Source organism: Frigidibacter sp. RF13, from assembly GCF_026626305.1.
GTDB lineage: Bacteria > Pseudomonadota > Alphaproteobacteria > Rhodobacterales > Rhodobacteraceae > TMP-24.
In genome coordinates, this window is the sequence record NZ_JAPNUE010000001.1 from 1070415 (window position 1) to 1124651 (window position 54237).

At 65.2% G+C, this 54237-nt stretch carries 63 protein-coding genes (2 of these 63 running past the window's edge); 24 read left to right on the top strand and 39 right to left on the bottom strand.

What is annotated here, in order from left to right; all coding sequences use genetic code 11:
* The 8 genes from OU426_RS05245 to OU426_RS05280 all read right to left on the bottom strand — a co-directional run.
* A protein-coding gene (locus OU426_RS05245; RefSeq protein ID WP_267632799.1) for a DUF1028 domain-containing protein crosses the window boundary here: on the bottom strand, positions 1-209 show its start. It extends 463 nt beyond the left edge of the window; only the first 209 of its 672 coding nucleotides appear in the window; the start codon lies at positions 207-209; the stop codon falls past the left edge of the window.
* Between the two features lie 4 nt (positions 210-213).
* Positions 214-630, bottom strand: coding sequence for a RidA family protein (locus OU426_RS05250; protein WP_267632800.1), 417 nt, complete (start codon positions 628-630; stop codon positions 214-216).
* A 63-nt stretch (positions 631-693) separates the two neighbouring features.
* Positions 694-1968 carry a flavin-containing monooxygenase gene (locus OU426_RS05255; protein ID WP_267632801.1) on the bottom strand — a complete coding sequence of 425 codons (1275 nt, stop codon included), beginning with the start codon at positions 1966-1968 and terminating at the stop codon, positions 694-696.
* A 23-nt stretch (positions 1969-1991) separates the two neighbouring features.
* Positions 1992-3134 (bottom strand): aromatic ring-hydroxylating oxygenase subunit alpha, encoded by a 1143-nt coding sequence (locus OU426_RS05260; RefSeq protein WP_267632802.1) that lies wholly within the window; start codon positions 3132-3134, stop codon positions 1992-1994.
* A gap of 144 nt (positions 3135-3278) precedes the next feature.
* Positions 3279-4496, bottom strand: coding sequence for an OpgC family protein (locus tag OU426_RS05265; RefSeq protein ID WP_267632803.1), 1218 nt, complete (start codon positions 4494-4496; stop codon positions 3279-3281).
* The gene (mdoH, locus tag OU426_RS05270) at positions 4489-6306 is read right to left on the bottom strand and encodes a glucans biosynthesis glucosyltransferase MdoH (RefSeq protein WP_267632804.1); all 1818 of its coding nucleotides are present in this window, start codon (positions 6304-6306) and stop codon (positions 4489-4491) included. The genes OU426_RS05265 and mdoH overlap by 8 nt, the downstream gene beginning before the upstream one ends.
* Before the next feature lie 3 nt (positions 6307-6309).
* A complete protein-coding gene (locus OU426_RS05275; protein ID WP_267632805.1) occupies positions 6310-6495 on the bottom strand; it encodes a hypothetical protein in 186 nt (61 codons plus the stop codon).
* Positions 6492-8120: an OpgD/OpgG family glucan biosynthesis protein gene (locus tag OU426_RS05280; RefSeq protein ID WP_267632806.1), complete on the bottom strand. Its 1629-nt coding sequence runs from the start codon at positions 8118-8120 to the stop codon at positions 6492-6494. Before OU426_RS05280 ends, OU426_RS05275 begins: the two co-directional genes overlap by 4 nt.
* Before the next feature lie 434 nt (positions 8121-8554).
* On the opposite strand from OU426_RS05280, the gene OU426_RS05285 reads away from it, so the two are divergent.
* Positions 8555-8785, top strand: coding sequence for a hypothetical protein (locus OU426_RS05285; RefSeq protein WP_267632807.1), 231 nt, complete (start codon positions 8555-8557; stop codon positions 8783-8785).
* 80 nt (positions 8786-8865) lie between these two features.
* Here OU426_RS05285 and OU426_RS05290 read toward each other — a convergent pair whose 3' ends face one another.
* From OU426_RS05290 to OU426_RS05305, 4 genes are read right to left on the bottom strand one after another with little or no spacing between them, the layout of a single operon-like run.
* The gene (locus tag OU426_RS05290; protein WP_267632808.1) at positions 8866-9786 is read right to left on the bottom strand and encodes a ribokinase; all 921 of its coding nucleotides are present in this window, start codon (positions 9784-9786) and stop codon (positions 8866-8868) included.
* Between the two features lie 3 nt (positions 9787-9789).
* Entirely contained in the window at positions 9790-10242 is a 453-nt protein-coding gene (locus tag OU426_RS05295) for an RbsD/FucU family protein (protein ID WP_267632809.1), read from the bottom strand.
* 1 nt (position 10243) lies between these two features.
* Entirely contained in the window at positions 10244-10891 is a 648-nt protein-coding gene (locus OU426_RS05300) for an SGNH/GDSL hydrolase family protein (RefSeq protein ID WP_267632810.1), read from the bottom strand.
* 3 nt (positions 10892-10894) lie between these two features.
* Entirely contained in the window at positions 10895-11971 is a 1077-nt protein-coding gene (locus OU426_RS05305; protein WP_267632811.1) for an ABC transporter ATP-binding protein, read from the bottom strand.
* 246 nt (positions 11972-12217) lie between these two features.
* Here OU426_RS05305 and OU426_RS05310 point away from each other — a divergent pair, with 246 nt between their 5' ends.
* From OU426_RS05310 to OU426_RS05320, 3 genes are all read left to right on the top strand, one after another.
* Entirely contained in the window at positions 12218-13846 is a 1629-nt protein-coding gene (locus OU426_RS05310) for a type 2 periplasmic-binding domain-containing protein (protein WP_267632812.1), read from the top strand.
* A gap of 90 nt (positions 13847-13936) precedes the next feature.
* Positions 13937-15040: a carbohydrate ABC transporter permease gene (locus OU426_RS05315; protein WP_267632813.1), complete on the top strand. Its 1104-nt coding sequence runs from the start codon at positions 13937-13939 to the stop codon at positions 15038-15040.
* A 10-nt stretch (positions 15041-15050) separates the two neighbouring features.
* A complete protein-coding gene (locus OU426_RS05320) occupies positions 15051-15965 on the top strand; it encodes a carbohydrate ABC transporter permease (protein WP_267632814.1) in 915 nt (304 codons plus the stop codon).
* A 97-nt stretch (positions 15966-16062) separates the two neighbouring features.
* On the opposite strand, the gene OU426_RS05325 is transcribed toward OU426_RS05320, so the two are convergent.
* Genes OU426_RS05325 through tatA form a run of 4 tightly spaced genes read right to left on the bottom strand, consistent with a single transcriptional unit; the run spans position 16063 to position 18633 of the window.
* Positions 16063-16905 carry an ATP-binding protein gene (locus OU426_RS05325; protein WP_267632815.1) on the bottom strand — a complete coding sequence of 281 codons (843 nt, stop codon included), beginning with the start codon at positions 16903-16905 and terminating at the stop codon, positions 16063-16065.
* Complete coding sequence (tatC, locus tag OU426_RS05330) at positions 16902-17753, bottom strand: twin-arginine translocase subunit TatC (RefSeq protein WP_267632816.1); 852 nt, start codon at positions 17751-17753, stop codon at positions 16902-16904. Before tatC ends, OU426_RS05325 begins: the two co-directional genes overlap by 4 nt.
* On the bottom strand, positions 17750-18397 hold the full coding sequence (gene tatB / locus OU426_RS05335) for a Sec-independent protein translocase protein TatB (protein WP_267632817.1): 648 nt from the start codon (positions 18395-18397) through the stop codon (positions 17750-17752). Before tatB ends, tatC begins: the two co-directional genes overlap by 4 nt.
* A gap of 29 nt (positions 18398-18426) precedes the next feature.
* Positions 18427-18633, bottom strand: coding sequence for a twin-arginine translocase TatA/TatE family subunit (gene tatA / locus OU426_RS05340; protein ID WP_267632818.1), 207 nt, complete (start codon positions 18631-18633; stop codon positions 18427-18429).
* A 191-nt stretch (positions 18634-18824) separates the two neighbouring features.
* Here tatA and OU426_RS05345 point away from each other — a divergent pair, with 191 nt between their 5' ends.
* Together OU426_RS05345 and OU426_RS05350 are read left to right on the top strand one after the other, a co-directional pair.
* Positions 18825-19160 carry a hypothetical protein gene (locus tag OU426_RS05345; RefSeq protein WP_267632819.1) on the top strand — a complete coding sequence of 112 codons (336 nt, stop codon included), beginning with the start codon at positions 18825-18827 and terminating at the stop codon, positions 19158-19160.
* 31 nt (positions 19161-19191) lie between these two features.
* Positions 19192-19872: a helix-turn-helix transcriptional regulator gene (locus OU426_RS05350; RefSeq protein WP_267632820.1), complete on the top strand. Its 681-nt coding sequence runs from the start codon at positions 19192-19194 to the stop codon at positions 19870-19872.
* 67 nt (positions 19873-19939) lie between these two features.
* Here the strand turns inward: OU426_RS05350 and OU426_RS05355 are convergent, their stop codons facing one another.
* Together OU426_RS05355 and OU426_RS05360 are read right to left on the bottom strand one after the other, a co-directional pair.
* Positions 19940-21022 carry an ABC transporter ATP-binding protein gene (locus OU426_RS05355; protein ID WP_420712568.1) on the bottom strand — a complete coding sequence of 361 codons (1083 nt, stop codon included), beginning with the start codon at positions 21020-21022 and terminating at the stop codon, positions 19940-19942.
* Positions 21023-21128: 106 nt separating this feature from the next.
* Entirely contained in the window at positions 21129-21908 is a 780-nt protein-coding gene (locus OU426_RS05360) for an SDR family oxidoreductase (RefSeq protein ID WP_267632822.1), read from the bottom strand.
* Between the two features lie 94 nt (positions 21909-22002).
* Between OU426_RS05360 and OU426_RS05365 the strand changes: the two genes are divergently transcribed.
* Complete coding sequence (locus tag OU426_RS05365) at positions 22003-23013, top strand: Hint domain-containing protein (protein ID WP_267632823.1); 1011 nt, start codon at positions 22003-22005, stop codon at positions 23011-23013.
* A 232-nt stretch (positions 23014-23245) separates the two neighbouring features.
* Entirely contained in the window at positions 23246-24586 is a 1341-nt protein-coding gene (locus tag OU426_RS05370) for a DEAD/DEAH box helicase (protein ID WP_267632824.1), read from the top strand.
* A gap of 17 nt (positions 24587-24603) precedes the next feature.
* Here OU426_RS05370 and OU426_RS05375 read toward each other — a convergent pair whose 3' ends face one another.
* The 4 genes from OU426_RS05375 to OU426_RS05390 all read right to left on the bottom strand — a co-directional run bounded on the left by OU426_RS05375 (position 24604) and on the right by OU426_RS05390 (position 27576).
* On the bottom strand, positions 24604-25233 hold the full coding sequence (locus tag OU426_RS05375; RefSeq protein ID WP_267632825.1) for an SDR family oxidoreductase: 630 nt from the start codon (positions 25231-25233) through the stop codon (positions 24604-24606).
* Between the two features lie 24 nt (positions 25234-25257).
* Positions 25258-25677 (bottom strand): DUF1178 family protein, encoded by a 420-nt coding sequence (locus tag OU426_RS05380; protein WP_267632826.1) that lies wholly within the window; start codon positions 25675-25677, stop codon positions 25258-25260.
* Positions 25678-25739: 62 nt separating this feature from the next.
* Positions 25740-26210, bottom strand: a complete 471-nt coding sequence (locus OU426_RS05385; RefSeq protein WP_267632827.1) for an NUDIX hydrolase — start codon at positions 26208-26210, stop codon at positions 25740-25742.
* Between the two features lie 127 nt (positions 26211-26337).
* Positions 26338-27576 carry a 3-deoxy-D-manno-octulosonic acid transferase gene (locus OU426_RS05390; protein ID WP_267632828.1) on the bottom strand — a complete coding sequence of 413 codons (1239 nt, stop codon included), beginning with the start codon at positions 27574-27576 and terminating at the stop codon, positions 26338-26340.
* A 118-nt stretch (positions 27577-27694) separates the two neighbouring features.
* Here OU426_RS05390 and OU426_RS05395 point away from each other — a divergent pair, with 118 nt between their 5' ends.
* On the top strand, positions 27695-28612 hold the full coding sequence (locus OU426_RS05395) for a PHP domain-containing protein (protein WP_267632829.1): 918 nt from the start codon (positions 27695-27697) through the stop codon (positions 28610-28612).
* Positions 28613-28627: 15 nt separating this feature from the next.
* Here the strand turns inward: OU426_RS05395 and OU426_RS05400 are convergent, their stop codons facing one another.
* Together OU426_RS05400 and OU426_RS05405 are read right to left on the bottom strand one after the other, a co-directional pair.
* Positions 28628-28870, bottom strand: a complete 243-nt coding sequence (locus OU426_RS05400) for a CDGSH iron-sulfur domain-containing protein (protein ID WP_267632830.1) — start codon at positions 28868-28870, stop codon at positions 28628-28630.
* Positions 28871-28978: 108 nt separating this feature from the next.
* Positions 28979-29587 carry a carboxymuconolactone decarboxylase family protein gene (locus tag OU426_RS05405; RefSeq protein WP_267632831.1) on the bottom strand — a complete coding sequence of 203 codons (609 nt, stop codon included), beginning with the start codon at positions 29585-29587 and terminating at the stop codon, positions 28979-28981.
* Between the two features lie 313 nt (positions 29588-29900).
* On the opposite strand from OU426_RS05405, the gene OU426_RS05410 reads away from it, so the two are divergent.
* A complete protein-coding gene (locus OU426_RS05410; RefSeq protein WP_267632832.1) occupies positions 29901-30422 on the top strand; it encodes a GNAT family N-acetyltransferase in 522 nt (173 codons plus the stop codon).
* Between the two features lie 380 nt (positions 30423-30802).
* Positions 30803-31612, top strand: a complete 810-nt coding sequence (locus OU426_RS05415; RefSeq protein ID WP_267632833.1) for a class I SAM-dependent methyltransferase — start codon at positions 30803-30805, stop codon at positions 31610-31612.
* 66 nt (positions 31613-31678) lie between these two features.
* Here OU426_RS05415 and OU426_RS05420 read toward each other — a convergent pair whose 3' ends face one another.
* Both OU426_RS05420 and OU426_RS05425 read right to left on the bottom strand, forming a co-directional pair.
* Complete coding sequence (locus tag OU426_RS05420; RefSeq protein ID WP_267632834.1) at positions 31679-32437, bottom strand: EcsC family protein; 759 nt, start codon at positions 32435-32437, stop codon at positions 31679-31681.
* Between the two features lie 50 nt (positions 32438-32487).
* Positions 32488-32976, bottom strand: a complete 489-nt coding sequence (locus OU426_RS05425; protein ID WP_267632835.1) for a GNAT family N-acetyltransferase — start codon at positions 32974-32976, stop codon at positions 32488-32490.
* 75 nt (positions 32977-33051) lie between these two features.
* Here OU426_RS05425 and OU426_RS05430 point away from each other — a divergent pair, with 75 nt between their 5' ends.
* The 3 genes from OU426_RS05430 to OU426_RS05440 all read left to right on the top strand — a co-directional run bounded on the left by OU426_RS05430 (position 33052) and on the right by OU426_RS05440 (position 35995).
* Positions 33052-33636 carry a flavin reductase family protein gene (locus OU426_RS05430; protein WP_267632836.1) on the top strand — a complete coding sequence of 195 codons (585 nt, stop codon included), beginning with the start codon at positions 33052-33054 and terminating at the stop codon, positions 33634-33636.
* A gap of 85 nt (positions 33637-33721) precedes the next feature.
* Positions 33722-34132, top strand: coding sequence for an OsmC family protein (locus OU426_RS05435; RefSeq protein WP_267632837.1), 411 nt, complete (start codon positions 33722-33724; stop codon positions 34130-34132).
* Between the two features lie 132 nt (positions 34133-34264).
* Complete coding sequence (locus tag OU426_RS05440; protein WP_267632838.1) at positions 34265-35995, top strand: ATP-dependent nuclease; 1731 nt, start codon at positions 34265-34267, stop codon at positions 35993-35995.
* A 304-nt stretch (positions 35996-36299) separates the two neighbouring features.
* Here the strand turns inward: OU426_RS05440 and OU426_RS05445 are convergent, their stop codons facing one another.
* Positions 36300-36713 carry a BrnA antitoxin family protein gene (locus OU426_RS05445; protein WP_267632839.1) on the bottom strand — a complete coding sequence of 138 codons (414 nt, stop codon included), beginning with the start codon at positions 36711-36713 and terminating at the stop codon, positions 36300-36302.
* Between the two features lie 271 nt (positions 36714-36984).
* Here OU426_RS05445 and OU426_RS05450 point away from each other — a divergent pair, with 271 nt between their 5' ends.
* The gene (locus tag OU426_RS05450) at positions 36985-37362 is read left to right on the top strand and encodes a hypothetical protein (protein WP_267632840.1); all 378 of its coding nucleotides are present in this window, start codon (positions 36985-36987) and stop codon (positions 37360-37362) included.
* 42 nt (positions 37363-37404) lie between these two features.
* Here the strand turns inward: OU426_RS05450 and OU426_RS05455 are convergent, their stop codons facing one another.
* Genes OU426_RS05455 through OU426_RS05465 form a run of 3 tightly spaced genes read right to left on the bottom strand, consistent with a single transcriptional unit; the run spans position 37405 to position 38492 of the window.
* Positions 37405-37767: a diacylglycerol kinase gene (locus OU426_RS05455; RefSeq protein ID WP_267632841.1), complete on the bottom strand. Its 363-nt coding sequence runs from the start codon at positions 37765-37767 to the stop codon at positions 37405-37407.
* A gap of 43 nt (positions 37768-37810) precedes the next feature.
* Positions 37811-38164 (bottom strand): YigZ family protein, encoded by a 354-nt coding sequence (locus tag OU426_RS05460; protein ID WP_267632842.1) that lies wholly within the window; start codon positions 38162-38164, stop codon positions 37811-37813.
* A gap of 43 nt (positions 38165-38207) precedes the next feature.
* Positions 38208-38492, bottom strand: a complete 285-nt coding sequence (locus OU426_RS05465) for a DUF6455 family protein (protein WP_267632843.1) — start codon at positions 38490-38492, stop codon at positions 38208-38210.
* 155 nt (positions 38493-38647) lie between these two features.
* Between OU426_RS05465 and OU426_RS05470 the strand changes: the two genes are divergently transcribed.
* Positions 38648-38887: a DUF8831 family protein gene (locus OU426_RS05470; RefSeq protein ID WP_267632844.1), complete on the top strand. Its 240-nt coding sequence runs from the start codon at positions 38648-38650 to the stop codon at positions 38885-38887.
* Here the strand turns inward: OU426_RS05470 and OU426_RS05475 are convergent.
* Positions 38884-39135, bottom strand: coding sequence for a DUF167 domain-containing protein (locus tag OU426_RS05475; protein WP_267632845.1), 252 nt, complete (start codon positions 39133-39135; stop codon positions 38884-38886). The two genes, OU426_RS05470 and OU426_RS05475, sit on opposite strands and share 4 nt — an antisense overlap.
* Before the next feature lie 59 nt (positions 39136-39194).
* On the opposite strand from OU426_RS05475, the gene OU426_RS05480 reads away from it, so the two are divergent.
* The 3 genes from OU426_RS05480 to OU426_RS05490 all read left to right on the top strand — a co-directional run bounded on the left by OU426_RS05480 (position 39195) and on the right by OU426_RS05490 (position 41709).
* Positions 39195-40292, top strand: coding sequence for a histone deacetylase-like amidohydrolase (locus OU426_RS05480; RefSeq protein ID WP_267632846.1), 1098 nt, complete (start codon positions 39195-39197; stop codon positions 40290-40292).
* 152 nt (positions 40293-40444) lie between these two features.
* A complete protein-coding gene (locus tag OU426_RS05485) occupies positions 40445-41023 on the top strand; it encodes a nitroreductase family protein (protein ID WP_267632847.1) in 579 nt (192 codons plus the stop codon).
* Positions 41020-41709: an EI24 domain-containing protein gene (locus OU426_RS05490; protein WP_267632848.1), complete on the top strand. Its 690-nt coding sequence runs from the start codon at positions 41020-41022 to the stop codon at positions 41707-41709. Before OU426_RS05485 ends, OU426_RS05490 begins: the two co-directional genes overlap by 4 nt.
* A gap of 5 nt (positions 41710-41714) precedes the next feature.
* Here OU426_RS05490 and OU426_RS05495 read toward each other — a convergent pair whose 3' ends face one another.
* Both OU426_RS05495 and mce read right to left on the bottom strand, forming a co-directional pair.
* On the bottom strand, positions 41715-41996 hold the full coding sequence (locus OU426_RS05495) for a DUF1467 family protein (protein WP_267632849.1): 282 nt from the start codon (positions 41994-41996) through the stop codon (positions 41715-41717).
* Entirely contained in the window at positions 41996-42400 is a 405-nt protein-coding gene (gene mce, locus OU426_RS05500) for a methylmalonyl-CoA epimerase (RefSeq protein ID WP_267632850.1), read from the bottom strand. The genes OU426_RS05495 and mce overlap by 1 nt, the downstream gene beginning before the upstream one ends.
* A 163-nt stretch (positions 42401-42563) precedes the next feature.
* On the opposite strand from mce, the gene OU426_RS05505 reads away from it, so the two are divergent.
* Complete coding sequence (locus OU426_RS05505) at positions 42564-43262, top strand: response regulator (protein WP_267632851.1); 699 nt, start codon at positions 42564-42566, stop codon at positions 43260-43262.
* 37 nt (positions 43263-43299) lie between these two features.
* Here the strand turns inward: OU426_RS05505 and OU426_RS05510 are convergent, their stop codons facing one another.
* Complete coding sequence (locus OU426_RS05510; RefSeq protein WP_267632852.1) at positions 43300-44022, bottom strand: GNAT family N-acetyltransferase; 723 nt, start codon at positions 44020-44022, stop codon at positions 43300-43302.
* A gap of 217 nt (positions 44023-44239) precedes the next feature.
* Between OU426_RS05510 and OU426_RS05515 the strand changes: the two genes are divergently transcribed.
* Positions 44240-44368: a hypothetical protein gene (locus OU426_RS05515; RefSeq protein WP_267632853.1), complete on the top strand. Its 129-nt coding sequence runs from the start codon at positions 44240-44242 to the stop codon at positions 44366-44368.
* Between the two features lie 128 nt (positions 44369-44496).
* Here the strand turns inward: OU426_RS05515 and aspS are convergent, their stop codons facing one another.
* Complete coding sequence (gene aspS, locus OU426_RS05520) at positions 44497-46272, bottom strand: aspartate--tRNA ligase (protein WP_267632854.1); 1776 nt, start codon at positions 46270-46272, stop codon at positions 44497-44499.
* A gap of 198 nt (positions 46273-46470) precedes the next feature.
* Between aspS and OU426_RS05525 the strand changes: the two genes are divergently transcribed.
* Together OU426_RS05525 and OU426_RS05530 are read left to right on the top strand one after the other, a co-directional pair.
* The gene (locus tag OU426_RS05525; protein WP_267632855.1) at positions 46471-46767 is read left to right on the top strand and encodes a hypothetical protein; all 297 of its coding nucleotides are present in this window, start codon (positions 46471-46473) and stop codon (positions 46765-46767) included.
* Positions 46764-48065 (top strand): glycosyltransferase family 87 protein, encoded by a 1302-nt coding sequence (locus OU426_RS05530; protein WP_267632856.1) that lies wholly within the window; start codon positions 46764-46766, stop codon positions 48063-48065. The genes OU426_RS05525 and OU426_RS05530 overlap by 4 nt, the downstream gene beginning before the upstream one ends.
* Here OU426_RS05530 and OU426_RS05535 read toward each other — a convergent pair.
* On the bottom strand, positions 48035-48661 hold the full coding sequence (locus tag OU426_RS05535) for a CPBP family glutamic-type intramembrane protease (protein WP_267632857.1): 627 nt from the start codon (positions 48659-48661) through the stop codon (positions 48035-48037). The two genes, OU426_RS05530 and OU426_RS05535, sit on opposite strands and share 31 nt — an antisense overlap.
* Positions 48662-48836: 175 nt before the next feature.
* On the opposite strand from OU426_RS05535, the gene carB reads away from it, so the two are divergent.
* Positions 48837-52166, top strand: a complete 3330-nt coding sequence (carB, locus tag OU426_RS05540; protein WP_267632858.1) for a carbamoyl-phosphate synthase large subunit — start codon at positions 48837-48839, stop codon at positions 52164-52166.
* 135 nt (positions 52167-52301) lie between these two features.
* On the opposite strand, the gene OU426_RS05545 is transcribed toward carB, so the two are convergent.
* The 3 genes from OU426_RS05545 to OU426_RS05555 all read right to left on the bottom strand — a co-directional run.
* Positions 52302-53339, bottom strand: coding sequence for a GGDEF domain-containing protein (locus tag OU426_RS05545; RefSeq protein WP_267632859.1), 1038 nt, complete (start codon positions 53337-53339; stop codon positions 52302-52304).
* Positions 53339-53908, bottom strand: a complete 570-nt coding sequence (locus OU426_RS05550) for a heme NO-binding domain-containing protein (protein ID WP_267632860.1) — start codon at positions 53906-53908, stop codon at positions 53339-53341. The genes OU426_RS05545 and OU426_RS05550 overlap by 1 nt, the downstream gene beginning before the upstream one ends.
* 189 nt (positions 53909-54097) lie before the next feature.
* Positions 54098-54237: the final stretch of a trimethylamine methyltransferase family protein gene (locus tag OU426_RS05555; protein WP_267632861.1), read on the bottom strand. It continues 1414 nt past the right edge of the window; 140 of the gene's 1554 nt are visible here — the last part of the coding sequence; its start codon lies beyond the right edge, outside the window — the gene reads right to left on this strand; its stop codon occupies positions 54098-54100.

Below are 54237 nucleotides of genomic sequence, written 5' to 3' on the forward strand. Positions count from 1 at the left end.
TCGGTAACCGCCTGCGCCGCGCCGACACCCGCCGCCAGTCGGTCAAGAACCAGGGGCCCGAGCCCCGGGTCTGTGACATTCTGCGACGCGACCGCGCCAACCCGCGCGCGCAGATGCACGCAGCGGGCGGCAACGGCCGGGGAGGAGGAGGAAATCACCATGCCGAACTGGCCGGTCCCCGGATCGCGGGCGATGAGCGAGAAGGTCATCGCCTCAATCCGGGATCACGGCGGTGCCGTCGATCTCGACCAGCCAGTCGGGCCGGGCGAGCGCGGAGACGACGAGCCCGGTCGAGACCGGATGCACGCCCTTTATATACTCGCCCATCGTCCGGTAGACCGCCTCGCGGTGGCGGACGTCGGTGATATAGACCACGACCTTCACCAGATGCTCCATCCCGCCGCCGCACTCTTCCAGAAGCTGGCGGATGTTCTGCATGACCTTGTGGGTCTGTTCGACCGGATCGTGGCTGCCGATATTCTTCGCCGTATCCAGCTCCTGCGGGCACTGGCCGCGCAGCCAGACGGTGCGCCCGCCCTGCGTGACAACAGCCTGCGCGAGGTCATTGTCGAGCTTCTGTTCGGGATAGGTGTCGCGGGTATTGAACTTGCGATGTCTGTAATGCGCCACTTCGGGCCTCCGGGTCAGGATCGGGTGAGGATGGCATGGGATCGGGCTTCGGGAAAGCGGGGGTCAACTTTCGCCCGGGCGTTTTTCGGCATGGCCCTGATAGGCGCCGTATCCGCGCCGCGTGACGATATGTTCGGCCACATGGCGCGCATCGTGCCAGACACCCCAGATGAAGCTCGATCCCCGCCGCGACTGCCAGGGCAGGCCGAGGAAGTAGACCCCTGCCTCGCTCGAAACGCCGCGCTGATGGCGGGGCTTGCCGCCCGGGTCGAAGGCATCCACCTGCAGCCAGCCGTAATCGAGCGCGAAGCCCGTGGCCCAGATCACGGTCGTGATCCCTTCGGCTGCAAGATTCAGCCCGCGGATCGGATTTGTGACGCATTCGGGATCGGGGCCGATGAGCCGCGCCTCCGGCTCCTTTGGGAAATCAAGGCCATTGCGCGCGATATAGGCGTCCGCCTCGTCAAGGACCGAAAGGTAATCGGCGTCGCCCCCGGCGATATTGGCCGCCAGATCGCCCGCAAAGGTCAGCCTGCCGTCCCGCCAACCGTCGGTCCGGCCCAGAAGAACCATGCCGCGCGCGGCGAAGCGGCGGAAATCGACCGTCTCGCCGCCGCCCGCCCCGCTCACCGCAATCGTCACATGCTCGGTCCCGGGCAAGGGTGCAGGAATGTCCCATTTGCCCAGAACGCCCAGCCACCAGACGAAATCGCGGCCCCGGTAGCGGCGCGGCGGGCGGCCGTGCGGTCCGACCGACAGGTAGGTGCGCCGACCCGACGCCAGCAACTCGTCGGCGATCTGCGCGCCCGACGATCCCGCCCCCACCACCAGAACCGCGCCCTCGGGCAGCGCGCCGGGATTGCGGTAGGCGGTCGAATGGATCTGCGTGAGGCCCGGCAGGGCCGGTAGGATCGCGGGCATGACCGGGCGCTGGAACGGGCCGGTCGCAGCGATCACGTTCAGGGCCTCGATCCTCCCCGCTGACGTCTCGACCATGAAACCCGGCCGCCCCTCGTTCCGCCGGACCGAGGTGACCTCGACCCCGGTCCTGACCGGCGCGTTGAACTTTTGCGCATAGGCCACGAAATAATCTGCCACCCGTTCCTTTCCCGGGAAAGCGTCCGGGTGCAGCCCGTCGAACTCTAGCCCCGGGAAGCGGTCGTGCCAGGCCGGGCCGTTGGCCACGAGCGAATCCCAACGCTCCGACCGCCAGCGTTCTGCGATCCGGTGCCGCTCCACAACCAGATGCGACACACCGGCGCGGGTCAGATGTTCACTGGCCGCGATGCCTGCCTGCCCGCCGCCGACGACGAGCACTTCGGTCTTCTCCACCGTCATGGCAGATCCTTTCCGCGTGGATTTCAGGTCGCCTGCGCCGGAACCCGGCTGGCGATATATTGGGCAAATTCGAAATTCGGCCGTTCCAGATGGCTGAGCGGCCCGGGCGTGCCGAGATCGGAACAAAGCCCGCGATAGACCTTCTCGGTGCAGCCCTTGTCTTCGTCATTCACATCGGCGAGCAGCGCCCTGAGCGCAGCGATATGCTCGCCCGAGGACGGATCGGCGATCCAGTCGGCCGACATGCCGCCGCCATAAAGCACATTCACATGCCCCGGCCCGTCCGGTGTCAGTGACAGATACCAGAAATAGCCCGGCGTCAGCGTGATCAGCAGCGAAGGATAGATCGACAGAAGCCAGGTGATCCGCCGCTGATCGCCCGTGAGGGTCTTGTTCGACGGGTGCGCCAGCGACAGGGGGATCGTGTCGTTCTTCATGATCCAGTGATAGTTGAAGCTTGAAAACCCTTCCGGACAGGTCATCTGGTTCAGATCGACCGATCCGCCGATCGTGCCTTCGTGGCAGACCGGCAGGTGGTAGCTTTCCATGAAATTCTCGGCCAGCACCTTCCAGTTGGTGGCCCAGCGGAACTGTTCCTGAAAGGTCTCGACGTAAGTGGACATGTCGAGATAGCCGACAAGGCTTTCGACATCCTTCAAGGTCTCCTGCGGGCTTGGCAGGTCGGGGTTCAGCGTCACCATGATCCAGCCGAGCCAGACCTCGCAGCGCACCGTCGGCAGGCCGATCTGGTCCTTGCAGAAAGCCTCGTTCCGCCCCATCGCGGGCGCGCCGCGCAAGCTGCCGTCCAGATTGTAGGTCCAGGCGTGATAGGGGCAGACGATCGAGCGCACATTGCCCCGCCCTTCCAGAAGCGTCGACATCCGGTGGCGGCAGACGTTCGACATGGCGCGGATTTCCCCCGCCCGGTCGCGCAGCACGATGATCGGCTCGCCGGCGATCTCCATCGTCAGATAGTCGCCGGCGTTGGGCAAAGTCTCGGCCCGGCCCGCGCACAGCCACTCGCGGCCGAAGATGTGTTTCTGCTCCAGTGCGAGGAAGGCAGGCGATGTATAGACCGACTTGGGCATCGCCCGCGCCTGTTCGAACGGGACCGAGACATTGGCGTGCAGTTCCGCCGCCGGGCTCAGCGTCTCATGACGGGTCATCGCCTTCTCCCTTGCCGGTGCCAGAGGCACCCCGCCCGGGGCGGCGTCTTCTGCGCCGACCGTCGGGCCTTTGCCCCGTGATGACGCAGAGTTGGATCAGAGAAAAGTAAACTCTGAAAGACCAACGCTTAGATAATTCCTAAGTCATGCCGGTTTGACCTGCCCGGCCTTCGCCGCCGCCCGCGCCGTCTGCAAGGTGAAAGCCAGGGCCCACATCGCCAGCACCCCGCCCGCGATCAGCGCGGCGTCGAGCCAGAGGCTTTCCGGCGAAACTTCTTTCACCGCCCGCGCCGCGAAGGACAGGATCGTACCGAAGGCAAAGACCGGCAGCGCGATCCGGCCCATCAGGGCCAGAGGTTCCAGCCAGCGGCTGTTGCAGAGCCAGCGCACCGAGGCGAGCGCGCCGAGAAGATAGACCAGCGCGAAGGCATGCAGCAGGCGCGGCAAGGACAGATAGGTCTTGTCGAAATCCGCCAGCGACCGCGGCAGCCCGAGGTCGAGCAGGAAGCGCACGATCTTGCTGCCGACCGCGCCGCCACCCGGCAGCTTCATCCACAGGATCGCCCCCAGAAGCACGGCCCCGGCAAGACCGATCAGCGCCGGATGGCGCGGCACGAACCGCTCACCCCGGCGCAACGCCAGCCCGGTCATCAGCCCCGCCACGAAAAGAAGCTGCCAGGACAAAGGGTTCAGGAACCAGCCGCCCGGATTGGGAAAATTCGGCAGGTCGAGATAGAAGAAAGCGCTCAGCCCCCAAAGCGCCAGCGACGCCGCGAAGGTGGCCTTGGGCGCCCTGAGCCCAGCCCAGATCAGCGCCGGGCCGGCAAGCAGCAACACCGCATACATCGGCAGGATGTTCACATAGCCCAGTTGGTGGGTCATCAGGGGCAGGCCCATCAGCGTGCCCAGAGGGTCGCGCATCAGCGCCTGGATATTATCCTTGAAGAACAAAGTGCTGTCGCCGCCGAACCGCCAGGCGGCGGCGGCGATGGCGATGGCCCAGAAGGTCACCAGCAGATGGACGAGATAGAGCGTCCAGGCCCGCCCCCACATCCGCGAGATGCCGGGCCAGAGCCGCGCCGCGCCCTCGAACCCGCTTGCATAGGCCAAGGCGGCCGAACAGCCGGAGATGAAGACAAACGCCTCCGCCGCGTCGGAAAAGCCGAAATTGCGGCTGGTCACCCCTTCGAAGATCGTGCCCGGCACATGGTTGATGAAGATCATGATCAGACAGAGGCCGCGAAAGACATCCAGCCTGCGGTCGCGCGGCTTTTTCGCCTGCGGCTTGGGCGCTAGGCGGACGATACGGTCCTCGGCCGGGGCAGCATCGCCCCGCTCGATACGGGCAAGGGCTTCAACCACGGGCAAGCTCCGGTTCGGGAAAGGATTTGACCTCGGCCGGCGGGGCGGCCACCGGCTGCCAGCCCGCCAGCACCCGGTCATGCAGCGTCAGGATCGCGGGCATCACCAGCTCTTCGGGCGTGGTGAAAAGCCGTGCGCGCCCGTCCGCAGGCCGCGCCGCGCGCGAGGTCAGGGAAATCGCGACCGGCGCCAGAAGCATCGGCACCGCGACCGGCAGAAGCCAGACGAGGATCTGCGTTGTCAGGAAATAACCAACCGTCAGGCACGCCGCCCCCGCCAGAACGATGAACCGGCTCGCCGCCCAGGCCTCGCCAAGGCTCAGCCGCGCATCGCCGCGCAGGTTCGCGGGCCAGCCACCGTCACGCCCCATCAAGACCTGCCAGACCGAGCGGGTCTGATAGGCCATAAGAATCGGCGCGAGGAAACTGAGGAGGAGGAAATCCGCCAGAACCGATTTCAGCGCAGTCCAGGTGCCGCCGAACCCTTTCGTCCGCCCGGCGATCATCGCCTCAAGCGTTGTCAGAAGCTTCGGCATCATCAGAAGGCCGAAGATGCCGATGGCAAGGCCAATTGCCTTCGCCGTCTCGTCGCTCGGGAAGACCGGGAAAAACTGGTGCGGATCGGGGAAGTAGTTGGGCGGCGGCTGCGTCACATGGTCGACCACGACCGAAATCAGGAACCCGGCCCAGAGGACCGGCGCGATATAGGCGAAAACGCCCTGCAGAAAGACAAACCGGCTCCAGGCCTTCAGCCCCGGCGCGCCGATGATCCTCAGGTGCTGCAGGTTGCCCTGACACCAGCGCCGGTCGCGCTTGGCATGTTCGACGACACTTTCAGGCGCCTCCTCGTACGATCCCCTGATGTCGATATCGAGCCGCACCTTCCAGCCCGCCCGCGCCAGAAGTGCGGCCTCTACATAATCGTGGCTGAGGATATGGCCGCCGAAGGGCGGCGGGCCGGAGAGGACCGGCAGACCGCAGGCGGCGGCAAAGGCCTCGACCCGCACCATCGCATTGTGCCCCCAGAACGGGCCCGTCCGTCCTTGCAACCGCGCGAGCCCGCGCGAGAAGACCGGCGAGAAGAAGGCGGCGGCGAATTGCATCACCCGGCCGAAGATCGACTGCGCGCGCACGACCACCGGCAAGGTCTGCAACAGGCCCAAGGACGGGTCCGCCTCCATCCGCCGGATCATCTCGACGATGGTTTCGCCCTCCATCAGACTGTCGGCATCGAGGATCAGCGCCAGATCATAGGCCCCGCCCGACCGGGCGAAGAAATCCTCGATATTGCCGGCCTTGCGCCCGGTATTCTGGCTGCGGCGGCGGTAGAAGAGCCGCCCGGCGCCGCCGGTCTCCTCCATCAGACGTGCAAACCAGCGCTCCTCTGCCGCCGCAATGCCCGGATCGCGGCTGTCGGACAGGATGGCGAAATGCACCGGCACTGCGGTGGCCGCACTGACCGATCGGTACATGGCGGCGACGCGCGCAAAGGTCACCACCGGGTCTTCGTTGCAGACCGGAACGATCACGACGGTCCGCGATGAAATCGGTCCCTCATTGCGGGGCGCGCGGAAGCGCGAGGGTTTCAGCCCGATCAGCCCCAGACAGGCGCCCCAGGCCAGCCAGCTGGTCGAAAAGCACAAAAGCAGCGCGCTGAAGACCGCCATCGGCGTCAGCCCGTCGGCCGCCGCATATTGGATGAAGATCGCCGCCGCCCCCGCCCCGGTTGCAAGCGCCAGCAAAACGGCGACGGCGCGTACCAGAAGTACGCGCCGTTCAACGCTGTTCTGAGTCTGGCGGGGCCGGGCCATGGATCAGGTCCGCGCGACCCCGAACCCGGCCGTCAACATGGCGATCCAGGCCGCGAGCCGCCCCTGCGGCCGCTCCAGCAGCTGCGTCGGCATCATCCGCGGCGCCTCAGGGAGCCGCCCGAGCGCAAGCGCCTGCGTGACCCTTTCAGCCGCCGTGGCCTGATCGTCGAACATGCTCTGGCGCATCATGATTTCACCCACTGGAACATCCAGATTTCTGTCAGCTTCCTACCGTAACCCGCGACATGGGCTGACAATTCCGCGACAGCGCCGGTGTCGGAGGCGACATCGAACACCAGCCGCCAGATGTCGGTGCCGTCGATCCGGTGCAGCGTGACATTCTCGGCCTTGCCGTTCGTCACCGTCACCACCGGCTTGATCCCCGCGTCCTCGGGCGCGAGCCTGCTCAGCATGCCGCCCTGGAAATCCACTACGAACTTGCGCGTATCGGGCGGGTTATCGTTACCCGCCGCGCCGCCGACGCCGCCGCGCGTCTCCAGGACCCGCGCCCGGTCGTCCATCGCAGGCGCGTCGAGCCGCCCCCAATGCATCCGGTAGGAAATCTCCAGCGACGATCCTGCCGCGGGCTTCTGATCGGGCACCCAATAGGCAACGATATTGTCATGCACCTCAAGGGCCGATGGGATCTCGACCAGCCGCACCCGGCCTGCGCCCCAGTCGCCCAAAGGTTCGATATCGACCGAGGGGCGGCGCTCGTAATGGGCCTCGGCATCCTGATAATCGTCGAAATCGCGCCCGCGCTGATGCAGTCCAAAGCGGCGCGGCCGCGTTTCGGCGAAGTAGGACGAGGCGAGCGCCAGCGGGTTGTTAAGGGCCCGCCAGATCACGTCGCCATCGGCCCGCTCGATCCTGAGCCCATTGCTGTCATGCACCTGCGGGCGGTAATCGTCGAACCGCGCGCGGTTGACCTCGCCATAGAGGAACATTGAGGTCAACGGCGCGATGCCCAGCTCCTCGACCTCATTGCGGAAGAAGAGCCGCGCCGTCACATCGACCGTTGTCTCGACGCCGGGCGTGATGGTGAACCGGTAGGCCCCTGTCACGCTCGCGCTGTCAAGGGCTGCATAGACCGTCACCACCTGCGCCCCGGGCGCGGGCTTTTCCAGCCAAAAGCCGGTGAAGCGCGGAAACTCCTCTGCCTTCGACAGGCCGGTGTCGATCGCCAGTCCGCGCGACGACAGGCCATAGGCATTGCCCTGCCCCAGCACGCGGAAATAGCTGGCGCCGACGAAAGAGATCACCTCGTCAAACAGATCGCCCCGGTTGATCGGATGATTGAGCTTGAAGCCCGCGACCCCCGGCAGGGTGAAATTCTCTGGCACCTCGGCCTTCAGGGGCGCGCGATATTCGAAATCGGCGGTGGTGAAGCCCATCTCGGCCGCCTGACCGTCCGTGACTTCGTAGATTTTCACCGGCTCCTTGAAAAGCCAGCCGACATGGAACGGCAGAACCCGCCAGAGGCTGTCTTTCTCGGCCCAGCGCGCGCGCTTCGGCCAGAACTGGATCATCTGGTACTTGTCGTAGTCGAGCCCGGCGAGGAAGTCCGACAGGGGCGCGGGCACCGGGTCTTCTCCGGCGGCGCGCGCCCGCGCCGCCTCGGTCAGGCTGTCAAAGCTGAAGGCCATGGCTGCGGGCGGCGCGGCGGCAGGATCAACCGCCGGGACCGGCGTTTCCTGCGCCGCAAGGCAGGTCGGCAGGCCGGTCGTGGCGAGAAGCAGCCCGAGGCTGCCGCCCCGCGCCAGGAAGGTCCGCCGCGCCGGGTCGGGAAGGGTCTTGTCGGTTCTGTCGGTCATGTCGCAGTGGAATCCAGTCGGCAGGTCAATCTCACAACGTCCGGGCGATATCCAGACGCGGGCCATGCCGGCGGCGCATATCCGCTATTCCAATATTTTTGTAAAGATGCCGGTCAGTTAGAGCGCGCCCTTCGTGACGTGACGGCGCGGGAACGGCGTATTTTTGGGCACCGGCGCGTACCGATCGGCAAAGGGTCGCCGATGACAAGGGGATCGGGGAGTGGCCCGGGCGAGCCTCGCTGCGCCCCGCGCCGCCCCGACGGTCGGGGACATCCATCAGGTTAGCAATAGAATCGCAACAATATGTATTTTGTACTTATATTGTTGATCAGATACTCTTACATTTTGTTAAGACTGCGCTATACACCTACCAATTCTTGAGTCTTCCGCGACGTCAATCGCGCGTTCGCAATTTGACAGGTGGATTTACGCCCATGGCCGGTAACGACGACCCGACCGAGATGCTCACGCGCCGTTTCGCACCCCGCGACTATGTTCTAGCCCTCGAACGGACCGTGGCGCCCGGCTGCGACGCAGACCAGCAGAAATACATATTCCTCGCCGATTTCGATCTACAGGCCGAAATCCTGCGCGGATTCGCCGCCTCGACCGGCGCAGGCCAACGCTTCACCGGCCAGCACGACAGCCGCCCGCGCCAGCGCTGATCATCCCGCGCGGACCAATGGCCGCAAGATGCAGGCACGGGCAGGCGAAATCCGGCCCGAACTCTTTCAAATATCTCGGGTCACCCGCGGGCGAGTAGCGCCTCGATCTCGGACCGCGCAGGCATGGAGGGCGCCGTGCCCGGCCGCGTCACGGAAATTCCCGCGCCTGCGCAGGCGAAGCGCACTGCCGCGACCGGCGCCATGCCGCCCGCAAGTGCGGCGGCGAAGGCGCCGTTGAATGCGTCGCCCGCCCCCGTCGTCTCGACCACCGGACCGGCCTGCACCGGCGGCACATGCACGGTCTCGCGGGCGTCGTGATAAAGCGCGCCCTTCTCGCCCAGCGTGATGATCGCCGCCCCCGCTCCCGCCGCCCTCAGCGCCCCGGCCGCGCGCGCGGCCTCGTCTACGGTGCGCACCGGCAGGCCGGTCAGCGCCTCGGCTTCCGATTCGTTCGGCGTCACATAATCGCACAGTGCGAGCATCCCCTCGGGCAGCGCCGCCGCCGGGGCGGGATTTAGGATGGTCACCACGCCCGCCGCCCGCGCCAGCGTCAGCGCCGCCATCGCCGCCGCCATCGGCTGTTCCAGTTGTGTGACGAAGACCGCCGCGCCCTCGATCAGCGCCCGCCGCGCCGCGATGTCTCCCGGCCCGATGGTCCCCGCGATGCCCGGGCAGACAATGATCGCATTATTGCCGGTCGCGGCCTCGACGAAGATATAGGCCGCCCCGGTATAGCTTTCCTCATGCTGGCTGACCGCGGGCTTGACGCCCGCCTTCTTCCAGGTCGCCAGCGCCATGTCGGCGAACGGGTCCCGGCCAAGGCGCGAGATGAAATGCGTCTCCGCCCCCGCCATTGCCGCCGCCACCGCCTGATTGGAACCCTTGCCACCGGGGCCGAGCGCGAAGCTTTCGCCCATGATCGTCTCGCCCATCTTCGGCGCACGCGCCGCGCGATAGGCAGTGTCGGCGACGAAGACGCCTAGAATCACAACGCGGCCCATCGCTCACGCCTCCGGCGGGATCACGCCCTTCCTGAGGATGAAACAGCCGTAGAACCGCCGCTCACCGGTCTGGATCACCGCATAGGCCCCTTTGGCGCGTTGGTAGAAATCGAACCTTTCGATACCGATCATCGGCCTTGGCCGCCCTTCCGCTCGGTCAATTTCAACCTGCACCTCGCGCTGCACCTCCGGCACGGCCGTCGGATCGCCCACCACCTCCATCCGGCCCGCGAAATCATCGACGAACGTATCCAGCGGAAAGACCGACAGGACCGCCTCCATTGCCTGCCCGCAGGTCAGGTTGTCCATGCGCAGCAAGCTGCCCAGCACCGTCTGCCGGGCAATGGAATCGGACGGAAAGTTCGTATCGGCAATCACCAGAGTATCGCCATGCCCCATCGCTCTGAGGGCGCCCAGCACCTCGGCATTCAGCCTTGGATCGATTCCCTTCAGCATGTCAGTCCCCTCCCAACCGGCACCGAACCGCCTCGGCCAGAGCAAGGCCAAGCGTCCGGTGCGTATCCTGTTCGTAATGAACCCCATCCACGGGTGATACGGCAATCACCGTGCCCGCGTCGAAGAAACCCGCGCCCTGACGCGCCGCTTCCCGGGCCACAGGCCCGGCCAAGGCCCGCGACCGCGCTGCCGCGCCCGCGAAAATCTCGGCCAGGCACCCCGCCTCCTCGACCGGCGGCGGCGCCACCACCAAAACATCCGGCGCCCCGCCCGCCGGCCCCGCACCCGACGCGCGGATCACCCGCACCAGCTTGCCCAGCGACAGGGCGATATCCGTGGCCGAAACCGAAAAACGCGGTTTCAGATCGTTGGTCCCGAGCTTCAGGATCACCAGATCGACCGGCCGATGGCTTTCCAGCACCGCGGGCAACACTGTCAGCCCGTTCCGGTGCGGCCCTTCGACCGGATCGTCATGCACCGTCGTCCGCCCCGGCTGACCTTCCGCGATCACCTCGAAACCCGCTCCAAGCGCCGCCGCCATCACCTCCGGCCAGCGGTCCGCCTTGGGAAGCCGCCCCAGATCGTCCAGCGTTGCCATCGGCATCGTGCCGTGGGTGTTGCTGTCACCATAGCAAATAACCGTGCGCATGGGTCAGATCCGCTCGCCGCTCGCCGCATCGAAGAGATGCACATGCGCGGGCTCGGGCATCAGCCGGACTTCTTCGCCCGGCTTGAATGCATGACGCTCGCGGAAGACCGCGATCACCTCCTGCCCGCCTGCCCCCTCCGCGCCGAGGCGTGCCACCAGATGGGTCTCGGACCCCGTGGGCTCCACCACCGCGACCCGCGCCGGAATGCCCTGGCCCGAGCGGATCAGATGTTCCGGCCTTATGCCGTAGATCACCTCGCGGCCCTCCTCCAGCCCTTCCATCGCCCCCAGCGGCAGAGGGCCCGCGCCGACATCGACCCGCCAATCGTCGCCCTCACGGGCAAGCCGCCCCTTCAGAAGGTTCATCGCGGGCGAGCCGATGAAGCCCGCGACAAAGACATTCGCGGGCCGGTCATAGAGGTCCAAGGGCGCCCCCACCTGCGCGATATGGCCATCGCGCATCACCACGATCTTGTCGGCCATGGTCATCGCCTCGATCTGGTCATGGGTGACATAGATCGTCGTCGTTCCAAGCCTTTGATGCAGCTCGCGAATCTCCGACCGCATCTGCACGCGCAATTTCGCGTCGAGGTTCGACAGCGGCTCGTCGAAAAGAAACACCTTGGGTTCGCGCACGATGGCGCGCCCCATCGCCACCCTTTGCCGCTGCCCGCCGGAAAGCGCGCGGGGAAAGCGGTCGAGATAGGGCTCCAGCCCAAGGATCGCCGCCGCTTTCTTGACCCGCGCCTCGATCTCCGTCTTGTCCATCCGCGCCATCTTCAGCGCGAAGCCCATGTTGGCCGCGACCGTCTTGTGCGGATAAAGCGCGTAGTTCTGGAAGACCATCGCAATGTCGCGCTCGGCAGGCGGCAGGTTGTTCACCACCTTCTCGCCGATCGAGATCGTGCCGCCCGAAATCGCCTCCAGCCCCGCCACCATGCGCAGAAGTGTCGATTTCCCGCAACCGGACGGGCCGACCAGCACCAGGAACTGGCCGTCTGCGATTTCGATATCGACACCATGCACCACCTCATGGCCGCCGTAGGATTTCCGCACCCCCCGGATCGCAACTTCCGCCATTCCGTCCCCTTCCCCCCCGAATTTCAGGTTCAGGGATAAACCAGCCCAATCCGCCTGTCCACCGCCTGAGCATACTAACATGTTAGTTCTTGACTCGCTTCCGCCGGGCTGAGAAGCTTTCCCCAGCGTCCGGCGGGAACCGGACGGGGGTACGTTGCGGGGTGTGCTGTGCCCGGCGTCTGGCCGGACAGTCTGTTTGCGGACACCCGAGGCCCCGACCTGTCGGGAGAACATGGGAGGACGACAATGAAACCGGGACTTTACGAGATTGCCGCACGCCAGGCGATGACACGGCGGCGGCTGATGCAGGGCGTGGCCGCCCTGGGCGGCGCTGTGGCCATGAACGGGATGGCGCTCAGACCCGCCGCCGCGCAGGACAATCTGCGCGCCGAGATTCTGAAGATCCCCGGCGTGGGCGCCGGGTCGCCCACCGATGCCGACTGGCAGAAGGTTGGCGAGATGTGCCTTGGCCCGACCAAGGCCAATGTCGCCGAGGGCGAATTCGCTGGCATCGAGCTGACCTTCATGGGGCTCAACAACCAGAACCTTCACAATGTCCTTTTCCGCGGCTTCCTCAAACCGTGGGAGGCCTATACCGGCGCCAAGATCAACTGGATCGACCTTGCCCAGGCCGACTATAACCCCCGCCTCCAGCAGGCGATCGCCACCGGCACGGTCGATTTCGACATCATCGAGATGGGCGCTCCGTTCGAGGGCGACACCGCCGGCAAGGGCCTGCTCGACCCGATGCCCGACTGGGTGAAGGACCAGATCGAATCCGACGACCTCGTGGCCTACCTGCAGCCGCCGGTCGGCACCTGGGACGGCAAGACCTACCGCATCACCATCGACGGCGACTGCCATACGCTTTCCTACCGCAAGGACTATTTCGGTGACGGCGCCATCGGCGGGGCCGAAATGCCCAAGCATTGGGAAGATGTGAATGCAATGTCGATGGCCGTGAAGGGCCAGACCGACCCGCTGACCGGCCTTCCGGCCTACGGCTTCCTTGATCCCTTGAAGGGCTGGGGTGGCTTCGGCTTCTACTTCCTCGAAGACCGGGCCTCGGCCTATGCCAAGCACCCGTCCAGCCCCGCCTGGCTTTTCGAGCCCGACACGATGAAACCCATGGTCAACAACCCGGCCTGGGTGCAGGCGATCCAGGATGTGATGGACCTGAACGCAGCGGGCGCCTATCCGGCCGACCAGATCAATGCCGACCCGGGCGCGACCGGCTTCCAGCAGTTCCTTGCCGGAACGGGCGCCGCGATCACCTGGTGGGGCGACATCGGCTCGAACGCCCGCACCTCCGACACATCCGTCGTGGGCGATGTTGTGGGCTTCGACATCAACCCTGGTGCCAAGCGCGTCTACAACCATGCCGCCGGCGCCTGGGAGGAAACCGAGAACTTTGCCCCGAACCTCGCCTATCTCGGCTGGGGCGTCTATGTCACGAACCGCGTCTCGGGCGACGAGGCCAAGCGCAAGGCTGCCTGGTCGGCCGCCGCGCATCTCGGCGGCAAGGACATCTCGCTTTGGATGGCCGCCTATCCCTCGGGCTTCCAGCCCTACCGTAATTCCCACTTCAACTTTGATGAATGGGAAGGGGCGGGTTACGACCGGGCCTTCGTCGAGGATTACCTCGGCTCGAACCGCGACAGCTACAACCACCCCAACGCCGCGATCGAACCGCGCATCCCCGGTATCTTCCAATATTATTCGGTGGCCGAGGACGAACTCGCCAAAGGCTTCGCCGGACAATATGGCTCGGCCCAGGAAACCGCCGATGCCATCGCCGCCGCCTGGGAAAAGATCACCGACCAGATCGGCCGCGACAGCCAGATCGCGCTTTACAAGGCCTCTCTGGGGATGTGACCTGAAAGGGTGCGCATGAATGCGCACCCTACCCGAACCCGTAGGGTGCGCATTGATTGCGCACCTTACTGACGGCAGGCAGGGCAGGATTTGAATACAGGCGACCTTCTCCACGTTGTGACGAACGACAATATCTCCCCCGCGCGCGCCGGTTTTGGCCGCGCGATCCTCTGGGGGTCGGTCGGCCTGTTCCTCCTCGTCGGCCTCCTCCAGACGCTGCAGGCCGGCGGCCACCTCGAACTTGGTTTCACCAACTGGCGCCCGACACTCTACTCCTATGCGCTGATGTCGGCCTGCCTCTGCTGGGCGCAGGTGCTGATCCGGGGCGAGCAGGGCAAGCGCGTACTGTTCGTCCTGCCCGCCGTCCTCTTCGTCCTTTCGCTCGCGATCATCCCGCTGATCTTCGGCCTGATCATCGCCTTTTCCGACTGGAACCTTTCCTCCCCCCTCGGGCGTCAGTTCAACGGATTGGACAATGTCCGCCAGATGTGGGGCGATCCGTTCTACTGGAACGCGCTCAAGAACATGGTCTGGTACGCGCTCGCGATCCTCGCCGAATATACCATCGCCTTCGGTCTCGCCCTTCTCCTCAATGCCGAAATCCGGGCGCGCAAGTTCTTCCGCGTCGCTTTCCTTCTGCCCCTCATGCTCTCGCCCGTCGCCGTCAGCTGGATGATCGGCAAGTCGATGACCGAGATCCGCTTCGGCCCCATCGCCCGGCTCGCCCGTGCGCTCGGCTGGGACAATCCGTCCTTCTTCGGCACACCCGAAATGGCGCGGGCGACCATCATGCTGATGGACGCCTGGACCTACATCCCCTTCATGATGATCATGCTGCTCGCGGGCCTTCAGGCCATCCCCAAGGAGTTGCAGGAGGCTGCGAAGGTCGACGGCGCCAAGGGCTGGCGCGCCTTCTGGGAAGTCACCTTCCCGCTCATGCTGCCCGTCTCGGTCACCGCCCTTCTCATCCGACTGATCTTCAAGCTGAAGCTCGCCGACATCATCATCAACGTCACATCGGGTGGCCCCGGCGGGGCGACCGACAGCGTCACGAGCTTCATCTTCCGCGAATATCGCGACCGGTCGAACGTGGGCTACGGCACGCTTCTGGCCATCGTCTACCTCGTCTTCATCATCATCGCGATGCTCGGTCTTCTGAAGCTGGCCGACCGCTGGCTCAGACCGCAGACATGAGGCGCGCGCCATGACACAGATCTTCAAGGACAGCGACACAGACCTCGCCCATCGGGCGAAATGGTTCACCGGGCGCGTCGCGATCTATGGCGCGCTCTCGCTTTGGGCCTTCATCGCGCTTTTCCCGATCTATTGGACGCTCACCACCTCGTTCAAGAAGGCGCCTGACGTGATGAAGGGCGCGATGGTACCCTGGGTCGACTACAGACCCGATTGGCTGGGGTGGAAGTCGCTTGGCCTCTCGCCCGCGACCATCGGGCAGGAATCCACCGTGCGCGCCGAATTCCTCGGCCGGTTCATGAATTCGCTGACGATCTCGGTCTCCGCCTCTGTCCTCGCCGTCATCCTTGGCTCGCTCGCCGCCTATGGCCTCTCGCGCTTTTCCTACAAGTTTCTCTGGATGAAGAACTCCGACATTTCCTTCTTCTTCATCAGCCAGCTGATCCTGCCGCCCGTCGTGCTCGCCCTGCCCTTCCTTGTCCTTTACAAGGAGCTCGCGCTTCTCGACAGCCGCATCGGCCTCATCCTTCTCTACACGCTCACCGTTCTGCCCATCGTCATCTGGATCATGCGCGACCAGTTCGCGGGGATCCCGACCGAGCTGGAGGAGGCGGCCCTCGTCGACGGCCTCTCGATCTGGGGCGCCTTCCTGACCATCGTCCTGCCGATCGCGCTGCCCGGCATGGTCGCGGCGCTGATCCTGTCCTTGGTGCTGACCTGGAACGAATATTTCTTTGCAGCCCTCCTGACGTCCACCCACGCCAACACGCTCCCGGTGATGGTCGCGAGCCAGACCGGCAGCCAGGGCATCAGTTGGTGGTCGATGGCCGCGCTCTCCTGGGCGGCGATCCTGCCCCTGATCGTGATCGGCGTCATTCTGGAACGCTATATCATCAAGGGCATGGCCGCAGGCGCGGTGAAATAGGCCGCGCCGCCTTTGACATTTCATGTCTCGTCGTGCGCGGCTACTGCCGCCCGCGAGGAGTGACCGAAGGGCTCGACGAGCCCCGCCGGCCCGAGGCTCAGAAGCTCACGCCCTTGCGCGCCGCCAGATCGGTGAAGAACTGCCAGGCCACCCGCCCCGACCGCGCGCCCCGCGTGGCCTGCCATTCGATCGCCTCGGCGCGCAGCTCCTCCTCGCCCACCACGACGCCATGGGCCGCGCAATAGCCGCGGATCATCGCGAGATATTCGTCCTGCGAACAGGGATGGAAGCCCAGCCACAGGCCGAACCTGTCGGAAAGCGAAACCTTCTCCTCCACCGCCTCAGACGGGCTGATCGCGGTCGAGCGTTCATTCTCGATCATGTCGCGCGGCATCAGGTGGCGGCGGTTCGATGTGGCATAGAAGATCACGTTCTGGGGCCGCCCCTCAATCCCGCCGTCCAGAACCGCCTTCAGCGCCTTGTAATGCTGATCGTCGTGGCTGAACGACAGGTCGTCGCAGAACAGAAGGAAGCGCCGCGCGGGGGCTGCGCGCAGGTGCGCCAGAAGCCGCCCGATCGAGGGCAGATCCTCGCGGCTCAGTTCAACGATGGCGAGCGCCTGCCCCTGCCGCAAGACCTCGGCATGGACCGCCTTCACCAGCGAGGATTTTCCCATCCCGCGCGCGCCCCAGAGAAGCGCATTGTTCGCGGGCAGGCCGCGTGCGAAATGCAGCGTATTGGCCAAGAGCGTGTCGCGCGCCCGGTCGATGCCCACCAGAAGCGGCAGGTCGACCCGGTTGACCTCTGGCACCGGGTCCAGCCGGTCCGGCCCTGTATGCCAGACGAACGCATCGGCGGCGGAAAAATCCGGCGCCGCCCCCGGCGCGGGCGCCAGACGCTCCAGCGCCGCCGCAATCCGCGCGAGCTCGTGCTCGCTCACGCCTCGTCCTCCTCATCCTCTACCCAGGTGCCATCGGCCCGCGCCTGTGCCTCGCGGTCGCGCTCGAACTTCTGCACGAAGAGGATCGAGATTTCATACAGCGGGTAGACCGCAGCAAAGAGGATGATCTGAGAGAATATGTCGGGCGGCGTCACGATGGCGGCGATGGCGAGAATGCCCACCACCGCATATTTCCGCGTGTGCTTCAGCCCTTTCGAGGAGATCAGCCCCGCCCGCCCCATCAGCGTCAGGAGGACCGGCAGCTGGAAACAGAGGCCAAAGGCCATCACGAAGGTCATGGTCAGCGACAGATAAGCCTCGATCGAGCCCTGATAGACGACGCCCGTCGGCACCGCGCCCAGCGCGCTGCCACCTTCGGCTGCCTGCTGCTGAAACGTATCGGCGAAGCCCAGGAAGAAGGTGAAGGCGAAGGGCAGGATGATGAAATAGGCAAACGCCCCACCGATGAAAAACATCACCGGCGAGGCGACAAGGAAGGGCAGGAAAGCGTTCTTTTCCGACCGGTAGAGGCCCGGCGCCACGAAGCGCCACATCTGATAGGCGATGATCGGGAAGGCCATGGCGAACCCGCCCCAAAGCGCGATGCGGATCGCGACGAAGAAGCCCTCCTGCATCTTGATCAGTACCAGACGGCATTCCTCGCCCCGCTCGGCCAGCACCTGGCACATCGGATGGGAAAGGATGTTGAAGATCGGCTGCCAGATCACATAGCCAAGGATGAAACAGACCGCATAGGCGGCAATCGAGATCAGGACGCGGTTCCTGAGCTCCTTGAGATGCTCGATCAGCGGCTGGGCGGTATCGTCGATCGTGTCGTTGGCGCTCATGCGTCAGTCGCCTTCTTCGCGCGCGGCTTCGCAGGGGGTTTCTCGGCGGGTTTCGCGGCGGGTTTCACGGCAGCCTTCGGCGTAGTTTTCGGTGTGGCCTTCGCATCGGCGGTCGCGGCGCTGCGGATGCGGCCCGGCGTCTTGGCGGCAGGCTTGACCACGGTCAGGTCACCCGCATCGACCGCCTTCAGCTTCGCGCCCATCTCCTCGATCACCGCCTTGCGCGCCGCCTGCTTCTCGCGCAGCGCCTTTGTCGCGGGTCCCTCCGGAGCGGGCTTGCCCTCTTCCGCCGCTGGCGCGGGGTCGGTCGCTGCTGCGGCGGGCGCGGCCGGCGCCGCCTTGGTCGAGGTCTTCGTCGACTTCAGCGGATCCCACTTCTCGAACTTGTCGGCGGCGTCCTTCACCGCCGTGATCCCGAGGCTCTTGGCCGAGGTCGCGGCCTTCAGATCCTTGGCCACGTCGTTCACACCCGATTCGCGCGCTGCCTGATCCATGGCGCGCTGGAACTCGCGTGCCATCGAGCGGATCTTCGCGGTGAAACGGCCAAGCTGCCGGAACATTTCCGGCAGGTCCTCGGGGCCGATGACGATCAGCGCCACCACACCGATGACCAGAAGCTCGGTCCAGCCGATATCGCCAAACATGAGGCGTCCCCTTCAGGGCTAAGGGCCTGTCAGGCCTTGTCCTTTTCCTCGGGCGTCACGTCCTTGGCGGCAGACGCCGCCTCGCGCTCGATCTCCTCGGTGCCGTCCTTGACGCCCTTCTTGAACGCGGTGATGCCCTTGCCCACCTCGCCCATGAGCGAGCTGACCTTGCCGCGCCCGAAAAGCACCAGAACCACGATGGCGATCAGCAGAAGCTGCCAGGGTCCCATTTGCATGTCTTCATCCTCCGGATAGGCCGCCCTTCGCGACCGTCACCCCTGATCTAGTCCCGCGCGCGGGCCGATCAAAGGGCCAATTTGCATGTGACCTGCCCGAAACCCGGCGCGGGCCTATGCGACTGCTGACAGGTTTATGTCAGTTGCTCCCTTCTATAGCCGGAGCGTCGATTGAAGAAAAGGAGACCGACATGACCCGAACCCTCACCGCCGAGATCGTGACCTTCCGCGCCGCCCCCGGCATCGGCGCAGAAGAGATGCGGACCCGCGCCGCGGGCGTCACCCAGTGGCTCGAACGTCAGCCGGGTTTCGTCGCCCGCACCCTCAGCCACGCCGAGGACGGCAGCTGGACTGACCATGTCGTCTGGGCCAGCCGGGCCGAGGCGCTGGCGGCGGGAGAAGCCTTCATGGCAGAGCCGTCCGCCGCCCCCTTCATGCAGGCGATCGCACCCGCGAGCGTGGCCATGAGCCATGCCGAGGTGGTGGTGCGGCAGACCGCCCCGTCCGACATGATGGCCGAGGCTTGACGCGCGCCCGGGCGCGGTCATGCTCTGACCCATGCGCTCGGACCGGCTCTTCGACCTGATCCAGATACTCAGGGACGGAAAACTCCACCGCGCGGCGGACCTCGCCGCGCGGCTCGAAGTGTCGACCCGCACGATCTGGCGCGACATGGCCACGCTGCAGGCCTCGGGCCTGCCGGTCGAGGGCGAACGCGGCGTGGGCTATATGCTCACCGCGCCGGTCACGCTCCCGCCCGTGGCGCTGACGCTCCAGGAGATGGAGGCGCTGCGTCTCGGGATCGCGCTGGTGGCCAGCGCCGCCGACGCGGGCCTCTCCTATGCGGCCCATACGCTCGGTCAAAAGATCGCCGCCGTCTCGCCCGCCGCGGGCAACCTGCCGCCCGTCGACACCTTCGTCTTCGCCGGTCCCGAGGCGCAGAAGGCGGCGCCGCACCTGCCCAAGCTGCGCGCGGCAATCTCCAGCGCCGAAAAGCTCGACATGACGTACCGCGACCTCGCCGGACGCGAGAGCCTGCGGCGCATCCGGCCCCTGCAACTCGAATATTGGGGCCGGGTCTGGACCGCGACCGCCTGGTGCGAAAGGCGCAAGGATTTCCGTACCTTCCGGGTCGATCTGATGCTGGCCCTCACCCCGACCGGCGAGACATTCGTCGCGGAACCCGGCAAGACGCTCGCCGACTTCAAAGCCCGCCCGATGCCCTCCTCGTCGCCCTGAGGCGCATCACCGATCGGGCGCTCGTCGTGCCCGCGCCCGCCGAGGAGCGCCGAAGGCGACGACGAGGCTACTGCTTGGGGAAGACGAAACAGCGGTCGCGCCTGAGCATCAGCCACATGGCCGTCCCCGGTTTCGGCAGAAAGACCGCAGGCACAGTTGCCTTCAGGCTCGCCCCGCCGTCCTCAAGCCGGAATTCCACCAGACTCTCGCGCCCCAGAAACCGCGCCCGCTCCACCACCGCCCGCGCCGCCGTCCCGTCCTGCGGCGTCGGCAGGGGGCCGCGCCCGTTGCGGTCGAAATCGATCTTCAGATGCTGCGGGCGGATGACGATATCGACGGGCGTGCCGTCAGGCACGCCGGGCGTGAGGAATTCGCCGAACGGCGTTGCGGTCAGGGCGCCCCGAACTTCGCCTTCCAGAACGTTGATATCGCTAAAGAAAGCCGCCGCCGCCCGGTCGACCGGCGCATTGTAGATATTGTAGGGCGCCCCCCGCTGCACGATCCGGCCCGCGCGCATCAGAAGGATCTCGTCGGCCATCCGCATCGCCTCATGCGGCTCATGCGTGACCAGAAGAACCGCCGTCCCCTCTTCCTTCAGAAGCGCCAGCGTCTCGTCGCGGATCCCGTCCCTCAGCCGCTCGTCGAGGCCCGAGAAAGGCTCGTCCATCAGGAGGATGCGCGGCCTTGGTGCCAGCGCGCGGGCGAGCGCCACGCGCTGCTGCTCGCCGCCCGACAGTTCATGGGGATATTTCCCCCCGAAGCCAGAAAGCTTCACCCGGTCCAGCAAACCGCCGATCCGCGCCTCGCGGTCCGCCGCATGGCGCGCAAGGCCAAAGCCCACATTCTCCGCCACCGTCAGATGCGGGAAGAGCGCGAAATCCTGAAACATCAGCCCGATTGCGCGCCTCTCGGGCGGAATGCGGAAGACCGTGTCACAGACAAGCGACCCGTCGACGAAGATCCTGCCCGTGTCCTGCATCTCGACGCCGGCGATCATCCGCAAGGTCGTCGACTTGCCGCAGCCCGAGGGGCCGAGGAGGCAGGTCACCTGCCCCGCCGGAATGGTGAACGAGACATCGTCCACCACCCGCCGCCCGCCAAAGGCGCGGGTCAGGTTCTGCACCTCAAGCCGCCGGGTCTGATCGCTCACTGGTCCGTCCTTGCCCGCCCCGCCCATCCCTTAGCGAAAATGTCGGGCTTTCCGCCCCGATAGCAGGGCCGCCCGGGTCAGGCAAGCGCGGCGGGCAGGCACGCGATCAGAGCGTGGCATTCATCGCACCGCCGTCCAGAAGGATATTCTGCCCGACGATGAAGCCCGCATGTGTTGAGCACAGGAAGGCGCAGGTCGCACCGAATTCGGCCGCCGTGCCGTAACGCCGCGCCGGGATCGTCGCCATCCGCTCCGCCGCCGCCGCCTCGATCGATATGCCCTTGGCCTTCGACACGCCGCTGTCGAGCGACACAGCCCTGTCGGTCGCATGAATGCCCGGCAGAAGATTGTTGATCGTCACCCCCTGCGGCGCCACCTGCCGCGCGGTGCCCGCGACGAAGCCGGTCAGCCCGGCGCGGGCGGCGTTCGACAGCCCCAATTGCGGGATCGGCGCCTTGACCGATTGCGAGGTGATATTGACCACCCGCCCCCAGCCCTGGGCGATCATGCCAGGTAGCGCCCATTGCATCAGCGCGATCGGCGTCAGCATGTTGGCATCAAGCGCACGGATGAAATCCTCCCGGCTCCAGTCCGACCAGAGGCCGGGCGGCGGCCCGCCCGCGTTCGTCACCAGAATGTCGACCTCCCCCGCCGCCGCCAGAACCGCCGCGCGCCCGCCCTCCTCGGTAATGTCACCCGCCACCGCCGTGACCCTCACGCCATGCGCCGCCCGGATCGCCGCCGCCGTCGCCTCCAGCGCCTCGGCCCCCCGCGCATTGATCACCAGATCGACGCCCGCCGCCGCCAAGGCTTCGGCGCAGCCACGCCCCAACCCTTTCGACGCCGCCGTCACCAGCGCCCGTTTACCCCTGATTCCCAGATCCATCCTATCCTCCCTTGATGGCCCGAGACTGCCGCAGCCCGCCGCGACTGGCCAGAGGCGGCTTGACGCTACGGCGGTTCCGGCGCAAGGGAGCGTCATGGAGGACGACAGCACCATAAGACCCGGCCCCGCGGTCCAGGCCTACCAGGCCGGGGCGATCCGCGTCGTTGTCGGCGCCAACCTGCGCGATCCGGTGGGCGGGGTTGAGGACCTTGAGCTTGGCGATGTCTACCGTCTGAAACCCGAGGCGCGCACCAAACGGCTAGTCCTCTCGCTCGGCGGCGCGCCCGGTGCCGCGCAGCAGGTGGCCGGGGGCTCCGACATCGGCAAGCCCGGCGATCTTGTCTATCCGCTTGCCGTCCTCACCTTCCTCGCTCCTGACGGCGAACGGCTCGCCCTTGTCACCGTCTGGCATGAAGCTTCCGAGACGACCTTCGCCCTGCCGCTGTCACCGATGGTGCCCGGCGTCGAATATACGCTCGTCGAGGCGCACCGCGATTTCGCGGGGCTGAGGCTTGGCGACGTGATCTGCGTTTCCTTCGCTGCCGGAACGCTGATCACCCGCCCCGGCGGCGCACCTGAAGCGATCGAGAAGCTGAAGATCGGCGATCCGGTCCTGACCCGCGACAATGGCCCCCAGCCGATCCGCTGGATCGGCAAGGCGACCTTGCGCGCGGCGGGGTCCTTCGCGCCCGTGGTCATTTCGGCCGGAACGCTCGGCAATCTTGGCGAGCTCGTCGTCAGCCCCCATCATCGCATCTTCCTCTACCAGCGCGGCGCCCGCCGCCTTGGTGGCACCGCCGAGGTTCTGGTGCAGGCCAAGCATCTGGTCGACGGCGACCGGGTCTGGCGGCGCGAGGGCGGCTTCGTCGATTACTACAGCCTCGTCTTCGACCGGCACGAGATCATCTTCGCCGAAGGCGTCGCCGCCGAAAGCCTGATGGTGAACGAGGAAACCGTGCGCCTTCTGCCCGAGGACCTGGCCGACGATCTGCGCAGCCGCTTCCCGGGCCTCAGGCAAAGCCAGTATTACGGCACCGAGGCGGGCGCGCGCGCCCTTGAAAGCCACGGACGCCAGCATTTCTTCCGCCCCGAACGCAAGAGCTGACGGGTTTTGCTTGACTTCCGGGGCCTCAGGCCCCATGTGCCCCCTGCCCAGTGCCGCTGCCGCGTGAGCAGCCGCGCCCCATCTGGTGGCGCAAAGGCCGGGCAAAGGTTCCCATATCACGCGGGGGTCCAGTGGCCATGATGGGCCACGCCCCGCCCGATACCGTCGCCCGATCTCCGGGCTGGCGGCCCCTTTTCTCTTCGGCGCAGACCCGCGCCAGACAGGACCAATTGTGACTGCAACTTTCGCCACGCTCGGCATCGCGCCGCGCATCCTTGAAAACCTTGGCCCCATCGGGCTGACCAATCCCACGCCGATCCAGACCCGGGCGATCCCCGAACTGCTGAAGGGCCGCGACCTTCTGGGCCTCGCCCAGACCGGCACCGGCAAGACCGCGGCCTTCGGCCTGCCGATCCTTTCCGCACTCATCGCCATCGGCAAGCGCCCGCTGCCCAAGACCGCCCGCGCCCTCATCCTCGCGCCGACCCGCGAACTTGCCACCCAGATTACCGAGAACCTGCAGGCCTTCGCCGCCGAAACCCCGGTCCGCACCGCCCGCGTGGTGGGCGGCGCCTCGATCAATGCCCAGGCCGACCGGCTGGCGCGCGGCACCGATATTCTCGTGGCCACCCCCGGCCGCCTGCTCGACCTTCTGGACCGCAAGGCGATCTCGCTTGCCGAAGTCCGCTTCCTCGTCCTCGACGAGGCCGACCAGATGCTCGACATCGGCTTCATCCATGCGCTCAGGAAGATCGCCCGCCTTCTGCCTGCCGAACGCCAGACCATGCTCTTTTCGGCCACCATGCCGAAACTGATCGAGGAACTGGCCCAGACCTATCTGAAAGACCCGATCCGGGTCGAGGTGGCGCCCCCCGGCAAACCGGTCGAGCGCATCACCCAGAGCGTCCATTTCGTCAATCAGGGCGAAAAGGCGAAACTCCTCTCCGATTATCTCGGCGAGCATCTGCAGGAACGCGCCCTCGTTTTCGCCCGCACCAAGCACGGGTCGGACAAGCTCTGCCGGCTTCTCGAAAGCTGGGGCTTCGGCGTCGCCGCGATCCACGGCAACAAGAGCCAGAACCAGCGCGAAAAGGCGCTTGCGGCCTTCCGCGCGGGCGAGATCAAGGTACTGGTCGCCACCGACGTCGCCGCCCGCGGCATCGACATTCCCGACGTGAAGCATGTCTACAATTTCGACCTGCCGAACGTGCCCGACAATTACGTCCACCGCATCGGCCGCACCGGCCGCGCCGGCAAGGACGGCCGCGCCGTCGCCTTCTGTGCGCCGATGGAATTTGCTGACCTGCGCGCCATCGAAAAGACCATGGGCCAGCCGATTCCGGTGATCGGCGGCGACATCCCGGCCGAGGCGGCAAAAGTCGACAACCGCGCCCGCAGCGGTCAGCGGCAAGGGGCCCGTCCGGGCCAGAACCACGGGCAGAAGCACGGCGGCAAGGCCTCCGAAGGCCAGCACAAGCGCCCCGCCCGCCGCCCCTCGCGCCGCCCCAAGGCTGAACAGCAAGGCAAATCGCACGGCGGCGCTGCCGCCCCGGTGCGCGCCAAGCACCACTGATCAGGCGCGCGGCCGGTTCAGAACGGAACCGGCCGCCCCGCCCAATCCTCGAAGACACCGCTCGTGGCGGGCGACAGCGCCTCGATCCGGGCCATCAATCCGCCAACGGACTGCGCAACGGTGATCTCGGCCGGGGCCCCGCCCATGCCGGTCTTCACCCAGCCCGGGTGATAGATGCCGACCGCAATCCCCTCGGGCCGCAGGTCGGTCGCCAGATTGCGCCCCAGATTGACCGCCGCCGCTTTCGAGGCCCGGTAGATGTAGCTGCCCCCCGGCGCCCGCGTGCTCGACCCCATGGCCGAGGCGAGAATGGCGATCTTCGCCCCCTCCGCCCGCCGCAGCGCGGGCAGGAAGGCCTGAGCCGTCAGAAAGACCCCGGTCACATTGACGGCAAACCCCTCGGCCCACAGATCCGGCGCCGCGCCGCGCGGCAGGACACCTGCATTGCAGATCAGAAGATCGAGCGGACCCGCGCCAAAGGCCTCTGCCGCCTCAGCAACCGAAACCGGATCGCGCACATCCATGCCGATCTCGCCCGCGCCGGGCCTGCCCCGCACCGTACCGAACGCCACATGGCCCCCATCGCGATAGGCCGCCAGCAGCCCCGCACCGATCCCGCGCCCAGCCCCGGTGATCAGCACCCGCATCGGCCTATCCTTTGTCTTGAAAAGTCAGTTCACCTTGCGCGCGGGCATGAAAGGCAGGGGCGCGACCGGCACCCCCTCCTCGATCAGCTTCCTGGCCTCGTCGCTCCGCGCCTCGCCATAGATCGACCGGTGCGGCCGCTCGCCCTCATGCATCGCGCGCGCCTCGGCCGCGAAATTGAGGCCGACATATTCGGAATTCTCCTCGACCTGACGGCGCAGCGCAGCCAGGGCCGCCTCGACCTCGCTCGCCGGGCGCTGCAGCGGCTTGGCCTCTTCCGTCCCCTGACTGACCGCAGGCGCCATCAGATCCTTCGTCACCTTCACCGACCCGCAGACCGAACAGGCGACCATCCCGCTCGCGTTCAGCTTGTCGAACGCGTCAGAGCTCTTGAACCAGCTTTCAAAGCCGTGGTCCTGATCGCAGGTAAGCCGGTAACGGATCATGGTCCTTCACGCGCAAGTTTGCCGAATCTGACGTGACAGAGATGGCGATTTTCGGGGCGGATTCAACCTTTTCCCGCAGCCGCACCTGTTTCCGACGGCGGGCGGAAGTCCGCAAGCAGGCTTTTCAGCTCCGGCTCCGCCACAGCAATCGACGCCGCCTCGGGGCTGAACCATTCGCGCCGCCTGATGCCCATCTCGGGGAAGGCGTAGCTCAGATAATTCACCTCGACCGCATGAACCAGAACCCGGCAGGGGATCGCGGCCCCCGCAGGCATCGCCTTGTCGTAGGAATAGGCGCCCGCCTCGCCGGGGATAAGCCGCCCGATGACGCCCGCCTCCTCATGCGCCTCGCGCAGTGCCGAGGCGCCGCCCTCTTCCTTTTTCTTCGGCCAGCCCTTGGGCAGGACCCAGCGCCCGGTGTCGCGGCTGGTCACCAGAAGGATCTCGCAGGCCTCGCCACCCGCGCGCCGATAGCACAGCGCGGCATGCTGGCGGGCAAGGCCCGCGCCATTGGTGCGTTTCCCTTCCTTCATCTCCGCTCTTCCGGGGTCTTGGCGCCCCGGTCCCTGCCTCGATTGTAACGATTTTGTAACAAGGTAGCAGGAACGGCGCGCAATGCCACCCCTTTAGACAGCTTCCGCCCGGAAGCTTGCGAAAATGTTACTTTTCCGCCGCGTCCGGGCCCGCTTTCAGACCGGTCAGCCGCGCGAATTCGCCCTCGAAGGCCGCAAGCCCGGCCTCGGCCCCGAAAGCCGCAAGCGCCCGGCCTCCGGCATCGGCCAGCGCCGCCTGCCCCGCCCCGTCGCCCAGAAGCCGGTCGAACTCTCGTTCCAGATCCGCCGCCCCCCCCACCGCGACCGCGCCCCCAGAGGTTGCGAGCGCAGCATAGGCAGGCGCGAAATTCTCCAAGGACGGCCCGTGAAGGATCGCCGCGCCATGGGCGGCGGGTTCGAACGGCGTATGCCCGCCGCGCGGGGCGAGCGAGCCGCCCACGAAACAGATTCCCGCCGCACCGTACCACAGGTCCATCTCGCCCATCGTATCGGCCAGATAGACCGGCGCGTCTCCCTCCGGCGCGCCGCCGCGCGAGCGGGTGGCGAAAGAAAGCCCCCGCGCCGCGATCTCCGCCTCGACTTCGTCGCGCCTGCGCGGATGGCGCGGCGCAAGGATCAGCCGCGCGCCCGGATGGCGCGGCAGCACCGAAGCAAACGCCTCCAGAACCGCCGCCTCCTCGCCCTCATGGGTCGAAGCCGCCAGAATGGTCCGCACCCGGTCGAACCCCGCAACCGGCGCAGCACCCGCCACTGCCGCCGCCTTCAGAACCGTCACCGGTCCAAGCCGCGCGTCCGGCAGGCCAAGGCCCAGAAACCGCGCCCGCGCTGCCTCATCCTGCGGCGCCAGCCAGGAAATCGGCCCGATCACCCGACGCGCCAGCCCGGGCATCCAGCCCCAGATCCGCGCCGAGCGCGCCGACATCCGCCCGCCCAGCACCAGAACCGGCACGCCGCGCGCCGCACATTCGCTCAGACGATGCGGCCACAGCTCGTTCTCGATCATCACCAGCGCCACCGGGCGCACCCGGTCAAGAAAGGCGCGCACCAGCGGCAGATGATCGACCGGCGCCAGCCGGACGTCGCAGGCCTCAAGCCCCCAGCCCCGCACCATCTCGCGCGCCGTCAGGCTGTTCACCGTGATCATCAGGCGAAGCTCCGGCCAGCGCGTCCTCAGCCGCGCCACCACACCCCGCGCCGCCTGCATCTCGCCGTTCGAGGCGCCATGCAGCCAGACGACCGGCCCCTCGCAGGCCTCGGGCGCCGTGACCCGCTCGCGCTCCGCCGCTCCGCGCGTCGCGCGAAGCCAAAGGAAGGCAAGTGAAGACAGGATCCGGTAGATCACCATGCGCCCGCTCTGCCACGGCCCGTCCCCTGACGCAATGTCCGACCCGCTGCCCTTCGACGCCCCCTTTTCCTCGCCGCAGTCAAAGGGCACTCTCGCACCAGCAAACCCGGAGCCCCCGATGACCGACGCTTTCACCGCCCCCGGCCGCTTCTTCCGCGGCAATCTTCACACCCATTCGACCCGCTCCGACGGCGTCCTCTCGCCCGAAGAGGTCTGCCGCCGCTACCGCGCCGAAGGCTATGATTTCATGGCTCTGACCGACCATTTGGTCGGCGCCTTCAAATATCCGATGGTCGACACGCGCGACTTCCGCACCCGGGATTTCACCACGCTCATCGGTGCCGAGTTGCATGCAGGCAGCATGCAGAACGGCGAGGTCTGGCATATCCTCGCCGTGGGGCTGCCGTTCGACTTCACCCCGCCCGACCAGCCGTGGTTCGACGCCCATGACGGATCGGAAAGCGCCGCCGCGCTTGCCACCCGCGCCCGCAACGCGGGCGCCTTCGTCGCCGTCGCCCATCCGCAATGGTCGGGCCTGACGCTCGCCGACGCCCGCACGATCGAGGCGGCACACGCGGTCGAGATCTACAATCACGGCTGCTACGCGGGCTGCGACCGGGGCGACGGTTTCGCGATCAACGACCTCCTCCTAACCGAAGGCCGCGCGCTGTCGCTCGTCGCCACCGACGATGCGCATTTCTCCGAACCCGACCATTTCGGCGGCTGGGTGATGGTCAAGGCCGAGGAGAACGACCCCGACGCCATCCTCGCCGCGCTGAAGGCCGGCCACCATTATTCCTCGCAAGGCCCCGAAATCCGCCGGGTCGAGATCACCGACAAATCCGTGGTGGTCGAATGTTCCGCCGCCACCTCGGTCATCGTCCAGGGCAAGGGCACGGCGGCCCGCGCCATCCACGGCCATTCGATGACCCGGGCCGAGATCCTGCTCGAACGCTTCCGCAAATCCCCCTGGATCCGCGTCACCGTCATCGACGCCGCCGGCCGCCGCGCCTGGTCGAACCCCTACTGGCTCTGACCCGGGGCGCGCCGCTCAAAGCCCCTTGTGCGTGCCGTCGCAGAAGGGCGCCTTGCCGCTTTGCTTGCAGCCGCAGAGCCAGACTTTCTTCGTCTCCTCTGCGGTGAATTTCACCGGCGTGATCGAGGTCGCCTTGTGGCTGCCGTCACAGAAAGGCTGGTTCTGCGACCGACCGCAAGCGCACCAGAAATAGGTTTTTCCGGCCTCGACCTCGACAGGATAGGGGGCTTTCTGGGCGATCTGGGGGACGTCCGACATCTGGCTCTCCGGCTGGACCTGACACGGGCCAAACCTCACCCTCGGCACCCTGTGCGTCAATTGCGATGAAAGGGCCCAACCGCACGCAACCTGTGCGCGGCTGCGGCGTCAGCGGTGGTTCCAGTCGTCCGGATCGGCAGAATTCCCGGGCGAGAGACCCAGTACATCGCCCTCGGTCGAACAGCCGAGACCCAGCACCGTGCGGTTGGCATAGGCGAAATAGGCCGTCACCTGATTGATCTCGAGGATCTCGCCGTCGCTCCAGCCCGCCGCCCGCAGCGCCGCGACATCGGCCTCGACCATCCCCGCCGGATCGCGCGTCAGCTTCCTCGCATAGTGAAGCGCCGCCTGTTCGCGCGGATCAAGCGGCAGCGCCTCCGGCGCCCCCGCCTCCATCCCCCGCCGCAAGGCGCCCGCCCGAGCCTCATCACCCAGAAGCCGCCTCAGCCCGGCGAAATGGTGATCGACGCAATAGGCGCAGCCGTTCAGGAGGCTGACCCAGACCCCGATCACCTCGAGAAACCATTTCGGCACCCGGTTGCCAGAATGATGCAGCACGTACTTGTAGACCGCCATATGCGCCTCCATCGTATGGGGGCGCAGCGAGTGCATCATCATGATATTGTCGACATTGTCGTCCGGGCCCTTCACCCGGTCATAAAGCTGACGCAGCCTGCCGCTGCTCTCCTCATAGGGGACGGTTTCGATCCAGGGCATTGGCCTCTCCGGGTGAAGACATCAGACCTTTGCAGAGCGCCCCTGCCGCGTCAATGGCCCCGATATGGCGCCCCGTCGGCGCCGCCAATGCGCGGGATCAAGGCTCGCAACGCGACCCGCCGGGCAGCGCCTGACCGCCCGCCAGACCGCGCCCGAGCAGGACAGCAGACAAGGGCCGCAATGCCGACAAACGCACCGGTCGAAAATCGGAGCAACGGTTTGATCGTGCCGAAGCTGGCTGGACGGGTGTGAAAGTCACGACCTAGAACTGCGTCAGGACTGCTCGGAAGTCCGGCCTGCGCGGAGCTGCGGCATGGAATCGCTCGACATCGTCGAAATGAAGACCCCCGAGGACATCGAAGAGGTCCGCAGCCTGATACGCGCCTTCGTGGCATGGCTCTATGAGACCTTCCCCGAAGAGACGGAGGAAATCGACTACTACTACGGCCCGGAACGACTGGCCGCTGCACTGGCAGAGGTCCCGACCAGCTTCATGCCGCCACAGGGGCTGACCTTTGTCGCCCGCCACGGCGGGGTGGCGGTGGGCTGCGTTTCCGCGCATCCGTTCGGCCCCGGCATCGCCGAACTGAAGCGCCTCTTCGTCCTGCCGTCTCAACGCGGCATGGGATTGGGGCGGGCGTTGTTCGAGACCATCGTCGCGCGAATGAGCGAATGGGGCTACCCGACCGTGCGGCTCGACACCGCCACCTACCTGACCGATGCCATCGCACTCTACCGCAGGCTGGGGTTCGTCGAGATCGCCCCCTATTACGACCTGCCTCCCGTGGCGCAGCGAACGACCGTCTTCATGGAACTGCGCCGCCAAGGCCGATAGTAAAGCCGAACGCTCCGGAGCGGCTCCCGCGCCTTGCAATTTGGCGGACCGGCAATTCCGCTTTCCAATTGCCCCGCTATCCGGGTTCATGGACGGCCGTTCGCCAGCCCCCCGGGGCAGCGCCCGATCGCGCGCCCGGACGACACCCCTGCACGAATGCGCGGCCAGACCGTGATCTGGACGAAGAAGACATTTGCGGTCGCGACAACGGGTCGCGCGGCCCCCAACTACTTTGGTTCGAAATCTCAACCGAAAGCAATTTCTTCAGCTAGCCAGTCCCTTTCCTCGGTGTGGCTGAACCTCGACGGGCATTTATTGCTGGGCCGGGCTCAAAACTGCTCTATGAATTGGCGGGCAGGAGCAACCGAAGGACCTATCCGATGGCGAACGAAGCGTTTCAGCTGAGTGACAGCGCGGTCACTGCCTACGAAGATCAGAAAGTGAAAGCAATGTTCGGACCGTTGGCCCGAGCAACCCTAGCGAAGATTCACGTGACTGAAAAAGATGCCATTCTCGATCTCGCGTGTGGAACTGGCATTGTCGCTCGAACAATTCTCGAACAGGTGGCGCCGGCGAAACCGATTGTTGGAGTGGATCTGAACGAGGGTATGGTCCGCAAAGCCAGAGAAATCACGCAGAGCGATTCTTCGAAATTCAGTTGGCATGTGGCGAATGCTGAGAATCTACCTTTTGCCTCAGGCACTTTCTCACTGACCATCTGTCAACAGGGCATGCAATATTTCCCAGATGAAGCGGCGGTTCTAGAAGAAATCAGAAGGGTCTCGGCCAAGAACGCAAAGCTCGTCATAACCGTATGGGCCGGGGCAAGTGACTTCTTTCTTGCAATGGCGGACTCCGTTGGACGTCATGTTGACCCAGGAATAGGTGAGAAATACCTCGCACCTTTCAGCTACAGAAATATCGAACAACTGCCCACCACGATGAAGAGTGCGGGTTTCAAGAACATCAATGTCGAACGCATCGCTGTCGACCGGACCATGGTAAATATCCATTCAAGCATCAAAAATGAAATTCTTGGCCATCCTGCCGGACCTAAAGTTCTGGAAGCAGGTCAAGCCGTCGTTGATGCGATTGCTGCGGACATTATCGCGGCCTGCACAGAGTATAGAAGAGGCGATGACATGATCGTCCCTCAACTCGCATATTTGTGCACGGCATCTGCAGGGTAGTCGCCATTCTGTGCGTTCGTTTTGGCCTCAAACCAGTCATTTCGGCCGTCCGCATCGAAAAATCCCTCACCCCTCCCGCGTCACCAACCGTGCCAACTCGGCCCGGAAGGCCCGGTGCACCGTCTCCTCGCCATGATCCTTCACCAGCCGCATCACGCCAAAGCGGACGCGGGCGATCTCCTGGTAATAATCGGTGAAGGCATAGTTGATCCCGGCCCCGGCCATGGCGCCGAGGATCGGCACGGCCTTGGCGGCGAGCGTCTTGCCCAGCATCGCCGAGAAAGCGGGCAGAACGCGGGCCAGAACCGCATTCAGCGTGGCGCTGTTCAACGACAGCCGCGCCCCGAGGAAGGTGGAGTTCACCCCGTCATCGCCCGGCCCCGGCGCGCCCGATCCGAAGATGTCGAGGCAGATCATCCGCACTTCCTCGCTCTCGGGGTCGAAGCCCGCCTCGGCCGCCGCCTTCTGCATCGCACCGAACATCACCATCACGGTTGCAGGCAGTTCGACCATGGCGCTCGCAAGCCCGACCGAGCCTCCCGCCGCCCCGCTTGCGGCCGCCGCCAGCTTGTGCCCCCAGGCGCCCGTGTCCGGCAGACGCTCCCGCGCCTGCCCCGCGCCCTTGTAAAGGCCGCTCAGCATCTGCCGCGCGCCCGCATCGAAGGCGGCACGCGCGGGCGCGGGCAGGCCCGCGAACCAGGCCTCCGCCTTGCCGCCCAGCGCATTCAGCGCCCGCATCATCGGCCCGTTCACCTTCGCGGCACGCCGCGCCAGCGCGGTCACCTCGCGCGCCATCTCCTCGGGTAGACGTTCGATCTCGGCCATCCGGCCCTCCTCAAGCCCCTTCTGTCGAAATGGCCCCTGCCGCGCGCGGTTCAAGGCCCGGCCTTCTCCACCCGCCCCCCGACGCCCGCCCAGGCCCCCGGCTGCAGCTCCAGCCCCAGAACCCGGTCGGGGTTGGTGGGCGGCGGCATCTCGACCCCTTCCAGCTTCTCGAAGCCGAAGCGCCGGTAATAGGGCGCGTCGCCCACAAGCAGCACCCTCTCCCAGCCCAGCCTGCGCGCCTCGCCGAGGCTTTCGCGCATCAGAAGACCGCCCAAGCCCTCGCCCTGCCGCGTCGGATGCACCGCCACGGGGCCCAGAAGCAACACCCGCTGCCCCGCCACCTGAACCGGCCAATAGCGGATCACCGCCGCCAATATCCCGTCATCGTCGCGCAGGACATGGCAGAGGTCCTTCACCTTCTCGACCCCGTCCCTCAGCCGGTAGGAGGACAAGGCCGTCCGCCCCGGCGCGAAGCAAAGGTCATAGAGAGCCTCCACCTCCCACCAGTCGGCCTCCGTCTCCTCCTCGAGCCTGTACAAGCGCGCCTCCGATTCCTCTGGTCAACGCGCCTAACATGGGCCTAACTCCCGTTCAAACCCTGACGAAAGGCCCCCATGTTCTACGAACCGAAAAACGGCCACGGCCTGCCGCACAACCCGCTCACCGCCATCGTCCAGCCCCGCCCCATCGGCTGGATCTCGACCCGCGGCCCCTTGGGCGACAACCTCGCCCCCTATTCCTTCTTCAACGCCGTCGCCTACCAGCCGCCCCAGGTCATGTTCGCCTCCACCGGCCGCAAGGACAGCGTGACGAATGCCGAGGCCACCGGCGTCTTCGCCGTCAACATCGTCGAATGGGCCGCGCGCGCGGCGATGAACCTCACCTCCGGAGCCTACCCGCCCGGCACCGACGAATTCGCCCTCGCCGGCCTTCCAAAGGCCGAATGCCAGACCATCGACTGCCCCCGCCTCGCCTCCGCCCCCGCCACGCTCGAATGCCGCGTCACCCAGATCCTGACCCTAAAAGGCCAGGACAATTTCCTGATCCTGGGCGAGGTCACCGGCATCCACCTGCGCGACGACTGCCTGATTGACGGCTATTTCCGCGCCACCCTCTTCCGCCCGGTGGCGCGCGGCGGCTACAAGGATTATTCCGTGGTGGGCGAGCATTTCCAGATGACCCGCCCGGACGAGACCTGACCTCCTCGAAGCCCTCCGGGCACTCGTCGGTCGAGACACGACGAGAAGCGAAGCGCCCGAGGAGCCGCACCTGAAAGGACCAAAGATGAAATCCACCGTCACCTGGACCGGCAACCGCACCTTCTTGGGTCAAACCGAGGGCGGCCATGCCATCGCCTTCGGCACGGCACACGGGCCGAGCCCCAAACCCGGCCCCTCGCCGATGGAGCTTCTCCTGATCGGGACGGGGGGCTGTTCGGCCTGGGACGTGGTGAACATCCTCGAAAAGGGGCGGGAGCCGGTCGAGGGCTGCGAGGTGCGGCTGGAGGCTGAGCGGGCAGAGACCGACCCCAAGGTCTTCACCCGCATCCACCTGCAGTTCGTGGTCAAGGGCCGCGGCCTCAACCCCGCCAAGGTCGCCCGGGCGGTGGAGCTTTCCGCCGACAAATATTGCTCGGCCTCAGTGATGATGGCGAAGACGGCGGTGGTGACGCACGGGTTTGAGGTGGTGGAGTAAACGATCCGTGATACGGGCTATCGTTAATAGCCCGTCAGTTGTTCCAAGCTGCGCCAAACTATCTTGACGCGAAGCGAGAACGGAGATCATCCTCAGAGGGAAGCATCACGTGGTCCCGAGCTGGAGGGCGCCTTGAAACTCGTTTCATTTTCTGTTGAAAACTATAGAAGCATTACAGCCGCACGGAAGATCCCTCTCTCGGACTATTCGCTTCTAATTGGCGCCAATAATGAGGGAAAATCAAACATTCTTCACGCCCTGACGCTCGCGATGAACACACTCGTGGATTGGCATCAAAGTATTAGGAGAACCATAGACGGGCGAGTCATAAAAGTCATGACCGGGCCGGTGTCAGGGCGATACTCTCGATCTGGTTATAATTGGGAGACAGACTTTCCAATTAGCAAACAGGATCGCGCGAATGCGACAAGCACGACCAATATTACGCTCGAGTTTGAGCTTGACGAAGCCGAAACACTGTCATTTAAGGAAGAAGTAAAGAGCAATCTTAACGGTACACTTCCATTGATGATTTCATTTGGCCCAGATCAATTGAATGTCTCCATTAAAAAGCCAGGTAGAGGGCAGGCCAGTTTAACAAAGAAAGGCGCACGCATCGCAGACTTTATTTCGCAGCGAGTCAACTTCGAATACATACCCGCAATCAGAACAGCGGAGGCCGCGAGTAAAGTCATATCGCAACTCGTCGAAAGAGAACTTTTTAGACTGGAATCCGATCCACAGTTTCAAACTGCCGTATCAAGGATAGATGAGCTGCAGAAACCTATTTTTGACGACCTGGCCAGCACGATCCAATCGACAATCACGAATTTTCTCCCGAGTGTAAAGTCGGTTGAGCTGAAGGGTCGGCAAGAGGCTAGGTATCGCTCGCTTCGGCGCGACGTCGAGATAGTAATCGATGACGGCAACCTGACGCGGCTAGAACGCAAGGGAGATGGAGTGCAAAGCCTTGTCGCACTTGCCCTTATGCGACACGCATCTGCTCAAAGCGCGAGGAAGCGGCGAACGATTATCGCAATAGAAGAGCCCGAGTCGCATTTGCATCCGAGGGCAGTTCATGAGCTCAGGGTGGTGATTGAGGCGCTTGCACAAGAGAACCAAGTCGTTCTGACAAGCCATTCACCTCTGTTCGTTGACCCAAACAATTTGAGAAACACAGTGATTGTAAAGGGTAGCAAGGCCGCGCCTGCTGCTCATGTCTCTGAGGTCCGTGAGGCGCTAGGTGTCCGGTTCTCGGATAACTTACAGAATGCTAGGCTGGTTCTGTTAGTTGAGGGAACCAATGACGTCACCGCATTGCGGCCAATTTTAAGCGCTCGCAACGAAATGCTTGAATCAGCGCTTAGAAATGGAACAATTACTTTCGACCATCTAGGCACCGCAAGCGCCTTGCGGCAGAAAGCGTCTTTTTACCAAGCCGGGGCCTGCGGGATCCAGTGTTTCTTGGATGGCGACAAGGCTGGACGCGCTGCTGTTGACAAAGCCATTGGTGATAGAGTAATTAACCTGAGGGATGCAAATTTATGCACAGTCCCTCACCTTCAGGAATCCGAATTGGAGGACTTATACGATCGGACGCTGTATGGTCAGACGTTTCTGGATGAGTTTGGTGTTGACCCACGACGTCGGCCTGCTGGAAAGGCAAAAGAGAAGTGGTCTGACGCAATAGGGCGCCTTTTCAGAGACGCTGGGAAGCCTTGGAATGATGACATTAAAGCTGAGGTAAAAGGGTGGCTGGCCAAATTTGCTGCTGCCAACGCAAGTCAAATAGTCAAGAGCGAATTAGAAGGACCTCTGAACAGCTTCATCGAAACAGTGGTCGCAAAACTACCGAAAACGTGATGCGCTCTGCTGCTTGTTCGCTCGGCTCCTTACTCCTTCCACCGCGCAGGGCCATAGCCCTGCGCGCCGCGTCCGGCAACCGCTTCCCCGGCCGTGCGCCTGACGCACGGTCGGCCCCCGCCCCCCGGGCGGCGGGGGCTTCACCCCCAACGGGGCGGGCGCCGTACGTGCCCGAATCGTCGGAGCGGCTGAGGGCCCCTTGGCGCTTCGTTGCCTCAGCGCCAATCGGACCGGGAAACGTGCCACTGGCACGTTTCCTGCCGCTCCTCCGGGCGCCAGCCCGTAGGTCGGGCTTCAGCCGGCTCTATCCCCCCTCGCGCTCCTCCCGTTCCTCCTCCATCAGCCGCGCCATTTCCTGCAGAAGGGCGATCCGCTCCCGCCGCTCCGCCGCCTGTACGGGCGGGTAGGCCACCGCCTCTGCCCCGCCCAGCACCTCGGCGAGCCGCGCATGCATGAAGGTGCGCAGCACGTCCGCCATCCGCACCGTATGGCCCGGCCCCATGGCGCGGAAGAATTTCACCACCTCGCCCTCGACCCACAAGGACAGGCGGACCTTGGTCGAGGGGACGCGCTGGCGGGCGATCTCGTGCCAGGCCTCGGGCAGCTGGCCTGACGCCGCCATGTCCCAGTGCAGGTGGAAGTCGAGTTCCTTCAGCGCTTCCGCCAGGTGATGGTAATGCGCCCGCGCCCGCCGCGAGCGGCCTGCGATCCGTGCCATGATTGCCCCGTGGTGATCCGTCTTTCGGCTGACGTGGGCCATCCTGCCCGGCCGCCGGTTCGCGCCGGATTAACGCGCCGCGCGGGTGTGCTGGCCTGCCATACGTCCAGGCCCACGTCTGGCGGCACCTCAGGGCGGGGGCGGTAAACCGGCGATTGAAACTGTGCGTCGGAGGGTCGGGGATCGCTGATTTCTGCGCACAGGCGCACAATTCTCGGCTATGCTTTCGCCTACCGGGGCATAAGACCCCGCAACGGAAGGGAGACGCAACATGTCCATATCTCGCGGTTTCCTTGTGATTGCGCCACTGTATCTGGCAATCGGCATCGGCTTCGGCATGCATATGGGCGCCTCGGGCGACCATACGATGGCCCCCGTGCACGCACATATCAACCTTCTGGGCTTCACCCTGATGATGATTTTCGGGATGGCCTACCACCTCTTCCCCGCCGCCGGCGAGTCATCCCTCGCCCGCATCCATTTCTGGCTGCATCAGGCCGGAGCCTTGGTGCTGCTCATCATGATTTTCTTGTTGTTTTCCGGCAAGTTGACCGAAGAGGCCATGTTCCCCCTCGCGCCACTCGCCGAGCTTGCGGTTCTGATCGGCGTCCTGATCTTCGCGCTGAACATGTTCCGCCACGCCCGCTGATCCCGGTCCGGGCGGAGACCCTATCCCGTCCTCCGCCCGCCCCTATCCGACAAGAATGACCAACCAGGCCACGCCCCCCGCCATCGCCGTCAGTGCGACCCCCGCCGATCCGCAGTCCTTGGCCTTCTTGGCGAACGGGTGACGTTCGGGCGAGATATGGTCGACGATCTCCTCGACCGCGGTGTTGAAAAGTTCGGCCGCAAGGATAAGTAGACCAAATCCAAGGAGAATTGCCCGTTCCGCCGTGGTCAGATCAAGCGTGAAGGCCAATGTGGCGGAGAGGATGTTGACGATGGTCCACTGGCGCAGCGACATCTCGCTCGCCCAGGCGGCGGTCCAGCCCTGCAGGGACCAGATGCAGGTATTCAGAAAGCGCCGGACCTGGCCCTTGATGAAGATGAACAATGATCCCTCCCCTTTTCCGCCGACAGTAGCGACGGACGATGTTTCAGGGAAGGGAGGAGAGATAAAGCCGCACCGCTTCAGCGACGTTACGAAACCGGTCGCCACCCAGATGCTTGCCGCCGTACCAGCGGGTCACGACGATCAGATGGTCCGCAAGCCCCGAGGCCTGCAGATGCTGCAAGATCACATTGCCCGCGCCCGCCTCGCCGTCGTCTCCCTTCAAGGGGCCGCCATCGGCAAGAAACGCCGCCCAGGAATTGTGGGTGGCGCGGGCGAAGCGCTTTTCGCGCTTCAATTCGACAAGAAAGGCCTGGATTTCCGCCCGTGACCGGGCGAGGCCGCCGGAGACGGCATATTTCGAGCCGCGATCATTGATGCCGGTATCGAGGATGAGCATGCCCTCTCCTCGCCCGGGCGGCGGCCGGGGTCAAGCCGGACGCTCAGACCAGATCGCGCAGGCCCTCTAGCACGGCGGCATTGGCGCACCAGGGCGGCGCCGCTTCGGCCCGGTCATGGTCCTCGACATGGTCGCGGCAGTCCCCTGCCGATCCGGTGCAGGCGCGGCAACGATCGACCATCGCCGCGAAATCGCTGCGCGAGAGAAATCCCTGATGCATGGCTTCCGACAGGTTCACCCCATGGCGCCGCGCCATTTCCCGGGTGAGGTAGAGATGCACGTCCATATCTGTCGAGAGGCGCGGGCGGGTCGCGGCTTGGGTCGGCATGATCTGGCGGTCCTTTTGCTGACGGCCCGGCGCGGCCATAGGCGGACCTTCGCGCCGCGCGGGGACGAAGACATTGAGCCAGATCAAGGAGCGCCGCCCCTCGAACTGCCCCGTACCACTGGCGCTCGGCCGGGCGCAGCGCTAGACTCAGGCCCATGTTTACGATCGAGCATGATTTCGACGCCACCGTCATTACCCTTGTCGACGAAGGGTCGAGCCACCTTGAAGAAGATGTGGTGATCCAGGGATTTGAGGAATGCGTGACCGTCGAACAGTATGACCAGCGCGAGGACAAGGTGGTGAAGATCGTCCTTTCCATGCATCAGGTGCAGGAACTCGCTGCGGCGCTGAACCTGCCCGAAGGCGTCTACCGGCTGAAGGAGCGCAAGGGCTAGGGCTCCACCCGGAAGGTCTTGTCGCGCGAGGTTTCGCCGCGCAGCAGGGTCAAGCGGGATTTCGCGATGCCCATTGCCTTGGCGAGAGCCGCCTGTACCGCGCGATTGGCCTTGCCGTCTTCGGGCACGACGGTCACATAGACGCGGATCTGACCGTCTTCGACCGTGATCCGGTCGCGCGCGGCTTTCGGCGTGACCCGCACGGTAAATTCGGTCCCGGGCCGGGCAAGATGGCTGAGGTCGGTCATCATTCCTCTCTGGTAGCGGTTCTAGCGTGGGGCTAGGGTCGCGGCAAAGGGAGAGGCGGATGAAAAGCGCTTTTTTCACCGATGAGCGGTGCTTTTGGCATCATGGCGGCAATTACGTGCTGACGGCGCCTGCGGGCGGCTATGTGCAGCCGGGCGGCGGCCTGCCGGAAAATCCCGAAACCAAGCGGCGGTTGAAGAACCTGCTGGAAGTCACGGGCCTGATGGCAGAAATGAAGGTTCGGGGCGCCGAAGTCGCAAGCCGCGGGGATCTGTTGCGCGTCCATCCGGCCGCCTACCTCGATGCGTTCAAGGCGGCTTCCGACGCGGGCGGAGGCGAGCTTGGCTTGCGCACGCCGTTCGGGCGCGGCGGGTATGAAATCGCTACGCTGTCGGCGGGGCTTGCGACAGCAGCGCTTCTGTCGGTGCTGAGGGGCGAGCATCCCAATGCCTATGCGCTGACCCGCCCGCCGGGCCATCACGCCACCGCCGACTGGCCGAACGGCTTTTGCCTCATCAACAATATCGCCGTGGCGGTCCGCGCCGCGCAGGCGGCGGGTCTGGCCCGCCGGATCGCGGTGGTCGATTGGGACGTCCATCACGGCAATGGCACCGAGGCGATCTTCTGGCGCGACCCCGAAGTGCTGACCATCTCGCTGCATCAGGAGCGGAACTATCCTTTAGATACCGGCGGTGTCGAGGCGCGCGGCGAAGGCAAGGGCCATGGGTTCAACCTCAATATCCCGCTGCCGCCAGGGACCGGGCATGAGAGCTATCTCGAGGCGATGGAGCGGATCGTGCTTCCCGCGCTGCACCGCTTCGGCCCGGACGCGATCGTGGTCGCCTGCGGCTACGACGCCTCGGCCTTCGATCCCTTGGGGCGGATGGTGGCGACGACCAAGACTTTCCGGGCGATGACCGGGCAGGTGAAGGCGGCGGCGGATGATCTGTGCGGCGGGCGCCTCGTTCTGGTGCATGAGGGCGGCTATTCGGAAATGCACGTGCCCTTCTGCGGCCATGCGGCGATCGAGGCGCTGACCGGATCGGCGATCCGCGCGCCCGACCCGCTGGCGGCGGCGCTGGAGGCGCGTCAGCCGGGGCCGGAGTGGCGGGCGCATGTCTCGGCCCATATCGCACGGCTAGCGGACTATTTTCTTTAGGCGCCTCGGCAGATACCGCGCGCCCTCCGATTTCTTGCGAAGAAATCGGACCGGACCCTTTGAAAGGGTCCGCGCGGATTTCGTGACGAAATCCGCCCCCCTTGATTGTCGGGGCGCGATGGCCGACATCAGCGGGGACCAGGGAGTTGCCGATGCCCAACCCGAACCCCGCCGTAATGGATTTCCTTCTGACCCGCCGTTCGCGCCCGGCGCGGACGCTCTCGCTGCCGGTGCCGGGGCGCGACCAGCTTCTTCGCATCCTGACGGCAGCGGCGCGGGTGCCCGATCACGGCAAACTGGAACCGTGGCGGTTCGTGGTGCTTGAAAAGCCTGCACTTGACCGTCTGGCACGGCTTGCCGCCACTCGCGGGGCCGAAACTGGCCGGGATGCAGAACAGACCGCGAAAGGCGTCGCCCAGTTCACTGATTCAAATCTGACAATTGCGGTGGTCAAACGTCCCTGCTCGACTGAGAAAATTCCAGAAATCGAACAGGTGCTGTCAACCGGCGCGGTTTGCGTCACGCTTCTGAACGCGGCGGCAGCGGAAGGATTCGGCGCCAACTGGCTGACCGGCTGGGTCGCCTCTGATGAGGTGATCTGCCGCGAGGGCTTTGGCCTTCTGCCCGGCGAATGGGTGGCGGGTCTCATCCATATCGGCACCGAAACGTCGGTGCCGCCCGACCGGCCGCGCCCCGATCTTGAGATGATCGTCACCTGGCTGCCCGCATGATCCTGTCGTCCTTCCTTGCCGCCATCGGCCAATTGGGCGACAGGCGCTTCCTGAAGGTCTTCGCGCTTGGCGTCGGCCTCGCGCTTGCGCTGCTATTTGCGATCTATGCTTTGTTCCTGCAACTGATCGGCTGGTTCACACCCGACGCGTTGACGCTTCCGTTCATCGGCGAGGTGCGCTGGGTCAAGGACCTGCTCGGCTGGGGCTCGCTACTTCTTATGATCGGGCTGTCGGTCTTCTTGATGGTGCCGGTCGCGGCACTGTTTTCCGGCCTCTTCCTCGAAGATGTCGCCGATGCGGTCGAGGACCGGCACTATCCGCGCCTCGCCCCGGCACAGGGGCAGAGCTTCTATGAGGGTCTTCTGCGGTCGGTCAATTTCTTTGGCGTGCTGATCGTCGTGAACATTCTGGCGCTGGTGCTTTACCTCTTCGTCGGCCCTCTCGCGCCTTTGATGTTCTGGGCGGTGAACGGCTATCTGCTCGGGCGGGAATATTTCGAAACCGTCGCGGCGCGGCGGCTGGGCCCGACCGAGGCGAAGGCGCTCAGAAAGGCCAACGGCGGCACGGTCTGGCTTGCGGGCGCGCTGATGGCCGCGCCGCTTTCATTCCCCTTCGTCAATCTGGTGATTCCGGTCCTGGGCGTCGCGACCTTTACCCATATCTTCCACCGGCTCACCGGGCGCTGAGGCGCTCAGTTCACCGGGCGGGGGCCAAGCCTGCCGAAGAAGTCGAGATCGTAGATATCGAAGAGGCCCGAGAAGATCACAGCCGCGATCGCGGCCCAGATCACGATGGTGATGATCGTGGTAATCTTCGCCTTCCACAGGATCCGCGCGTCCGAGGGCGCCGAGGCTGGCGTGCCCGGCACCACCTCGCCTGCGTCGGCCTGACTGCCCGGCGTCGCTTGCAGGACGACGAAGAAGACCAGAAACCAGATGACCGCGAAAAGGACGATGCCGCCGGTGAGGTTCATCAGACCTGCTCCAGTTCGATCAGGCAGCCGTTGAAATCCTTCGGATGCAGGAAGAGGACCGGCTTGCCATGGGCGCCGATCTTCGGCTCGCCCGTGCCCAGAACCCGCGCGCCTTCGGCCTTCAGCCGGTCGCGGGCGGCGATGATATCCTCGACCTCATAGCAGAGGTGATGGATGCCGCCCGAGGGGTTCTTGTCGAGGAACCCTCGGATCGGGGAGTTTTCGCCCAGGGGATAGAGGAGTTCGATCTTGGTGTTCGGCAGGTCGATGAAAACCACCGTCACGCCATGATCGGGTTCGTCCTGCGGCGCGCGGACGGCGGCGCCGAGCGTGGTGCGGTACTGCGCGGCGGCGGCCTCGAGGTCCGGCACGGCGATGGCGACATGGTTCAGGCGGCCGATCATTCTTTCCCCCATCCTTGATCGCGGCGAGTTATGCGGCGGCGGGGCCCCGCGCGCAAGCGAAAGACTGTCGCACGAGATGTCCGTTGGCGTTTTACCGCCCGTTAGCCACAAGGGTTCTAGGCTTGCCCCGACGACCCACCCGACTGGACCGCGAGGGCAAGAGATGGCCGACGATCTGACCGAACTACTGGCAACACAGGCGCCGCAGCCGGGCCGCCCGCTTTGGGGCCTGACCGTGCTGGTGGTCGAGGACAGCCGTTTTGCCTGCGAGGCGATGCGGCTTTTGTGCCTGCGCTCCGGCGCGCGGATCAGGCGGGCGGATTGTCTGGCCTCAGCGCGCAGGCATCTAATGACCTACCGGCCCACGGTGGTGATCGTCGATCCCGGCCTGCCGGACGGTTCGGGCCTTGACCTGATCGCTGAGCTCTCTGCCGCGCGGCCCCGCATTCCCGCGATCCTCGGCGCGAGCGGCGATCCGGAGATGGCGGCGGAGGCGCGGGCGCGCGGCGCGGACGGGTTTCTGGTGAAGCCGATCGAAAGCCTCGCCGCCTTCCAACGCGCGATCCTTACCGCCCTGCCCGCCGTCGGCGGCGCCCGGCCGCAGGTGCAGCCGGGCGACCGGATCGAGCCCGACCGGATGGCGCTGCGCGACGATCTGCTGCATGCGGCCGATATTCTCGACGATGCGCCGGATGACGGGCGGCTCGACTATCTGTCGCGCTTCCTTGTCGGTGTGGCGCGCATCGCCCATGACGGGGCGCTTGCCGATGCGGCGGAGGCGATGGCGGGCGATCATGACCGCGCGCCGGGCGAGCTGTCGGCGCTCGTGCGCGAACGACTGGCGGCAGGATCGGCCTTCTGACATGGGCAGCGACCGCGACCGTGACGCGCCTGCGGCCTCAGCCCGCCGCGCGGTCGGGGTCGGTGGTCGCGAGGAACGGACGGGTGAGAGCGGAAAGGCTTTCGCGTTGCTGCCCGGCGGCATCGAAATTCCCGTCGTCCAGCCAGCGGTCGTAACAGGATTGAAGCCCTGCCCAATCGCCATCGGTCATCGCGAACCAGGCGGTATCGCGGTTGCGGCCCTTGTAGATCATATGCTGGCGGAAGGTGCCCTCGTAGGAGAAGCCGAACCGTTCGGCCGCGCGGCGTGAGGGGCGGTTCAGCGCATCGCACTTCCATTCATAGCGGCGATAGCCGTTGGCGAAGGCCCAGCGCATCATCAGCATCATCGCTTCGGTTGCGGCGCGCGTGCCCTGAAGGGCGGGCGACAGGCAGATATGGCCGACCTCGATCGCGCCATGCTCGGGCGTGATCCTCAGGAAGGCGGCGACGCCCGCCGCCCGGCCGCTCGCCAGATCGCGGATCGCGTAGAAACAGGGATCGGGCTTACCTTCCATCCCTTCGGCCCAGAGCCGGTAGTCTCCCTCAGTCGCGAAGGGGCCATAGCCCATGTAGGTCCAGAGGTCGGGCCTGTCGGCGAAGGCCGCATGCAGCTCTGCCGCATGCGCCGCCGCACTCAGCCTTTCGAGGCGGACGAGACGGCCCGCAATCTCGTTCTCATCGGGCCAGCGGGCGGGCTGCCACCCCGCTACGTCCGGCCCTACCGGGGTAGTCGTTGTCATCTTGCCACTTCCTTTTCTGTGCCGATTCGGGCGGGCTTTTCGCGGCTCAGGCTGCCATGCCGCCGCGAGGGGCGCAAAGCGCCGCAGCATGTCCACCGCCATGATATCTGGCGGAAATCGCCCCTACCGCGTCACCCGCATTCCGCATTTCGGCCCCAATTGGCGGCGATCTTTGCCTCATGTGTTTTTCCCGGCCGCCGCCGGACATGAGGTTGAGATGACGGACCGTATTCTGCGTATCGCCCTGAACGAACGGCTTACCCGCGCCGCCCACTGGACTGTGTTCACACTTGGCGCCGCTTCTCTGGTTTTCTCGATCGCGGCAACTGCCGCGTCGGCCCTCTAAGACAAGTTTCTCGCCTGTACCGCGAACGGGTGGCATTACCGCCGCCATACTCACGGTGACGCCGGCAGGCAGCAAAAGGCCCGGGGACCAAACCCCCGGGCCTTTGTCTTTGCCTGAGGCGCGCAGCCTTATTCCTTGGGAATGGTCCTGAGGCGCAGGTCGCGCAGCTGTTCGTTCGTGGGCTCGGAGGGCGCGCCCATCATCAGATCCTCGGCGCGCTGGTTCATCGGGAACATGATGACCTGGCGGATATTCGCCTCGTCAGCCAGAAGCATCACGATCCGGTCGATCCCGGCCGCGCAGCCGCCGTGCGGGGGGGCCCCGTATTTGAACGCCTTGACCATGCCGCCGAAGCGCTTCTCGACCTCTTCCTTGGGGTATCCCGCCAGTTCGAAGGCCTTGAACATGATCTCGGGCTTGTGGTTGCGAATCCCGCCCGAAATCAGCTCATAGCCGTTGCAGGCTAGGTCGTACTGATAGGCATGGACCTTCAGCGGATCGCCATTCAGCGCCTCAAGCCCGCCCTGCGGCATCGAGAACGGGTTGTGGGAAAAGTCGATCTTGCCCTCGTCGGTCTTCTCGTACATCGGGAAATCGACGATCCAGGCGAATTTGAAGCAGTTCTCTTCGGTCAGACCCAGTTCGCGACCGATCTCGTTCCGCGCGCGTCCCGCTACGGCTTCAAAGGTCTCGGGCTTGCCGCCGAGGAAGAAGACGGCATCGCCCTCGCCAAGGCCAAGTTCCACGCGGATCGCTTCGGTCTTGTCCTCGCCCAAGGCCTTGGCGATCGGACCCGCTGCCTCGGTCGTGCCATCCTCAGCCTTCCGCCAGAAGATATAGCCCATGCCCGGCAGGCCTTCCTTCTGGGCGAAGGCATTCATCCGGTCGGCGAACTTGCGGCTGCCGCCGTTGGGGGCGGGAATGGCACGGACTTCGTTGCCTTCCTGTTCCAGAAGCTTGGCGAAAATCGCGAAGCCCGAGCCGCGGAAATGCTCGCTGACGTCCGCCATCCTGATCGGATTGCGCAGGTCCGGCTTGTCGGAGCCGTACCATTTCAGCGCGTCCTTGTAGGCGATGCGCTGCCAGTCGGCATAGACCTTCCGGTCGCCGCCGAATTCTTCGAACAGGCCCTGGATCACCGGCTGGACGGCGGCAAACACATCCTCCTGCTCGACGAAGGACATTTCGATGTCGAGCTGGTAGAAATCGGTGGGCGAACGGTCGGCGCGCGGGTCTTCGTCGCGGAAGCAGGGCGCGATCTGGAAATAACGGTCGAACCCCGCGACCATGATCAGCTGCTTGAACTGCTGGGGCGCCTGCGGCAGGGCGTAGAACTTGCCGGGATGCAGGCGCGAGGGCACGAGGAAGTCGCGCGCGCCTTCAGGGCTTGAGGCCGTGATGATCGGCGTCTGAAACTCGTTGAAGCCTGCCGACCACATGCGGTTGCGGATCGAGCGCACCACGTTCGAGCGCAGCATCATGTTGCGGTGCAGCCCCTCGCGGCGGAGGTCGAGGAAGCGGTAGGTGAGGCGGGTTTCCTCGGGGTAGTCGAGGTCGCCGAAGACCGGCAGAGGCAGTTCTTCGGCCGGGCCGAGGACCTCGACCGCCATCGCGTAGACCTCGATCTCGCCGGTGGGGATCTTGGGGTTCACGAGCGAGGCATCGCGGGCCTTCACGCGGCCATCGACGCGGATCACGGTTTCGGCCTTCAGCTTTTCGATCGCCGCGAAGGCCGGGCTGTCGCTGTCGGCAAGCACCTGCGTCATGCCGTAGTGGTCGCGCAGGTCGATGAAAAGGACCCCGCCATGATCGCGCACCCGATGCACCCAGCCCGACAGGCGGACGCTCTCGCCCGCATGCGATTTATTGAGATCGGCGCAGGTATGGCTGCGGTAGGCGTGCATGGTCGTCCCCTTCAAGAGGCAATCTTTCGGTTCGCGCCGATACACATGGGTGGGGCGGCGAAGTCAAGGGGCGGAACCGCTTCCTCACCCGGCCTATCCAGCAAGATGCCGCACCCCGCCATGCCCCGGGCTTGACGTGACCGAATATTTTGCGCTTTGAGCCACACTGGCGCCAGATTTTCCAGCCAATCGACTGACATGAATACAGAAACAATCACCTTCCGTTCCCTGCCCGCTGTTTCCGGCACATTGGTCGGTCCAAGCGTCGCCAGCTTCACGCACGGTTCGGAGGCGAGGCGGGTCACGCTGTCTGCGGTTCTTGCATCTCCGGCCCTGCTTGCCGCCATATCGTACGGCAACTCCGCTTTGATGGAGCTGAACGCAACCGGTGAACCTCTTGGTGTCGCCGCCGTCGCTCTGTTCGCTCCATTGTTTCTCTTCGGCGTGCGGCGCGCAGCGAAACTGGCGCACGCCGGTCAGGCTGCAGTTTCGTGATCCTGCGCGGCCCAAGAGCCGGGAGCGCGGCCGATCGAGCCATAGCGCTTACGATCCTGGCAGTCTGGGCTCTCGTTCAACTTGTGCTGCTCTGGGACGAATTGCCGGGCGACCTATCGGCGATCTATGTGGCCGGCTGGTTCTGGAACAACGGCGAGCCGGGCCTCATCTACGATGCCCCCCCACATTTCTTCGGTGGCACTCCGCCTCAATGGATCAGCCGCGTCAACGAGATCGGCGGACAAGAGGCCACCGTTTTCCCCTATGTTTACCCGCCACTGTGGGCAGCCCTCGCCGGGCCGCTTACAGGCTGGATGGACGCGTTCTGGTTCTCGCGCACCGTCTATGTGTTTCATATCTCGCTTCTTGTCGCCTGCGTCTTCATCTCTGCACGGTTCGCACGCCCGCGCCTGATGCCCTATTGGACCTGGGCTGCACTCGCGGTCATCGCGCTGGTACTTTCGACGCCAGCGAAGAGTGCGCTTGACCAGAACCAACCGACAATCGCGATGATGTTTCTCCTGCTTTTCGGCCTTGATCGGCTCGTGCAAGGCAAGGATCGTGCGGCGGGCATTTGCCTCGCAATCGCCGCCGCACTGAAGATCACGCCGGTCCTTTTCGTCCTCATCCTTCTGGTGGAGCGGCGTTTCCGCGCCGTGGCTGCCTTCGTGGTTACGGGCGGCCTCCTCGGCGGCCTCAGTCTTTTGCTGTGCGGAACAGAGGCGCACTGGCAGTTTCGCGATGCCGTCCAGCTCGTTTCGGACAATGGCCTGATCTCGGCCGTCAATCTCTCGCTGCGCACCGCGTTCTACGGGGTCGCGGCGATTGTCGGCGCTGTTCCGGCCTTCGATATCGAGAGCCGGAACAGCGCGATTGAGAACCTGCCGGCATGGATCGATATAACTTTGCCGCTGGTCGGAGCCCTGATCATCGGCGGTTGGCTCTTCGCCCTGAGAAAACTCGATGACCCAGCACGGCTGACGCTTGCCTGGCTTACATTCGCTCTCGTCATCCCGCTTTTCGGTCCGCTTGGCTGGCAGCATTATTACCTTCTGCCACTCTTCCTTCTGCCCTCTCTAGTATCGCGACTTCCGAAAGGGTTGCGGTCGCTCGCCGTTGCCGCCGCGCTGATCTCGTCAGCTCTGGTCACACTGCTTCTGACGGCCCTGATGCCCTGGCCCACGATGGGATATGTCTGGATCGCGACGGGCGGGTGGCTGGTGCTGCTTGGGCTCATCCCCTTTGCGCGCGGCGATCAGAGCGACGGTCAGAATGGCCTGACGACATTGCCGGAATAGAAATAGATCCCGAGGCCGAAACCGAAGATGATCCAACCTGCAACCGCGTGCAGGAGAAGCGCGAGCGGGAAGCCGTGGCGCAGGTAGGCCTGTGCGAAAAAAAGCCCGCCCGCGAAGGTCATCACCGCGACCGTAGCGCTCCAATACATGAGATGAGCAAAGGAGAAGGCGGCGGCGTTCAGAAGAAGCGCCCCCTGACCCCTGGGCAGAAGCGGACCGTAGCGGCGGAAGAAGAGCGGACGGAAGATCAGCTCCTGCGGCAAGGCCGACAGGACCGGATAGAGGCAGACGATCATCAGGAAGACGAGCGGCCGTTCCAGCGGTAGCAGGAAGGCGGCCTCGGGCCGGGTCGCGGCGATCACCGCCCCGCTCGCAAGCGCCGTGACGAGGACGAAGAGTGCAATCGGCCGCCAGGGCAGCCCGCCGGAAACAAGCTCGCGCCAGCGAAAGCCCGATGTTCTGGCAAGAAGCACAAGGCCGACCAGGGAAAATACGAAGAGTGCGGGAAATAGCAGCCGGGGCGGCAGGAAAAGCGCGACCGCAAGCGGCACTGCCAGAAAGAGCAGCAGGAATTCCAGCCAAAGCCGCTTGTGCACTCCGCCCTCCCCTCGTCCTGCTCGGCAGAGACTGGCGGCTTCGCACCATCCTGGCAAGGCCAAGGGCGATGCTTCCTGAGCGGGGCGCAATTTCTTCGATCCGGCGCCGGTCGGGCCTTGCGCCCGGGGCGCGCTTGACTATAACCCGCGAAGTTTTGCGCGGAAGGGGGCTGTCATGCCGAAGAGAACCGATATCAGATCCATCATGATCATCGGAGCCGGCCCCATCGTCATCGGACAGGCCTGCGAGTTCGACTATTCCGGCGCCCAGGCCTGCAAGGCACTGCGCGAGGAAGGCTACCGGGTGATCCTGGTGAACTCGAACCCCGCGACGATCATGACCGACCCCGGCCTTGCGGACGCCACCTATATCGAGCCGATCACTCCCGAGGTCGTGGCCAAGATCATCGAAAAGGAACGGCCCGACGCCCTTCTGCCTACGATGGGCGGCCAGACCGGCCTCAACACCTCGCTCGCGCTCGCCGACATGGGGGTCCTTGAAAAGTTCAAGGTCGAGCTGATCGGCGCCAACCGCGAAGCGATCGAGATGGCCGAGGACCGGAAGCTCTTCCGCGAGGCGATGGATCGGATCGGGCTCGAAAATCCCAAGGCCACGATCATCTCGGCCCCGAAAAAGGACAACGGCCGCTACGACATCAACGCGGGCGTCCGCGAGGCGATGGAGGCTTTGGAAGAGATCGGCCTGCCCGCCATCATCCGCCCCGCCTTCACGCTCGGCGGCACCGGCGGCGGCGTCGCCTATAACCGCGACGATTACGAAGCGATCTGCCGCTCGGGCCTTGATGCCTCGCCGGTCGCGCAGATCCTGGTCGACGAAAGCCTTCTGGGCTGGAAGGAATATGAGATGGAGGTCGTCCGCGACAAGGCGGACAATGCCATCATCGTCTGTTCGATCGAGAACGTCGATCCGATGGGCGTGCATACCGGCGACAGCATCACCGTGGCACCTGCGCTGACACTGACCGACAAGGAATATCAGATCATGCGCAACGGCTCGATTGCCGTCCTGCGCGAGATCGGGGTGGAAACCGGCGGGTCGAACGTCCAATGGGCGATCAATCCCAAGGACGGCCGCATGGTGGTGATCGAGATGAACCCGCGCGTCTCGCGTTCATCCGCGCTGGCGTCGAAGGCCACCGGCTTTCCCATCGCCAAGATCGCGGCGAAACTCGCCGTGGGCTATACGCTGGACGAGCTCGACAACGACATCACCAAGGTCACGCCGGCGTCCTTCGAGCCGACCATCGACTATGTTGTGACCAAGATCCCGCGCTTCGCCTTCGAGAAATTCCCCGGCTCCGAGGCGACGCTGACGACTGCGATGAAATCGGTGGGCGAGGCGATGGCCATCGGCCGCACCATCCATGAATCGTTGCAGAAAGCCTTGGCCTCGCTCGAAACCGGCCTGACCGGCTTCGACGAGATCGAAATCGCCGGCGCGCCCGACCGCGCCGCCATCGTCAAGGCGATCTCCGCCCAGACGCCTGACCGCCTGCGCCTCATCGCTCAGGCCATGCGCCACGGCCTTTCCGACGACGACATTCAGCACGCGACCGCCTTCGACCCCTGGTTCCTTTCCCGCATCCGCGAGATCATCGAGGCCGAAGAACAGGTCCGCGCCGAGGGCCTGCCCGCGACCGAGACCGGCTTGCGCAAGCTGAAGATGATGGGCTTCACCGACGCCCGCCTCGCGAAACTAACCGGCCAAAGCGAAGCCCAGATCCGCAAGGCCCGCCTCGCCAAGGGTGTCACCGCCGTCTTCAAGCGCATCGATACCTGCGCCGCCGAATTCGAGGCGCAGACCCCCTACATGTATTCGACCTACGAAGTCCCCGCGATGGGCGATGTCGAATGCGAAAGCCGCCCGTCCGAGGCGAAGAAGGTCGTCATCCTCGGCGGCGGCCCGAACCGGATCGGTCAGGGGATCGAGTTCGACTATTGCTGTTGCCACGCCTGCTTCGCCCTGACGGCTGCGGGCTATGAGACGATCATGGTCAACTGCAACCCCGAGACCGTGTCGACCGACTATGACACCTCCGACCGGCTCTATTTCGAACCGCTGACCTTCGAACATGTGATGGAAATCCTGCGCGTCGAGCAGGAAAAGGGCACGCTGCACGGCGTCATCGTCCAGTTCGGCGGCCAGACGCCCCTGAAACTCGCCAATGCCCTCCACGACGAAGGCATCCCGATCCTCGGCACCACGCCCGACGCGATCGACCTCGCCGAAGACCGCGAACGCTTCCAGAAACTTCTCAACGACCTCGGCCTCAAGCAGCCGGTGAACGGCATCGCCTCATCCGACGAACAGGCCATCGCAATCGCCGAACGGGTCGGCTTCCCGCTGGTCATCCGCCCCTCCTATGTGCTGGGCGGCCGGGCGATGGAAATCGTCCGCGACATGGACCAGCTGAAGCGCTACATCACAACTGCCGTGAACGTCTCGGGCAAGAACCCGGTCCTCCTCGACAGCTACCTTTCCGGCGCCATCGAAGTGGACGTCGACGCCCTGTCGGACGGGAAAGACGTCCATGTCGCGGGGATCATGGAGCATATCGAAGAGGCGGGCGTCCATTCCGGCGACTCGGCCTGTTGCCTCCCGCCCCACAACCTCTCGGCCGAGACGGTCGAGGAGCTGAAGCGCCAGACCGTGCAGATGGCGCTGGCCCTGAAGGTCGTGGGCCTGATGAACGTCCAGTTCGCGATCAAGGACGGCGTGATCTATGTGCTGGAGGTCAACCCCCGCGCCTCGCGCACCGTGCCCTTCGTCGCGAAAGCCACCGACAGCGCCATCGCCTCCATCGCCGCACGGCTGATGGCGGGCGAGCCCTTGTCGACCTTCCCCATGCGCGCGCCCTACCCCGAAGGCGTCGGTCCCGACAGCCCGCTGCCCTTGGCCGATGCGATGACGCTCGCCGACCCGAAGACCCCATGGTTCTCGGTCAAGGAGGCCGTCCTGCCCTTCGCCCGCTTCCCCGGCGTCGACCCGCTGCTCGGCCCCGAGATGCGTTCGACCGGCGAGGTCATGGGCTGGGACCGCACCTTCGCGCTCGCTTTCCTCAAGGCGCAGATGGGCGCCGGCACGCAACTGCCGGACGCGGGGCGCGCCTTCGTCTCGGTCAAGGATCAGGACAAGTCCGAGTCGCTCGCCGAAGCGATCCGCGACCTGATCTCCTTGGGGTTCGAGATCGTCGCGACCCGCGGCACCGCGACCTGGCTTTATGAAAAAGGCATCCGCACGCTGCCGGTGCTCAAGGTCTACGAAGGCCGCCCGAACATCGTCGACATGATGAAGAACGGCGAAGTCACGCTGGTGTTCAACACCACCGACAGCAAGCAGGCCATCTCAGACAGCCGCGACATCCGCCGTGTGGCGCTGATGGACAAGATCCCCTATTTCACCACCGCCGCGGCGGCGATTGCAGCCGTTGCCGCGATGAAGGCGCGGGATGAGGGGTATGGAGTGAGGACGCTGCAGGGATAAGGCCTCGCCCCGATAGGGTCTCGGTTGCACGCGGTTGAAGACCTGGCGCATCGCTGTAGCCGAAAGGCCTTCGCGAAGGCTTTTCGCGCTCGCGTCTCGCTCCCCGCTTGGACCGCGTCCGACGATCAGCGCCGGTCAGGCGCCGGGCTCCGGCTCAGCAGGTCGGCTACTGCCATCCCACACCGTGCACCGCCCTCGCCCGTTGCGCTTCGAGGCATAGGTCGCCTCGTCGGCGTCGCTGTGCATCATCTCGGGGTCGGGACTCGCGTAGAAGCGCGAGAGCGTCACGCCGATCGAGCCCGAGATGCGGCAGGGCTGGCCCTCGTATAAGATCGGCCGCTCCAGCTCCGAGATGATCCGCGCGCCGATCCGTTCCACCCGGTCGGGGTCGGTTTCGCCGCGCAGCAGGATCACGAATTCATCGCCGCCGACCCGCGCAATCGTATCGGATTTGCGGGTCTCTTCCCTCAGCACGCCCGCGACCTCGGTCAGCACCAGGTCGCCCGCCGCATGGCCGAGCGTATCGTTCACCGCCTTGAAGAAATCGAGGTCGAGATGGAGAAGTGCGAATTGCCCCTCGCCGCGCGCCGCCAGAGTGCAGGCGCGTATCAGTTCGGCATCGAGCGCCCGGCGGTTGCCAAGGCCGGTCAGCGCGTCGGTCAGCGCCTGCGCTTCGGAGGCCGCTCGCGCCGCCTCCAGCCGGCGGTTGAGCGCGGCCAGTTCGCCCATCACCGCGGCCTTCACCTCGGTGAGGTACAGAAGCTCGACCGTCAGGTCGGTCGGCGCGAAATCAGCGTTGGTCAGGCGGTAGTCGCGCACCGCCTCGGCAACTGATATGCCGAACGAGAGGTTGAGGATCCAGCCCTGCCCGCCATCGAGCGGCTGGACCTGGCCGCGCAATGTCGTCCCCTGCCCGCGCTTCAGCGTCACGAGGATGCGCTGTCCGCTGAAGGCCTCGACATCGGCCATGCTGAGAAGCGCCCGGGGTTTTTCCACCTCGAAGAGGTCGAGAAACCGCGTACCGATCAGCGGGCCCGCACCGCAGAGTTTCTTCAGCGTCGGCCCGACGGCGCGGACAAGGCCGTTCGGCGTGACCCACAGATACATCGGCATCAGCCTGCCGAGCGCGTCGGTTCCGACAAGAGCCGCATCCTGCACGGTCAGTCCGTCCATCATGCGTCCTCGGGCCGGGCGAGGTCGAAGGCGCGCCCCGAGGCATAGGCGGTCTGCAGAAGCTCCACCTTCACCTTCCGTTCGCCGTCGAGATCGACGAGCGCGAAAGCGCCGTAATCGTCTGCCATCGCCCGGAGGATACCGGCAAAGACCGGGGCGAAACCGGGATGGCCCGCGGCGAAATGCAGGGTGAACTGATCGGGCTCCGGCGCGTCGAGTATCAGATCCGGCAGGCCGATGTCGGCCACCGCCAGCCGCGCCCGCTCGGGCAGTTCATCGACGGTCTGCAGAAAATCGACATAATCCACACCGCCAAACCGCAGGAGCCGCCGCAGCGGTTCGAGCGACACGAGATAGATCCCCAGATCCTCGAGCAAGGCCTCGCGCGGCTTGGCGAGCGCGTCCGCTGCGGCCTCGATCACCCTGTCGGTGAGGTCGTCCTCATAGGTCAGCATCGCCTCGAACCCTTCGGCGCCCACGCCCGCGGCCTCGGCAATGCGCGACCAGAGCGCGGGCCCATAGGTATCGCGCAGGAATCCTTGCAAGGATCGGTTGATCAGCCCGTGCATGCGGCTCTCTTCTCTCTTTCCGCGATCCTAGGAAGCGCGAGTTAAGAAAGAGCGAAGCGCAACACGCATCACCCGCCCGAGCCCGATTTCGCGCCGCAGGCGCGGGGGCGGACGAGAGAAAGGCTTGCGCGGGCCGCAAGGCCCGCGCTCCGCTGGATCAGCACCGGCGAAAGGTGCAGCGCGCCCGGTTCAGAAGTCGGTCGGCGCCCCGCCCTCGGCCTTGCGGCGGGCGACGAAGTCGCTCAGCTCCTCGCGGATGCCCTCATCCATCGGCGGCGGGGTGAAATCGGCCAATATGTCCTTGAAAATCCGGTGCGCACGCTCGGCCG

Coding starts and splice junctions, on each gene's coding strand:
- OU426_RS05255 (WP_267632801.1), bottom strand. CDS start 1,968: ATGACGGTGGAGAAGACCGAAGTGCTCGTCGTCGGCGGCGGGCAGGCA.
- OU426_RS05260 (WP_267632802.1), bottom strand. CDS start 3,134: ATGACCCGTCATGAGACGCTGAGCCCGGCGGCGGAACTGCACGCCAAT.
- mdoH (WP_267632804.1), bottom strand. CDS start 6,306: ATGGCCCGGCCCCGCCAGACTCAGAACAGCGTTGAACGGCGCGTACTT.
- OU426_RS05275 (WP_267632805.1), bottom strand. CDS start 6,495: ATGATGCGCCAGAGCATGTTCGACGATCAGGCCACGGCGGCTGAAAGG.
- OU426_RS05280 (WP_267632806.1), bottom strand. CDS start 8,120: ATGACCGACAGAACCGACAAGACCCTTCCCGACCCGGCGCGGCGGACC.
- OU426_RS05285 (WP_267632807.1), top strand. CDS start 8,555: ATGGCCGGTAACGACGACCCGACCGAGATGCTCACGCGCCGTTTCGCA.
- OU426_RS05290 (WP_267632808.1), bottom strand. CDS start 9,786: ATGGGCCGCGTTGTGATTCTAGGCGTCTTCGTCGCCGACACTGCCTAT.
- OU426_RS05295 (WP_267632809.1), bottom strand. CDS start 10,242: ATGCTGAAGGGAATCGATCCAAGGCTGAATGCCGAGGTGCTGGGCGCC.
- OU426_RS05300 (WP_267632810.1), bottom strand. CDS start 10,891: ATGCGCACGGTTATTTGCTATGGTGACAGCAACACCCACGGCACGATG.
- OU426_RS05305 (WP_267632811.1), bottom strand. CDS start 11,971: ATGGCGGAAGTTGCGATCCGGGGGGTGCGGAAATCCTACGGCGGCCAT.
- OU426_RS05310 (WP_267632812.1), top strand. CDS start 12,218: ATGAAACCGGGACTTTACGAGATTGCCGCACGCCAGGCGATGACACGG.
- OU426_RS05320 (WP_267632814.1), top strand. CDS start 15,051: ATGACACAGATCTTCAAGGACAGCGACACAGACCTCGCCCATCGGGCG.
- tatC (WP_267632816.1), bottom strand. CDS start 17,753: ATGAGCGCCAACGACACGATCGACGATACCGCCCAGCCGCTGATCGAG.
- tatB (WP_267632817.1), bottom strand. CDS start 18,397: ATGTTTGGCGATATCGGCTGGACCGAGCTTCTGGTCATCGGTGTGGTG.
- tatA (WP_267632818.1), bottom strand. CDS start 18,633: ATGCAAATGGGACCCTGGCAGCTTCTGCTGATCGCCATCGTGGTTCTG.
- OU426_RS05345 (WP_267632819.1), top strand. CDS start 18,825: ATGACCCGAACCCTCACCGCCGAGATCGTGACCTTCCGCGCCGCCCCC.
- OU426_RS05350 (WP_267632820.1), top strand. CDS start 19,192: ATGCGCTCGGACCGGCTCTTCGACCTGATCCAGATACTCAGGGACGGA.
- OU426_RS05360 (WP_267632822.1), bottom strand. CDS start 21,908: ATGGATCTGGGAATCAGGGGTAAACGGGCGCTGGTGACGGCGGCGTCG.
- OU426_RS05365 (WP_267632823.1), top strand. CDS start 22,003: ATGGAGGACGACAGCACCATAAGACCCGGCCCCGCGGTCCAGGCCTAC.
- OU426_RS05375 (WP_267632825.1), bottom strand. CDS start 25,233: ATGCGGGTGCTGATCACCGGGGCTGGGCGCGGGATCGGTGCGGGGCTG.
- OU426_RS05380 (WP_267632826.1), bottom strand. CDS start 25,677: ATGATCCGTTACCGGCTTACCTGCGATCAGGACCACGGCTTTGAAAGC.
- OU426_RS05385 (WP_267632827.1), bottom strand. CDS start 26,210: ATGAAGGAAGGGAAACGCACCAATGGCGCGGGCCTTGCCCGCCAGCAT.
- OU426_RS05390 (WP_267632828.1), bottom strand. CDS start 27,576: ATGGTGATCTACCGGATCCTGTCTTCACTTGCCTTCCTTTGGCTTCGC.
- OU426_RS05395 (WP_267632829.1), top strand. CDS start 27,695: ATGACCGACGCTTTCACCGCCCCCGGCCGCTTCTTCCGCGGCAATCTT.
- OU426_RS05400 (WP_267632830.1), bottom strand. CDS start 28,870: ATGTCGGACGTCCCCCAGATCGCCCAGAAAGCCCCCTATCCTGTCGAG.
- OU426_RS05405 (WP_267632831.1), bottom strand. CDS start 29,587: ATGCCCTGGATCGAAACCGTCCCCTATGAGGAGAGCAGCGGCAGGCTG.
- OU426_RS05410 (WP_267632832.1), top strand. CDS start 29,901: ATGGAATCGCTCGACATCGTCGAAATGAAGACCCCCGAGGACATCGAA.
- OU426_RS05415 (WP_267632833.1), top strand. CDS start 30,803: ATGGCGAACGAAGCGTTTCAGCTGAGTGACAGCGCGGTCACTGCCTAC.
- OU426_RS05420 (WP_267632834.1), bottom strand. CDS start 32,437: ATGGCCGAGATCGAACGTCTACCCGAGGAGATGGCGCGCGAGGTGACC.
- OU426_RS05430 (WP_267632836.1), top strand. CDS start 33,052: ATGTTCTACGAACCGAAAAACGGCCACGGCCTGCCGCACAACCCGCTC.
- OU426_RS05435 (WP_267632837.1), top strand. CDS start 33,722: ATGAAATCCACCGTCACCTGGACCGGCAACCGCACCTTCTTGGGTCAA.
- OU426_RS05445 (WP_267632839.1), bottom strand. CDS start 36,713: ATGGCACGGATCGCAGGCCGCTCGCGGCGGGCGCGGGCGCATTACCAT.
- OU426_RS05450 (WP_267632840.1), top strand. CDS start 36,985: ATGTCCATATCTCGCGGTTTCCTTGTGATTGCGCCACTGTATCTGGCA.
- OU426_RS05460 (WP_267632842.1), bottom strand. CDS start 38,164: ATGCTCATCCTCGATACCGGCATCAATGATCGCGGCTCGAAATATGCC.
- OU426_RS05465 (WP_267632843.1), bottom strand. CDS start 38,492: ATGCCGACCCAAGCCGCGACCCGCCCGCGCCTCTCGACAGATATGGAC.
- OU426_RS05470 (WP_267632844.1), top strand. CDS start 38,648: ATGTTTACGATCGAGCATGATTTCGACGCCACCGTCATTACCCTTGTC.
- OU426_RS05475 (WP_267632845.1), bottom strand. CDS start 39,135: ATGACCGACCTCAGCCATCTTGCCCGGCCCGGGACCGAATTTACCGTG.
- OU426_RS05480 (WP_267632846.1), top strand. CDS start 39,195: ATGAAAAGCGCTTTTTTCACCGATGAGCGGTGCTTTTGGCATCATGGC.
- OU426_RS05485 (WP_267632847.1), top strand. CDS start 40,445: ATGCCCAACCCGAACCCCGCCGTAATGGATTTCCTTCTGACCCGCCGT.
- OU426_RS05490 (WP_267632848.1), top strand. CDS start 41,020: ATGATCCTGTCGTCCTTCCTTGCCGCCATCGGCCAATTGGGCGACAGG.
- OU426_RS05495 (WP_267632849.1), bottom strand. CDS start 41,996: ATGAACCTCACCGGCGGCATCGTCCTTTTCGCGGTCATCTGGTTTCTG.
- mce (WP_267632850.1), bottom strand. CDS start 42,400: ATGATCGGCCGCCTGAACCATGTCGCCATCGCCGTGCCGGACCTCGAG.
- OU426_RS05505 (WP_267632851.1), top strand. CDS start 42,564: ATGGCCGACGATCTGACCGAACTACTGGCAACACAGGCGCCGCAGCCG.
- OU426_RS05510 (WP_267632852.1), bottom strand. CDS start 44,022: ATGACAACGACTACCCCGGTAGGGCCGGACGTAGCGGGGTGGCAGCCC.
- OU426_RS05515 (WP_267632853.1), top strand. CDS start 44,240: ATGACGGACCGTATTCTGCGTATCGCCCTGAACGAACGGCTTACCCGC.
- aspS (WP_267632854.1), bottom strand. CDS start 46,272: ATGCACGCCTACCGCAGCCATACCTGCGCCGATCTCAATAAATCGCAT.
- OU426_RS05525 (WP_267632855.1), top strand. CDS start 46,471: ATGAATACAGAAACAATCACCTTCCGTTCCCTGCCCGCTGTTTCCGGC.
- carB (WP_267632858.1), top strand. CDS start 48,837: ATGCCGAAGAGAACCGATATCAGATCCATCATGATCATCGGAGCCGGC.
- OU426_RS05545 (WP_267632859.1), bottom strand. CDS start 53,339: ATGGACGGACTGACCGTGCAGGATGCGGCTCTTGTCGGAACCGACGCG.
- OU426_RS05550 (WP_267632860.1), bottom strand. CDS start 53,908: ATGCACGGGCTGATCAACCGATCCTTGCAAGGATTCCTGCGCGATACC.